Source organism: Spirosoma agri (assembly GCF_010747415.1).
Lineage (GTDB): Bacteria > Bacteroidota > Bacteroidia > Cytophagales > Spirosomataceae > Spirosoma > Spirosoma agri.
In genome coordinates, this window is sequence record NZ_JAAGNZ010000001.1 from 807397 (window position 1) to 865067 (window position 57671).

The following is a 57671-nucleotide window of genomic DNA, read 5'->3' on the forward strand; positions in this document are numbered from 1 at the left end:
CCTGAATCCGGCTTATACGCTGTTGTTCCAGTCGAAATACATCCTGAAAATTCTGTGGGAGCTGTACCCTAATCACCCCCTGTTGCTTGAAACCGATACAAAGCCGCTGGCCGGTAAAGCATCGGTCGAGAAGGTGTTGTTCGGGCGTGAAGGGGCCAATGTTCGTATCCTGAACAGCGATGGAAGCGAACGACAGACCGTTGATGGTGACTACGGCGACTACGCGAAAATCTATCAGGAATACGTCGAGTTCCCAACGGATTCGGCAGGGAACACCTATCAGGCGGGCGTTTTCTATGCGGGCGAATCCTGTGGGCTTGGGTTCCGGCGGGGTGGCCTGATTCTGGACAATAGTGCCGGATTTGTGGGGCACGTAGTTGAATAAGCCCGATCAACTCCGGAAGTTGTGGAAGGTGACCGATAATCCTGTAAAAAAACCTAAAAAAAGTGGCCTGCAACAGGGCAGGCCACGCTTCAGCTACGGTAGGGTACTGGCAAACTAACTAACGAACTTACTTTCCTTCATGCGCTTTATGATGCCGCCGACGCTCCACAAACGTAGCCCGTTGTTCCGGCGTCATCGCCTTTAGCTGGGTCTGCATCCGCTCGTGGTGAGCCTTTCTAAATGTGCTGCGCTCTTCGGGCGACATCTGAGCCAGTTTGGCTTTCATGGCTGCCTGCTTTGCTTTCCGTTCTTCTATGGTCAGTCGGGGTTTCCCTTTAGGAGCCGCCGTCTGATCCTGAGCGTACGCACCAATCGACAGGAAAAGAGCGACCAAAGCCACGATTACTCGTCTGGTGTTCATTCGTTTTGTTGTTTTTGCCGATTTGATTCCTATTCTCAACGAAGGTTTAATTAAGAAGCTGTACTTTGTGATTTGTATAGGGTAGTTTGCTGATAACGGGACGAACCACCACAACGAATCACGATTAATGGCTAACTTAAGTCTTTACCTTCAGGCTTTTATCTACATTGCCGCCGGGTTGAATCATTTCATCAGCCCCAAAACGTACCTGGCTATTATGCCGCCTTACATCCCGGCGCATAACCTGATGGTCATTCTCAGTGGAATTGCTGAAGTGGTGCTGGGCGTTGGGCTGTTGTTCCCCGCCACCCGATCTATATCGGCCTGGGGGATAATTCTGTTGCTGATCGTTGTCTTTCCGGCCAATATACACATGGCAACGGCCAGTCGGTTTCGCAAACTACCCGCCTGGCTCCGGTGGGGGCGGCTACCCCTTCAGGGCGTCTTGATCTGGTGGGCCTACCAACATACCTGACCTCATTGAAGTACCTGTATCCATCCCTTGCACTGAACGCCGTTCGGCGTGGTGAGCAGGTAATAATAGATTCCATTCTCCATTGAAGCCCCCCAGTCGTTCAGGTACGGAGACGCGTCGAACACACGGCGGCCCCAACGGTTGTAAATCACCAGTTGAGCATCCGGCAACCCAATGTTGAACACATCATTTTTACCGTCGTTATTGGGGGTAATGACGTTGGGTATGTTATTCAGATTCTCGACCGTAATTGTCTTTGACTCGGTCAGTGAGCAGCCATTTCGGGATGCGGTGAGCGTTACGGTATACTGGCCCGATTGATTGTACTGGAAGTTTTCGGGTATAGCCGTTCGAACGGTATCTCCATTGCCCAGCTGCCAGACATACTGATCGGCGTTTCTGGTGTTGTTTACAAACGTAATTCGGGCCGCCTGATTGCAGTCTTCACCGACCTGCACCGCAAAGTCAGGCCGAAAAGACGCATCGGTGTTGACCGTCACGCTCCGGCGGGTTGAACAGCCAAATTCGTTGGTCATATCGACGGTATACGTTGTCGTTTGTTTCGGGCTGGCCATCGGGCTGGCAATCGTCGTGCTGCTCAGCCCGTCGGCGGGTGACCAGGTGTAGGTCGTTGCCCCGCTGGCTCGCAGCAAGGCACGGGCATCAGGGCAAATAGTGGTATCGGGGCTGATCTGAAAATTGGCCGGATTGATCGTAATTACTTGCTGTGCAGAATCGATACGCTGGCAGGTGAGTGGGTTGTAGGCCCGGATCTTAACGGTATATTTCCCGGCTTTGGTGAAAACATAACTGGTTCGGGCGGTATCGGTCGAGACAACCTGCCCGTCGATGAGCCATTGGTATTGTTTGCCGCCCGTACTGGTATTCTGAAAGGTGAGCGTGAGGGGCGTACAACCCGTTATAACCCCTTTCTCGGTGCCGCGATACGTATCGAAACCGGCTCGTAACCGATCGACATCGAACTTAAACGCCAGATTATTGCAGTTGGAACTGTTGTTGGTTTTCGACCAGGCTTGTGCTGTTGCCGGGAAATTAGTGCCCCCACAGGCGCAAACCGCGTGGTAGATAACGCCCTGCTTGTTGAACCGGGATGTGCCGCCATCCACATGATCACCCCGGCCAATATCCTGGCTCCCCGCGAAGGTGGCATAAAGCAGTGATTTCGCCCCCCGTTCCAGCAGGGCTACCCAAAAATTGCTGCCGTTTGTCGTTTTTTTGTAAGCCTCGCTGGTTACTGGTAGGCCCGTCGTGTTGCTGTTGACGTTGAACCCAGTTCGTACGTTTACGACGCCACCCCAACCCGAGAGGTAAATATTGCCGCATTCGTTCACTAAAAATGCCGTGGGTGCAATGTCCGGCGTTGCCCGTCCCGATCCAACAACGGTCGAGAACAGAGTTTTGGACAATGTAGCGTCCAGCGCGTGAATAAACTGGCTGCTGCCCGGATTTTGGTACGTGCCGGTCGTGACGGGGTACTTGCCACGTGTCGACCCGAATACGTACGGATTACCGTCGGCGTCTATATCCAGTAAATAGGCAATGTCTTCGGCGGCTGTGCCCAGATACGTCAGCCGGGCCAGTTGCTGGTTGTCGAAGCGGGCAACGAAACCATCAACGTGGGTGGCACTTTCTGGTTTTGACTTGATCGCATCCGCGCTGGCCGGCATATCGAGACTGGTTGTTACCCCACAAACGAATAAGCTGCCGGAAGCCGTTAATTTAAGGCTGTGCGCTTTATCGTATCCACTGCCACCAATACGCGAACTCCAGCGCAGTTGTGATAGGTCCGAACTGAGTCTGAAAACGACGGCATCGGCCTGATTGCTACCGCTTGTTGGTAAGGCCGCAGCTGGGAAGTCAGCCGATTCCGTTACGCTGGCTACATATACATCATCGTTTGGCCCGACAATGACTTCGCCCCGCAGATCGTCGCCATAATTCCGGAACGATATGCCGTCGCCATGTACACCGGTCGTAGTACTGGCTCCGACGCCGTCTTTGCTCGCTCCACCCACGAATGTGCTCGCTTTTAGCTGCTTGCCATCGGGGCTGAGAATAGACACGAACAGGTCGCTGCCGTTATCAAATTCAATGCTAGTCGTGGTGGCGAACGAATAGGAAGCTGGAGTACCGAGTTGCGTTTTGGTCTGGTAAGCCCCCGCCGTCACCGGGAAATCGGTCGATGAGGTTGATCCCATAACCACCAGATCCCCCCGATTATTGACGATAAGACTATGGGGAACTTCGGCGGCCTTGCCGCCCAGAAACGTCGCGTAGAGTAGTTTGCTGCCATCCGGACTGAATTTTAAAATGGCTACGTCGACAACACCGCTGAACTGCGTTTTAAAGGCACCGGTTGTTGCCGGAAAGTTCGGTCCAAAGACAATCCCGCCCGAATAGAGATTTCCTTCGGTATCGTAGGTCGCCGTCATACCCCAGTTGTCGGAGTATGAGCCCGAATAGGTAGAAAAAACCAGTTCCGGATCGATGGTTAGCGTTTGGGTTTTATCGTACCCATTCGGCAGTCGAAATCGGACTTTTCGAGGAGTGTTCGTTGCCGCTTGATCGGCGTCAAGTTGCCAGTACGCAGCTACTTCGGTGGCTCGCCCGTTCTGGCTGACGTATGAGTAGGGACGGCTTTCCGTAATCGATTGAAGACTCGTTTCGACGATCAACTGGTCATTGTCCATCCGCACGCGACTGGCCCCCGAATACGTCATCTGAATGGCCGCCGGGTCAGCACCGGGGTGAACAATAAATTCGTATTTGAGGGTCTGGTAATAGGCGTAAAGCCGCAGATCGATACCCGGATAAAGATCGTGGTAAATTACCTCGCCAAAGGCTGAGACGTTACCAGCCGGTTTTTGACCCGTAAAATAATTGCGAATGGTAGGCGATGGATGACTCGTTTCGATCGAGCTGGTCAGCGTAGCGCCCTCGAACCGCACTTCAACCGCGTGGCCCGGAATGGTGTTCGTATGCTGTCCGGCTGCTGGTGTATGGTGGCTCGACAGGGCGGCCCCGTCGTAAAAAACGTAGTGCAGGGCGTTGGCCTTCAGGTATAGATAACCGCCGGGAATTTCCGCCCGGAATCGGACCTCACTGGACCATTGCCCTTTGTTCTCCACGAAGGCGACGGGCTCGGCAAGGAGACTCGTGGTAAGCAGGCTACTGATAAGCATTAAGAGGTAAAAACGCCACATAGAGTCGGGGTTGAGCTGTATGTGAATAACGGTATTTTGTTCATAAAATGATAGCGACACCGAACGGTGGCCATAAAAAGGCTTCGTGGCTAATAAAGCTATAAACACAGTAGGAAAAGAAGGGTAGTTTGTTTTCTAGCAAACAGAACCCTATGATTCTTAAAACGGTCTGCACCGGCGTACTGCTGGTCAGCATACTTACTGCGTCACTACCTCTTTTGGCGCAACGCTCCCCAATGATCGGGCAGTTCGATGGACAAGCTGACGTGGGCAACGTGAAGCGTCCCGGCTCGGCTACTTACGACCCTGCCAAGCAGGAATACACGATCGAAGGCTCCGGAACGAACATCTGGTTCGATCACGATGAATTTCATTTCGTCTGGAAGCGCATGAAAGGTGATTTTATCCTTCAGACCAATGGGCAACTGTTGGGAAAAGGAGTCGATCCGCACCGTAAACTGGGCTGGATGGTTCGTTCGACGCTCGATTCAAATTCGGCCCATATCAACGCGGTGGTCCACGGCGACGGCTTGACATCACTACAATTCCGGCGGACAAAAGCAGCTACGACGGAAGAATTAAAATCGACACTGACGGCCGCGGATGTGGTCCAGTTGGCGCGCAAGGGTAACACGTATACCATGTCCGTGGCGCGAAACGGGGAGCTATTCACGACCGAGCAGGTGACGGATTTGAATCTGGGTGATGAGGTGTATGTGGGCCTTTTCGTCTGCTCGCATAATCCGGCTGTTTCCGAGAAAGCGCTCTTTCATAACGTCCGGATCATCGTGCCCGCCCGCGATAATTTTGTGCCCTACCGCGAATACATCGGTAGCGATCTGGAGGTAATGGATGTGGCTACGGGTCATCGGAAAACGATCTACCACTCCCCCGTATCGATTCAGGCTCCCAACTGGCTCCCCAACAACAAAGCCCTGATCTACAACAGCAACGGGAAGCTGTATCGGTTCGATCTGGCCAAGAAAAAACCAACGGTCATTAATTCCGATTTTGCCATCAATAATAATAACGACCATGTGCTGTCGTTTGATGGGAAACAACTGGGTATCAGCCATCAGGTGAAAGAGGAGGGCAATAAATCGATGGTGTACACGATGCCGGTTGGTGGCGGAAAGCCCAAGCGTATCACGCCCGTTGGTCATTCGTACCTGCATGGCTGGTCGCCCGATGGGAAGTCGCTGATTTATACCGGCCAGCGGAACGACGAGTTCGACATCTACAAGATTTCATCGGACGGCGGACCGGAAACAAGGCTTACAACGGCAAAGGGACTGGACGATGGATCGGAGTATTCGCCGGATGGCAACTACATTTATTTTAACTCGACCCGGAGCGGCACCATGCAGATCTGGCGGATGAAACCCGATGGCAGCGACCAGGTGCAGCTTACCAACGATGCGTACAACAACTGGTTCCCCCACATTTCGCCGGATGGTAAATGGATGACGATTCTATCCTTCAACAAGGATGTCTCACCCGACGATCACCCGTTTTATAAGCACGTATATTTGCGGTTATTACCTGTTTCGGGTACTGGTCCAGCCAAAGTGATCGCCTATATTTACGGTGGACAGGGCACGATCAATACACCCTCGTGGTCGCCGGATAGTAAGCAGGTGGCGTTCATCAGCAATTCCGATACGACCGATCCAGTACCAGCGGTAACGAAGTAAAGAGTAGGCAACGCATGTCTGTCTCTTATTGATGTAGTCGTAAAATCAATTTACATTCCTATGAACACGCAGAAACTATCGCGTACCGATTTTCTTAAAACCAGTGCGCTGGCGATGGCTGCCGTCCTGATCCCCAACCTTGACGTATTTGCCAGCCCTGCCAATAAAAACCTTGGCTTACAGTTATATACGCTCCGTGACCTGCTCCCGAAAGATCTCGAAGGTACCCTGAAAAAAGTGGCGGAGATTGGCTATAAAGAAGTTGAGATGTTTGGTTATTCCGACGGGAAGTTCTTCGGAAAAACACCCACCGAATTTGCCGCGCTGCTGAAAAGTCTGGGCCTCAAAGCCCCCAGCGGTCACTACACGACCGGCAATACCATGCCCAATATGAAAGGCACGCTGACAAACGACTGGAAACGGGCGGTTGACGATGCGGCTACGCTTGGTCAGAAATACATGGTTTGCGCTTATTTGTTCCCGGACGAGCGCAAGATGGATGATTACAAACGGCACATCGATCTGTTCAACAAATCGGCGGAAACGTGCAAAGCCGCTGGCATTCAGTTTGCGTACCACAACCACGATTTCGAATTTAAAGAGATGGACGGTAAGCTTCCGTACGACATGATTCTGAGCGGAACGGACCCCAAACTGGTGAAAATGGAACTGGACCTGTACTGGGCTTCGTACGCCGGACAGGACCCGGTTGCGCTGTTCAAGAAACATCCGGGCCGTTTCCCGCTTTGGCACGTAAAAGATATGGCCAAAACCGAAAAGCGCGAGTTCTCGGAAGTAGGAGAAGGCTCGATCAATTTTCAGCGCATTTTCGACGCGAAGAAAACGGCGGGACTAACCCATTACTTTGTGGAGCAGGACATTTGCAAACGCCCTCCGCTGGAATCCATTGCGATCAGCTACCGGAATCTGGCCAAGGTCAGTGTGTAAGGAAAATTAAGTTTATGTACATCCAGCTCCTCTTCTCAAAAAAACAGAAGGGGAGCGCTAGTCTGGCTCCGTAGTGTGGGCCGGAAACCTACCTCAATGAAACGAAGAAATTTTGTGGCCTCCTCCTTGCTGGCGGTCCCGGCACTGGCGACTTCTGAACCGAGTAAGCCCGATGCGCAGAAAGCCGTTTACGAATGGCGGACGTATGAACCGAAATACGGTTCCCCGCAGTCGAGCATCGAGAATTACTTGAAAGACGCGCTGATTCCGGCGTTGAACAGGCAGGGCGCGAAAAACGTAGGCGTGTTTCGGGAGATGGGAAAGTCAGACCCGGCCAAGCTGCATGTTCTGATACCCTACCCATCCTGGGATGCGTATACGACGGCTGCCAGTAAGCTGGCCAGCGATCAGGCATTTGGGCAGGCCAGCCAGTCCTACGTGAGCCTGACACCCGAAAAAGCCCCGTTCGCCCGGTACACGACCTCGTTGATGAGTGCCTTCGACGGATTACCGCAACTGGCCGTACCAGCCAAAGAGCCTCGAATTTTTGAGTTGAGAACCTACGAAGGGTACAACGAAGATGCTGTCCGGCGGAAGGTGAAAATGTTTAACGTCGATGAGATCAAGATCTTTAACAACACGGGCTTGCACTCCGTATTTTTTGGCGAAGTCGTAGCGGGCGAGCACATGCCCTGCCTGACCTACATGCTGACGTTCAAGGATATGGCCGAACGCGATGCGAACTGGAAGCAGTTTGGGGCTGATCCTGACTGGAAACGCGTTTCGCAGGCTCCCGAGTACGCCAATACGGTATCGAACATTATCCGGATTTTCCTCGAACCAACTGCCTATTCTCAAGTTTAATCGTTTTTAACCATTTGGGCATCAGCTGTTAGACGCTGGATACTGGACAACGGACGAACTGTCTTTGGTCTGACATCCAGCGTCTACTCGCTTTTACCCGGTAAACAAACATCCATGTTTCGACCTGTACTTTTCGCGCTGTCCTTGTTATTGCTCACCCTGTCAATGGCCTGGAGCGCACCCGATGACAAGCATATTGAAATAGAAACCCGAAATACCGCCCTGGTTATCCGGATTGACAAAGACCAGAACCCGACGATTGTGCATCTGGGTCAGCGACTCATCCGCCCCGATGAATACGGGAAGATTCCGGAAAATGGGAAGCGCGGAGAAGATTATACCGGTCTTTACAACTCCGTATATACCCCCGCCGGAGGACGCAATTTGCTGGAACCCGCTATCCAGGTGACCCACGCCGATGGCAATCCGTCGCTGGATTTACGCTACGTTCGGCACGAACGTAAACCCGATGGTGACGGGGTTGTGCTAACAACGATTTACCTGAAAGATCCGCAGTATCCGTTTGAGGTAACGCTCTATTACAAAGCGTATCAAAACGAAGATGTTATCGAGCAGTGGTCTACCATCCGGCATACGGAGAAGAAAAACGTTGTACTGCACAAATACGCATCGGCCAACTTGTACATACCAGCCGAGAATTACTACCTGACCCATTTTCATGGGGACTGGGCAAACGAAATGAATCCGACGGAGGAGTTGCTTTCGGAAGGGTTGAAGGTGCTGGATACCAAGTTGGGAACACGCGCTGATTTATTTCAACCCCCTTCGTTCATGGTTGCCCTAAATCAGCCCGCCGAGGAAGATAAGGGCGCGGTTTTGGCAGGAACGCTGGCCTGGTCGGGAAACTACCAGCTTGCGTTTGAAGTCGATCCGCTTCATAATCTGCGGCTTATGGCCGGGATTAATCCATACGCTTCGGCATACACGCTGACACCGGGCAAGGAATTCACTACCCCTGCTTTTCTATTTACGTACTCAACTTCGGGGAAAGGAACGGCCAGCCGGAATTTGCATCGCTGGGCGCGTAAGTTCCGGATTCCGCAGGGGCAGGGTAACCGGCTGACGCTGCTCAACAACTGGGAAGCGACTTATTTTGACTTCAACGAGGAAAAACTGACGGCTCTGTTTACCGATGGAAAAAAGCTGGGCGTCGATCTGTTTTTGCTCGACGATGGCTGGTTTGGCAATAAATACCCGCGCAACAGCGACCGCGCTGGTCTGGGCGACTGGCAGGAGAATGTCAAAAAGCTGCCCCATGGGTTAGGTCATCTGGTGAAAGGAGCCGAAAGTGCGGGTATTAAGTTCGGTATCTGGCTGGAACCGGAAATGGTCAATCCCAAAAGTGAACTCTACGAAAAACATTCCGATTGGGTGCTGAAACTGCCCAACCGGCAGGAGTATTATTTTAGAAACCAACTGGTACTCGACCTGACCAACCCGAAAGTTCAGGAATTTGTCTACAGTGTTGTCGATGATGTAATGACGAAGAACCCAACCCTTGGCTACATCAAATGGGACTGTAATGCCGTCATTTATAACGCGTTTTCGGCAACCAACCCCAACCCGTCGCATCTTTACGTGGAATACGTGCAGGGGCTGTACAAGGTAATGGAACGATTGAGGACCAAATACCCGACCTTACCTATGATGCTTTGTTCGGGGGGCGGTGGTCGCGTCGACTACGGTGCCTTGCGGTATTTCACCGAGTTCTGGCCGAGCGACAACACCGACGGGCTGGAGCGGGTGTTCATTCAGTGGAACTATTCGTACTTCTTTCCGTCAATAGCTACGTGCAACCACGTGACGGACTGGGGTAAGCAACCGATCAAGTTCCGCACCGACGTTGCCATGATGGGAAAAGTTGGGTACGATATTGTTGTCAGCAAGCTCGATGCGAACGAATTAGCATTCAGTCAGCAGGCGCTGAAGACGTATGAACAAATCAAAAATGTTGTGTGGCAGGGAGATCTGTTCCGGCTGGCATCGCCGTACGCAACTGATATGGCGTCACTGATGTACGTAAGCGACGCTAAAGACCGGGCTGTCTGGTTTTCGTACCTGACAAAAAATCGGTACAAGGCCGGCAGTACCGCACCTGTTCGTCTGAAAGGGCTCGATCCGGCCAAGAATTACTCCATTCGGGAGCTGAATCTATATCCGGGTACCAAGTCGACGATTAGCAGCGATGCCGCCGTTTATTCGGGCAATTACTTGATGACCATTGGGTTCAATCCCAACGTCGATACACAGCGGACGAGCGTTGTGCTTGAGCTAACGGAACGTAACTAATAGAGTTGGGACAAAAACTGGAGCTGGTCTTTGTCCACAAATACTAGCTGTACCCACAGTACAACTATGCTGAAGAAAGTATGGGTAAAGGCTACTTGGTTTCAACGTAGCGTTTACCTGCCTTCTTGCCCGAGGTGCGAGGCAGGTTCAGGCGTATAGGAATACGGTATCGCTGCCGAACTTGTTGTGTGTACTCTTCCAGCATCCGGTAGAAGTCTTCTTCACTACCTGAATCGTCATCTTGTAGTGGTTGCGAGCGTTCGGCCATGGGATAGTAAGTCCTATACGTCAGTGATTTTGACGCAATATAAGAAAAACTACTTAGTTGCGAACGAATCGACCCGTTAATTGAGCGAAAGAGCCGTACTGTCAATTAGCTTTTTCATATCCGGGCAAAGTACTCGAGACTTAATTTTAAGTGCCTGATTCTCTGACCAATGGTGTTGCAAGTGCTGTATGCTGGAAACCAGTTGTACGTAGCTCTGCTCTTTGCTCACGTAACTCGTAGTTCCTAGTTCATAACAGCGCTCGATGTGCTGCTTATGATGCATAGCCGAGAGAATGGAAACGGGAATACCACGAAAGGCTTCGTTTTCCTTCAGAAAGCGCAGTAGTTCAATGCCGTTGAAGACCGGCATTTCCAGATCCAGAATGATCAAATCTGGCAGACGCCCGTCCAGTTGATGCGTTAAATGAGTGAGTAGATTTGAGCCATTATCGAATAATCGTAGTGTGCATTCTTTGAAGTGTTCAGAAAAAATTCGCTGTAGGAGGTATCTGTCGTCTTCATCGTCATCTACAGCGTAAATTAACGGTCGGGAGAAATCGGGCATTATATTTAATGAATTGGATAAAGTGGTAGAGAAATCCATATGCAATGTAACTATATATTGTAAATTAAAAAATAGGCATTTAATGATACGAAAAATTGATTATTCGGTCCGGAACGGTTACTGAGTTTACTTACTTTCGTATTTTATTGATTATCAGGCTTAATTGGTTAAGGATTAGTCGACTATGAATGGCTACTTTTACTACTATGCTCACAATAAGCCTACTAACATAATAGAATATTAATTTGACGTCAGGAATCTAATCAGGTTGTCAAACTCGTACGTAGAAGAGCAGCAAACAACCGTTTAATGACTTTCTTTTTTGAACAGACAACCGTCGTTCCTGCCGAATTGCTTGCCTGGCTTCCTATCCGCCTAACCGTCCGGAATGAGAGCAGACAATTGGTTTCGGTCGCTGATATAACCGTTCTGGAAGCTGAACTCAATTATTGCCGGGTGTATCTGAAAAATGGTCAGGAGCTTTTGACAACAAAGACGCTGAAGTACCATCATGACCAGTTACCAGCCGATTGGTTCGTGCGTATTCACCGCAATTGTGTGATCAATCGCCGGTTTATCGAAAAAATTGGCATAGTTGATGGTAGTTACCAAATCGATCTGACTATTGGCAAGGCAGTTCCAGTTTCGCGTCGTCGCTGGGGAGAAATTCGGCGCCAATTGCTAGGAGATCACGCAGTAAAAAGTCGCTCTATAAACGCTTCTTTTCGATAATTTATTTGGGTGTATACCGTAAACACAATTGTATATATGTGTCTAAGGCGCTTATACTTTAAATTAAATTTGTATTAATATCCAAAAAGATAGTAGAATAATTAAACATTTGCCTTCGTTCTACTGATAAGTAGCGTATGGGTACTGTAATGAAAGCAACAATAGGAAATGTAATCAGGCTCTGGTTTGGTGCTGATACACCAATTCGACACCACAAAATTAAACTGAATCCTCTCTTGTGGGCTGCTTGTCAGCGAGTTAGTCAGGATTTCAAGGCACCTTCCGGCGCTTTAGTCAAAGAACGCTATCGGAAATCCGACAAAACTTCTTTTGCAAAGGCCGTCCTTGAAGAAATGGACCAGACCGAAGAACCTGAAGAGTCCTTACAAAACGCTTATTAATGCGGTAAGGCGCTTGGCAGATGAAAAGAGTTGGTATCGAGTATATTATCAGCTAGTGATGTTATACCCGACACTGACAGCTATGTCCGTTGAGAGGCTAATCAAGCCAACTAGCAACTTATTTTGGTGTGATGTGGCGTTCAACAGCCTAATTTGTGTTTAGTTTAGAAGAGTCATTTGCTGTAACAATTGTGTCTGTCTTGTGCTGTTGGTTATAGCCATTTCTTTCCGGATCAATCGATGAGTCGTAGCTCATCGTTTTAGTGACCGATCTGTCCTCCACCTTATCAATAAGACGACCTACGCCCCGAAAACCGCTGCTGTCGCTTTTTCTTTCCAGTTAAGAACCCGCCAGCGAGCAGTTGAATGTCGTTTCCAGAAAACCATCAATACCCATCTTTATCGTTTCGTCATTACTCTGCGATTTACCTACGTGGTATTCCATTGAACGACAATCAGTTATGTTGCCAGGTGGGCAGTTTGGAACTTTAATGTGTAAGAAATGCCGTTGGTGGGTGGTTGAAATAACTCTTCAGGGACAAGACCGCAACCGCGAAAACGTATACTTAAGAGAAATCAACTAGCGGACTTCCCATTCGTACGAACCCGCGCTAACGGCGGTGATCTTCCAGAAATTTCCTTCTGCAACAGCCCTGATACGTTTACCGTTCTGCTGAACCTGGCTTTTTGCGGACCTACGGGGTAGGTACACGACACCGGTCATGTTGGCGGGCAGCGTAGCACGCAGACGGAAACTGGTCGGCGTATTGTCGAACGAAACATGGATGGGTCCCCGAAGGGTTGGCAGTTTCAGGGACGCCTGCCGGAGGGTGTCGGGCTGGGGTTTTATCTGAACGGTTTCGAAAGCAGGGGTCAACGCTTCGACACCCATTAGTTTCCGGACAATGATGTTGGCAGGAGCCGCCCCCCAGGCGTGGTTCCAGTCCTGATTGGGTTTGTAGCGGGTATCCCAGGCTTCGGTCGTCATGGTAGAACCGGTTCGGAGCATGTTGTACCAGCTACGTTCGTCGGTTGAGGTAAGCAATGATAGCGCATAAGCACTTTCGTTGGCATTGTAGAGCGCATCCAGCAAAAATTGCGAGCCGTAGACGCTGCATGCCATCCCGCGCGACCGGATATGCGTCAACACGCTTGGCTGGTACTTAGCCGGCACCAGCCCAAACGCCAGCGCCATCATGTTGGCATGAAGCGATGCGTGGTCCGTACCTTCGCCATCGCGGATTAGTCCCATCCTGGTGTCGACAAAGGTGGCTTGGTAAGCCTTTCTGACTTGGATTGCCCGATTGGTAAAAAAAGCAGCCTCATCCGTTTTCCCCAGCTGATTTGCCAGTTGCGCCATGCAGGTCAGCGCCTGGTAGTGGAAGGCATTGACAACGGCGTTGTAATCCCGGAAAACAAAGCCATCGGTTTCGCCCACTTCTTTCTTCCCAAGTCCCAGTATGCCCTGCTGCGGCCAGTCGACAATATCCTGGATGATGGGTCGGCCATCGAACGTGTCGTAGTGAATCGACTGCTTGAACGCAGCCGTTTGAAGCCCCGTGCGCGTACTGATCAGCCCATCCGGACGAGCCAGAGAAAGCAGGAGCTTAGCTTTAAGTTCAGGATACAGGGCTTCTGCCGTGCGCGAATCGCCGGAGTTCAGGTAGTCGTACCAGGCAATCAGCACGTTCTGCAACGACCATTCTGTGGGCCAAGTGGCATGATAAATCAAGTAGTTCAGGGATCGCTTGGCAATGGTATATTCGGCATCGGTAGCGTAGTGCGAAAGCTGATTGATCAGAGCATCAGCCTCGTAGGGAATCCGTTCCCGGTCACCATCGACGTAGAAACCGCTGAACGTGGTTGCTTTGATGGTGTGTTTGCAAAGGTCCCAGATCTGGTTCAGCAGTGTATCTGAACTGGTGAATGCTGATGCCGTTTCCGCAAATGGATAGGCAACCACCTGACGAACAACCTGTTCAACGTGACTGATCGAAGCGGGTAGTTCCAGCTCAACGTAGCGGAAGGGGAGTACTTCGCCAATGTAATCGGGCATTCGAATGGCCTTGGGGCCGGTATTGCGCTTATCAGGTTTAAATTGAATCGCGTACCGGTGCCTACCCTGTTGCAGCAAAACCGGAATCCGACGATACCGAAGTACGCCAGTCGGTTTGGGATTTACGTGCCCATCGGCTGTAATGGCTTCGCCGACATGCAGGATGAGCGTGTCCTGTTCGGTGGAGCAATTCACCGTTACGAACACCTGCGCAAAGGCATCTTTCCCAAAATCATAAATGACCCGTTTCTCGTCGACGGCCCGTTGTGAAACGGGTACTTCCTCCGTTTTAACGACGGGGTAAAAGGGTGTTTCGTAAGTAGCCAACTGGGGGGCTGTGCGGAATGCTTTCGGTTGGGAAAACCCACTTTCAACGTTTTTGTCATTCCAGACGTTAACGCGCCAGAAATAAATTCGATTGGTATCCAGCTGACGACCAGTGGGTAGTAGAACGCCCACGCTTTGGCTGCTCATCACTTTTCCGGAGTCCCATACGTCGCCCTGATCCGCCTGGCTATGTTTCCGGGACGAGGATACAATCAATCGGTAAGCTGTCTGTCGGCTTGTTCCGCCCGTGTTGGAAAGTGCCCAGCTAAAGGAGGGCCTGGTGCTACGGATCAGCGCCAATTGTCCGGAAAAGCCGGATGAGTCAGCTGCTTCGAGGGTGAGGTTCGTCAGAAAACCATTACTCCACACCTTATCGGTATGCAGTAGTAAGTCGGTTCGCAGAGACGCAGGTGGTTTTGGTAACTGAGCTGAAGCCACCAGACTGATCGAGAGCAGCACCCAAAAGAAACAATAGCGCATGAAGCTTCCTTAGTGAAATTTGGTTTGTAGTGATGGCATGACGTTGCGGGAGGTTCGATACGCCGTATCTCAAAGATACGGCGTATCGAACCTCCCGCAACGTCATGAAAGGGCAACGCCTGATAGTGTAAATCTACGCTACGATCAAGTCGTAAATCGTCGCTACGCCAAATTTTTTGTGCGTGTGTAGCAACCGCAAGAAGACCAGTGAATAGTCGTACGACTCCGTCGCTTGGTATCTTACTCCTGCGCCTTCCAGCGCGTTAAATTCCACTCGTCCTGCCATTCGACTACGGGCTGCTGGTTCTCGAATGTTACCGGTAACCACAAGTAGCGACTGTCTTTCAGGTCTTTAGGGTTCCACTTGTCGGCCATAAAAATGAACGCATTCCGTTTGCCCTGTACGGGTTGAATGTACGTTGACTGACCCCCGTATGTCTTGTCCGCCAAAGGTCCTTGCATGGGGTCGCCGACCAGTTTCCAGGGGCCGAAGAGCGACTGGGCAACGTGTAGACTGGCCTGATTGGGAGCCCAGCCCGTGCAGCCGCTGGTGATCAGGTAATACTTGTTATCTTTTCTAAACAGAGCGGGCGCTTCCCGGTGATTACTGAAAAGCAACGTGTCCTGCGTTGTGGCCGACAGGTAATCGTCGGTTAGTTTCACCAGCCGTAGATCGTAATTCTCGCGAGCTGAATAAATGTGGTAGGCCGAGCCATCGTCGTCGACGAAAAGCGTCATGTCACGGGACATATGGCCGTTGGGCCGAAAGCTCTTTACGTATTTGAACGGGCCGGTCACTTTATCGCTGACCGCGACACCGGCGCGGGCGGCTTTGTATCCCTGGCCGGGCAACTCAAGGTGAAACCACATCACGTACTGCTTCGTCTTCGGATTGTAAATGACCTTGGGACGTTCCATGAGGCCATTGGTGGCAATCTCGCTCGTCGGGTCATTCGATTTCGCCAGTGCCAGTCCTTCGTTTTTCCAGGTATAGAGGTCTTTCGACGAATAGACATTGACGCCTTCGGATGCAGACGATCCGCGTTTCTCCCCGAACCAGTAGTATGTGCCTTTATCAAAGAGTAACCCTCCGCCGTGGGCATTGATCACCTCACCTTTGTCGTCGTACCAGATCTGGCCGGGTTTAAATGACTGCTGCTTCGGCTGTGTAGTCTTTTCCTGAGCCTGACTAAAAAACGAACTGGCGCTTAGCGTAAGCACCAGCATCGTAAACGGAATGCATTTCATCGGGAAACCAGTTGAATAAGAAAGGTAAGTAAAAAACTGTAGCGCGGGTGGCAACCCGCGTAGTTAAAGACTAGATTGGTCGTGTATTTTAGTCTTCGACTACGCGGGTTGCCACCCACGCAACTCGCATCAATAGCCTGGATTCTGAGTCAGCACCGCGTCTTTGTTGAGCTGGATTTCGTTCAGCGGAATAGGCATCAGCAGGTGCGTAGTGGTCAGACCGACTACTTTATTGACAGCGCTGTTCGAGTTGAGACGGGTGGCACGGTCTACCAGCGTTTTGGTCCGCATCAGCGTCATCCGACGGTTTTCTTCACCAATCAGCTCACGAACCCGTTCGTCCAGAACGAAGTCGAGCGTTATGTCCGCTGAAGTCACTTTACCGACCGATGGGTAGCCCGAGAACGACCGTTCACGCAGGGCGTTGATGCTGGTAGCCGCAGCCTCCAGCTTTCCTTGTTTGAACTGCGCTTCGGCTAGCAGCAGGTAGGTTTCGCCCAGCCGCATTAGAATGAAATCCTTGACCATAGCGTAACCAAACGTATCGTTCGGGTCGAACTGATACCATTTCGTGGTGTGGGGAGCAATGTTCAGCAGCGTATCCGTACCTGTATAAGGGACCGGTTTACCATAGGTAGTCGGTTTACTTGGATCGTTGTAGACATACCGTCGGCGGATATTATACTGCGAATTACGAATGTCACCCTGCTTATACAGACCGTAGATGACCCAGTTGCTAAGCCGTAACCGGCCCAGGGCCCGACCACCCGTTGAATCGGACAACGCCATGCCCTGTACGTTGTGATAGGCCGCACCCCACACCCGCCGTTGTTGTGGGTTATCGGTAATGCCGCCCACTACAGTATTCGGATTTTCCTGTTCCAGTACCCAAATGGCTTCGGTATTACCCTGCACCCGGCGCTGGTTGCCGTAGATGAACATATCGTGGTAATAATCGCCCGCTTCACCCGCTCGGATACCGTAGCGGCTTTTGATGAGCTTGAAGCGTCCACTGCTGATGATGCTTTGCAGTTGCGCTTCGGCCAGATCGGGTTTATCCATCCGAAGGTAGGCTTCCGCCAGTAACTGCATGGCCATGAATTTATTGGCCCGTCCGTAGAGTTTCCCTTTCGAGTTCGTCTTAACGCTCTCGATATCCGGCAGATTGGCGACGGCAAACGTCAGATCGTCGACGACCAATTTGTTGACCTCATCCAGCGTTGCCCGTACGAAATCCGTTTTCGGACCGGTGAGCGCCTGGGTCAAAATAGGAACACCACCGAAGCAGGTCGCCAGGTTGTTGTACGCATAGGCCCGGAAGAACTTGGCTTCGGCATCGATCTTGTCCTTACCACTTTTGCTGATGGCCGTCAGCGTAGGTGCTTCAATGCCATTGATGATCGTATTGGTAAGGTTGATCATCACGTAATTGCGGTTCCAAGTGCGAGCGGCAGCGCCATCGGTAGGCGTCAAGAGCGCATAGTTATAGTAAGGAATTTCGATTCCCTGCTGGTTGGTCGTCGCATTGGCCACATCGGTTCCTACCTGCCAGACACTGGGCCAGCCCTGCTGATCAGACCAGGAAAAATAGGTACTGGTGTGGTTATATAAGCCAACCAGCGACGCTTCAAACCCCAGGGAGTCGTTCAGGGTAACGGGTGTGTAGGACGAATAGGGCTTCTCATCCAGAAACGTCTGCTTGCAGGACGACGCCAGAACAACAGCCGAAAGAGCCAGTAATTTTATGTATGCTTTCATGTTTAGCTAATTTTAGAACCGACCGACTAGCGGAGGGATATGTTCAGACCGAGAACAAATGAGCGGGTTACTGGATAGTTATTCGTCCAGCTTGTGTTTGGATCGCTGCTATTGCCTTGTGTTCCGCGGGGTTGCTGCACAGCCTCTGGGTCCCAGCCAATCCAGTTAGTAAACGTGTACAGGTTACGACCACTGGCATAGACCGTCAGACTGCCCAGGCGCAGTTTGTCCAGTAATTTCTGGTCGAACACGTAACTCAGCGTTACGTCCTTGATGCGTGTGTAGCTCGCGTCTGACGCATAGCCGTAGCCCCGCGGGTTTTTGTACGCCAGCGATGGGCGCGTATCGCTCTTGTTATCTGCGGTCCAGTAGCCCACCTCAATCGGCGTATTGCGTTTGCCGGTTTCATCGGCGTAGGTCAGGTCGGCATTGTTGCGGGTGATGCCCTGAACCGTCTGGATAAACACGTTCAGGTGCAGGTTTTTGTAGTGGAATGTGTTCGTCAGGCCACCCGTCCATTTCGGTGCGAGCTGACCCAGAATCATCCGATCCCCATCCGGCGTAATTTTTCCGTCACCGTTCAGGTCCGCGAACTTCAGATCACCCGCTACAGCACCGGGGTCCTGAGCTGCGGCACTTTCGCCACTCTGCCACACACCCGCCAGCTTGTAATCGTACACAACGCTGATCGGTTGTCCGATAAACCAACGGTTACCCAGGTCATCTTTTTTATCACCGTAGAGGTCCAGAATACGGTTGCGGTTAGAGGCAAACACAACGGTACTTTCCCATTTGAAGTCGCCTTTCGTTACGTTGCGGGTGTTCAGCGTCAGCTCGATACCGGTGTTGGATGTTTCACCCAGGTTGTCATACACGCTCGAATAGCCCGTCAGAATCGGCAGACTCCGCAGCAGTAGCAAGCCCTTTGTGTTGTTTTTGTATAGGTCCAGGCTACCGTTGATCCGGTTGTTCAAGAAACCGAAATCCAAACCGATGTTTCGGCTGAGTGTCGATTCCCACTGTAGGTTGGCGTTACCCAGATTGCCGGGTTGCGCGCCGATGGTACTAACGCCGTTGAAAGGCGAACGAACCGTATTGTCGGTCGTGATCGTGCGATAGACGCTAATCGCTTCGTTGCCGGACTTACCATACGAAAAGCGCAGTTTCAGGTTGCTGATCAGGTTCGCGTTCTTCATGAAGGCTTCGTTGCTGATATTCCAGCCAATGGCCGCCGAAGGAAACAAACCATACTTAGTGGTATTGGCCCCGAACACCGACGAACCATCGCGCCGGGCGGTTACGGTAAACAGGTAGCGGCTGTCGTAGGAGTAATTGATCCGGCCCATCTGCGAATTTAGCCCGTAGCGATCGGCGTAGGAATTACTGGATTGCGTAGCGCCAGCACCCAGGTTATTGAACGATAACTGGTCGTTGACAAACCCTGTTGCAGAGCCGGTAGCCGTTGCATACTTACGTTGTTGAGCACTGTACAAACCCGTAAAGTCGAAGTGACTTTTCCCAAAATCGTGGGTATACGACAGGATGTTTTCGAGCGTAAAGCTATTGGTCTCCGAGAAGAAGGTATTGGCCGTTCCGAGCAGATCGTTGGCCGCCCGACCTGTATAGCTGGCCGTCCGGGCAGGTATGTAGGAATAGCCGATGTTCATCCGGTATTTCAGCCCGTTCAACGCACCCGGTAGTTTCATCTCAATGTACCCGTTTCCGTTCAGGTTGGTGTTGCGGTCAACCCGATCCGTCGTCAGCCCAATCATGGGGTTTGTATACAACTGTTCCGGGAACATCGGGTATATTTTGTAGGTCCCATCGGCGTTGTATTCCTGCCCATAGGGACTCATGGCCGACGCGTTCAGCATGTTGGCCCGGCCGCCATCGCGGTTGCTGTTGGCAAGAAAGAGTGATGTGCCTACCGTCAGATAATCGGTCAGGGTTACGTCCAGGTTGGACCGGAAACTGGCTCGTTTGTATTGATAGCCTTTGATAACGCCCTTCTGATCCAGAAACTCGCCCGAAATGAAATAACGGACGTTATTTGTTCCCCCCGAAATGCTCAGGTTGTGGTCCTGCAAGACGCCGGTTTGGGTTGCTTCTTTGATCCAGTCGGTGGTGATGCCGGCGTTGTAGTTAGCTAGCTCGTCGTAGTTCGGCACTGGGGTCACTAATTTCTGTCCGGTTTGGGCCATGTAGTCGGCGTACTTCTGAACGTATTCAGCACCGTTACGAGGTTTGAGAATACGAGCGAAGTTTTCAATACCCACGTAATTGTTGTAGCGAATCGTTGGTTTGCCCGTCGTTCCGCGTTTGGTCGTGATCAGGATAACTCCGTTCGCGCCGTTCGTACCGTAGATTGCCACTGCTGAGGCATCCTTAAGTACTTCCATCGATTCAATGTCGTTCGGATTGATGTCGCCTAATGATCCGCCGGTTTTACTGAGCGGAATTCCATCAACGACAACGTATGGACCTGAGTTTGCATTGATGGAGTTCTGACCCCGGATGGTAGTAGAGGGCGTGGCACCCGGCACCGACGACGATTGGCTGATGTTGACACCGGCTACCGAACCTTGAATCGCCTGCAACACGTTCGTGACGGGTAGTTGCGATAGGCGAGATTTTGGAACCGACGCGACAGACCCTGTAATGTCTGATCGTTTCTGCGTACCATACCCAACTACGACCACTTCATTCAGTGACTTGGCATCGCCTTTGAGCTGTACGTTGACGACCGTCTGGTTACCAATCGCTACTTCCTGGGATATATAGCCGATAAACGAAAAAACGAGTATCGGATTGATTGTCCCATCCGGAATGCGTACCGTAAACCCGCCCTGGGCGTCGGTATTGGCACCAACCGTTGCCCCTTTCAGCGAGACCGTCGCGCCCGGTAAGGCGTCTCCTTTTTCGTCGGTAACCTTTCCGGTAACGGTAATGACGGCTGCCTCCAATGGGCGAGGCCCGGAATCAGTTGATTGAAGTGAAGCATATAGCGGACTGCTATTGCTGGTAACCTGCTGGGCCAATACTCCCCCGGCGGGAAGCAAGGCTCCACAAACCAGTAGCCATTTAATCATCATAAGGTGTCTATTAAGTTTATAGGTTATTTGGCGATTTACTTGCCAGTGAGCAGATAATAGGCAAATCAAATATTTGAATAGTACAAAAATAGAAGGCTAACCTCAGATGGATGGGGGGGATTTTCGCCAAAAAGAGGGGGTATATTAGGCTGACAACACTTAGTTGTCAGTGATTTAGCCGTTCCGCACTCCAAACGAATGCCGTCGCTATTCTACAGGCTGTTTCCGTAGGTGCTGGCGACTGTCGGGTATGTAAAAAAGAACGGAACGAAGGCGTTGGCAGCCGCTCGATGGAACGCCTTCTACGTTGGGCAGATTAGATGTACTGGTCTCTCTAAACGCCCATAGCGGTCAAAGAAACTGAGATAGCTTCTCTGACCGCTATGGGTGTTTAACGAAATGATGCGTAGTGTACCCTTATTTTGTTGTCTTCCTGAACAAGACGGATTTATCGTTTTTGAACACGTTTGTCAACGCTGATTACCGCCAATGATACTGTCGATTTTGAAAGAAGCTTACTTCCGGCTGCTCATTGCTGATAAACCCGCACGTAATCGACCTCGAAGCGGCTGGGGAAGGTAGTAGCTGACGGATCGCCCCCATTATTTCCGCCGATAGCCAGATTGAGCAACAGGTAATGCGGCTGGTGAAAGGGATTCTTGCCCGATCCATCCTGATTGACGGTTTCCGACAACTCAACCGCGTTCAGCAATTGCCCATCGACGTACAGGCGGATGGCTGTTTTATCCCAATCCATGCGCCAGACGTGAAATTTGCTCGACCAATTCGGATCGTTGAAGGAGTTCATGGGCTTCTTGGTACTTCGCCATTCAGCCGTGTACCGTTTCGGTGTTGCCCAGGCTACATTGGCCAGCAGCATATCCCGATAATATTCCATAATATCGATTTCGCCGTTGGCAGGCCATTCGCCCGCTACACCTAGGGTCCAGAATGCAGGCCATAAACCGGGGCGGATGTCAATACGGCCCCGCATCTCAAAACGACCGTATTGCCAGCTGTGCAGCCCCTGCGTATTTAGGCTGGCAGCTGTATACTCGATCGTGGGGCGGCTGGTTTTCCAATCCGTACTGTTGGCCTGGTAGGTTGGATTGGGTCGTTGCTCCTTTCGGCCTTCAATGATGAGCATACCCTTTTCGCACCGGGCATTCTGGGGCTGATACCACTGGGTTTCATGGTTACGGACAAACCCCTTTTCGAACGTCCAGTTTTTGGCGCTCGGTGCACCGTCGGTCGTAAATTCATCCGACCAGACCAGTCGCCATACCGTGTCCGATTTGGTTGTTGAAGACGTAGGCGGGTTGGTTGACTGAACAGATTGCCCTGCGCTGGCAATGCTCGTCAACAGCGGTAAAGCGAGGAATAAACAAAATCGATTCATAGACGCATCCCTTATTTTCTGGTCTGCAACTGCCGCAGCACAGCCGCCAGTTGTTTCGGTTTGTGCAGGTAAGGAGACAAGTCGAACAGGGCTACTTTGCGGAATTCAACCGGATGACTTTCGCTTTGCAGCGAGATGTAGCCTGCACCCAGTAGGCGGCCATCTTGCTTCTGAGCCGGATCGTTATGAATGACGTTTCCTCCACCAATCTGCGGCTTTGCATAGGTCAGTACTGTGTCACCTTCAACGATGTGTTTCACCAGCGAGTCGCCCAGCACCAGCGCTTCGGCATGAACCCACTGATCGCCAGCGTAGGTTTTAGAATTGGAGTCGATGCAGTGGTCCGTGAATAGCTTGTTGTTCAGAACGACGTTCGTACCGGGCGTGCACAGATTGGCCGTATGCCGTTCGTGCTGGCCATCACCACCCAGCAATTGCATTTCGAGCGAAATCGGGAAGTCCTGCTTCAGTCCCATCGTTTCGGGTGCCTGCCCGTGTAACATCGCCCCGCTGTTTCGGATTGCCCAGCCGGGTCCACCTTTTACCTGATCGCCCACAAAGCGATACTCAACAACCAGCAGGTAAGCCGAAAACGGTTTCTTGTAAAAAATGTGACCATACTGCTCATCGAAGGCTTTGTACTGATCGTAGCGTACGGTGAGCTTGCCATCCTCGACCCGAAACGTATTGCCGTAATTATCGTTGAGCGGATGACCCGTTATCTTGACCGACCAGTCGTTGAGGTCTTTTCCATTGAATAGTTGGATCCAGTTGTCTGACTTCGTTTTCGACTGACCGAGACTCAGACCAGTGATAAGCAAAAAGCTAATGAACAGGGGTAATTGACGCATACGTGTACCGAAAGGAAATTGAATTGGCTGAACAAAGATTGTCGGAAAGAAAAGAGACGAGACAGTGCCTCGCCCCCTTCTAGCCTTAATTTATCCTAGAATTTTTACTCGTTAACCGACTACTTGCCCGTAGGACTCACCTTGGTCGATTGAGCCGCCGTGGCATTCGTACCAAACAACAGCCAGTCCAGACTAAACAGATCGCGGTTGGGCGTTTCCGGTTTGGTAAATACAAAATACAGATCGTGCTGACCGCCGGGATTTTGGATCGATGTGCTCACTTCCTTATAATTCTTCCAGTCGCCGGTTGCCGTGTAGGCCAGCGTACTGATGACGGGGCCCGTTGGTGAATCTGTATGGACCTCAACAACGGCGGCTTTGTCTTTCGATGAATAAAAATAAGTAAGCTGATCAATCCCTTTCAGGTCAATGTTTTTCAGTACGAAATAGGATTGATTGTGAATGTTGCCCAGGCGTTTTCCTTGTCGGGTCATGTCGTGCAGTTCGTCGGCTTCGCTACCCAGCACTTTCGAGGGGCGCAGAATGAGCAGGTCGGTTTTGGTAAGCGCCAGTTGGGTACGAGGTTTTCCGGGTGCGGGTGTCAAAGCCCCTTTGTCGGTGTAGGAGGCAGTCAGGAGATAACGGCCCAGCTGCTCTTTCCCAACGTGTTGGTTCAGCGTCAGATTACCCTGTTGCGGAAGTCGGTTCTCCGACGGTTCGCTGCCCACCGAAAGAATGTACTTGACCATTTCGGTCGTTTCTTCCCGCGAAAGCTGCGGGTGGGCGCTCATCGCGTGTTCGCCCCAGACGCCCCCGCCCCCGATAATAATTTTGTTCGCCAGTTTGGCCGTTGCCGTTTTATCGTCCCGGTAGCGTTTCGCCACGTCGGTAAAGGAAGGCCCCACCGACTTAGCGGCCAACTGGTGACAGGCTTTGCAATCGGAACCGGCAATCAGCGTCTTGCCCAGACTGAAGGTGGAGGTCAGTTGCTGGTGTCCCATCTGCGGTTCGGGATTCACCTTAGGAATGTAGTTCAGCACCACTTTCACATTCTTCTTGTCGATGAGCTTATCTTCCTTATCCTTGATCAGCACGTTGTACGCGAAGGGCATCGACTTGGGCGAAAAGAACGTGCGGTTCTGGGCAGTTTGGATGGCTACCTGTGGGGTGGTGTTGCCCACTTTAATCGTCAGGGTATCCGTGCTGGATTTACCCAACTGGTCGCTCACGGTCAAGGTCGCCCTGTAAACCCCGTTTTTACGGAACGTATACGTTGGGTTAGCGTCGGTCGATGCTACCGTATTGCCCTCAAAACGCCAAGCGTAGCGTAATTGATCGCCTTTGTCGAAATCACGGCTTTTGTCGCCCGTGAAGGCCACGGTCAGCGGGGCCAGTCCAATGGTATCGGTAGCTACCACCTGGGCTACGGGGGCACGATTGCCGCCGTTGAAGTCTACTTTGACCAGCCGCGCATCGTCATTATCGATACCATAGACCGATCCGTATTCCAGCATGTATACGCTGCCATCGGGGCCAATTTCCATATCGACCGGACGCCGGAAATCGCCGGTCGTGGGCATGAAGGCTTCCATCGACTGGTAGTTCTGCTGCTCGTCCAGCCGAACGGCATACACCCAGTTTCGCATCCAGTCGTACACAAACAGCGCTTTGTCGTAGTAAGCCGGTAGTTTGGTGGTTGATTTCAGCGCGGCATCGTAGTGATAGACGGGGCCACCCATAGCGCAACGGCCACCGACGCCCAACTGCGGAAATTCGTCCGACTTATTGTAAGGATACCAGACCATGCCCTTCTGCGCGGGCGGAAGGTTCTTGATGCCCGTGTTGTTCGGTGAATTGTTGATTGGTGCCTGCACATCGAAGAGCGACCCAACGGCTTTTGTGGCGAAATCATACTGGTAGTATGGCTTGCTATCGCCCACAAAATAGGGCCAGCCGTAATTTCCGGCTTTCTTCGCCTGGTTAAATTCGTCGTAGCCACGCGGTCCCTGCTGGCTGTCGGTTCCGGCATCAGGGCCAATTTCGCCCCAGTACAGAATTGAGGTAGCCGGGTCTACCGAAATACGATACGGGTTTCGGCAACCCATGACGTATATTTCAGGCCGTGTGCCGGTCGTCCCTTTGGGGAAAAGATTACCATCGGGAATCGTGTAGGTGCCATCCGGTTCGACGTGAATGCGCAGGATTTTACCCCGCAAATCGTTTGGATTTCCCGCCGACCGTTGTGCATCGAACGTTAACCGGCCAGCACGTTCGTCAATGGGCGCGTGTCCATTCGACTCAAAAGGAACGGTGTTGTCGCCGGTCGAAATAAACAGGTTGCCGTGCGTATCCCAGGCCATCGACCCGCCCGTATGGGCACTGACCTCCAGATCGATCGGGAATTCGATGATTGGTTTTTCACTGGCCACGTCCAGCGTATTGTCGTCGTTCATGACAAAACGGGCAATCCGCTGTTTAGTCTGTTCTTTGTCCTGAACGGTGTAGAAAAAATAGAGATAATGATTTTGGCGGAAATTTGGGTCAATGGTCATGCCCAACAAGCCATTGAGGTATTTATCGACCGCTTTTACCGGAAAGTCGTACAACAGCCGGGTTTTCCGGTCGGTTGGGTTATACAGGTAAAATTTGCCCGCCCGCTCAACAAAAAAGACCCGGCCATCCGGTGCCACGGCCAACTCCATCGGTTCGTTCAGGTCGTTGGAAAGGACACGTTTGGTAAATCGGTTCTCGTCGGGACGGTTCAGCGTGTCGGCCCAAACCTGGGTCTGGCCGTTGCTTACCAGCGATTTGGTAGCCCAGTTATCGGATAGGGTGGTTAAACCGAGCAGGAACCCAGCGGATAAACTGTATTTGAGGAATGGTAAAAACATGGAACAAGATAGGGGTCTATTGTTGAGAAAAGGCGTTATCAGTTTTGTGGCGTACGGTAGCGCGGGTGGAAACCCGCGACTGGTAGCTAGAAATCGCGGGTTTCCACCCGCGCTACTATAGGCGGTAAAAAGTCTTTTGGTCAAAAGATGATTCGAATAGTGCAAAAATAGAACATTGAAAATCAATAAAGGGGTTGGTTTTCGTCAAAAGAAGGGGGTAAATTGGTCCCTAATCATGAAGTGGGTTTTTCTACATAGTTACTGCTTTTTAATTGCCTTTCTGATGTCATCGGCTGGGTTTGCTCAGCGTGAGCCTGACCAGTTTCGGTTTGAGCACATTACCGTCAACGAAGGCCTTTCGCATAGCGATGCCATGTGCGTCACGCAGGATAAAGCCGGGTTTATCTGGGTCGGTACAAATAAAGGAATTAACCGCTATGACGGCTACAGTTTAAAAAAATATGATTTGCCCATCAATGATCAGGATGGGATTGCCAGCAACCGGATTCGAACCTTGCAACTGGACGGGCATGGGCGGCTGTGGGTAGGGGTGGAGCGGTCAGGTTTGTTCTGGTACGATGCCACGAAAGACCGATTCGTCAGCGTACGCGAACTGGCCGGTGCGGCTGCGTTTGCGCCCTTCATTCAGCAAATAACCCATACGAATGTGCAGGCGCTGTGCGCCGATGGACCAGATCGCATCTGGGTCGCTACCCAGCACTACGGCATCTTTGTTGTACAGACCGACGAACAGGGTTCGATCTACGGCATGAAACAGGTGTCTCTGACGAATCGCCCGAATGCCGAGCCGCTTGTCAATAAATTAGCGGTAGACCCTCTGGGGAAAGTCTGGATCGGTACGTTAGGTTACGGACTGTGGGTATTCGATGGAAAAGGGGATCTGTCGAAACGAAAGGCATTACAGGCTACGCAACAGACATCGCCAGCAGGCCCTAACATTCGATCCCTGCACCTCGACTGGCGGGGCGATTTATGGATTGGCACCGATAACCAGATTTTCTGGCTCAATAAGAACGCGCTGGCACAGGCGTCTAATCCGCCAGCCCAACCACTGCACCGGACGTTTGCCGATCTGGAAAGCCTTTTTCTGGATTCATCGAACCGACTCTGGATCAGCACAAATTACGGGCTGCTGCTCATGAACGCCGGTGCCGCAACCTCGTCAACGCCACCCGTTAACGAACAGGATGTCCGTACGTTTCTTCCGCTGGATACCGATCCCGCCAGCATTAACTCGGTTCGGGTGCATGATATGCTGGAAGATCGGTTTCACAATTTATGGCTGGCAACGTCGGCCGGTGGATTAAATCAGTTGCAGCTACGCCCCAAACCATTCGGCCATATTCGGCGGCAGATGGTCGGGCAGACGACACCCGCAAATAACTATATCAACGCTATTCTGAAGGAGTCAACCGGCAATCGTCTGTGGATGGGTACCCGCAATGGCTTTGCCAGTTATGACCTAAGCCGGAAGACGTACACGAATTACCTCAACCGCGCTTTATCCGGCGACGTAAATGGCATCGATGTCTCCACCATTTTTCAGGCCAGCGATGGTATACTTTGGATCGGCACCCGCTATCATGGGCTTTACCAAATGAGCGACCGTGACGGTTCGACGCCTATCCGGCTCCCTTCTATGCCGGACATACCCGACTGGGGCAGTGTAAGCATCGAAAGCATCCTGGAAGATAAGTACGGCTCGATTTGGGTAGCAACCTTCAACGCGGGTATACATCAGTTTGACCGGCAGGGAAAGCACCTCAACACGTACAACTTAGCCAATAAGCGACTGCCCACCCGTCAGTTTACGGCGCTGCTCTACGACCGGAGCCGGAACCTGCTATGGGCCAGTACGCGGGATGCCGGGTTGCTGAAAATGCAGCTTACGCCAGACGGGCTTCGTCTGCTCAACCAGTTCAAACACGAACCCAATAACCCGAACAGCCTGCTGATCAACTATACCTGGCCTTTGCTCAACGACCGCCGGGGCAATTTATGGATTGGGACCATTGGCGGTGGCCTGCATCGGCTGACGACGAATGCTCGTGGACAGGACGTGATTGAACGATATAGCCGGTGGGTTCCCGAAACGGACGTAGAAAGTCTGCTGACGGATGAAGCGGGAAATCTCTGGATTGGCGGGGCTGGCCTGTATAAGTTCAATCCGTCCACCAAGCGGCTGTTTCACTTCGATGTCACGGATGGGTTGCAGAGCAACTCCTTTAAAGTGGGGGCTGCCTGTCGGGCTACGGATGGAACACTTTATTTTGGCGGTACGAATGGGGTCACTTATTTTCAGCCGCGAACCCTGCTGCCGAACCCCTATCCGCCCCTGGTCCAGATTACGGAACTGCGTATCCTCAACCGGCCGGTGGGCATTGGTGATACGCTGAACGGTCGGGTTTTATTGAAACGGCCCTTTTCTGACGCACAGCCAATTCGGCTGAAGGCCGCGGAGAATGATTTTTCTATTGAGTTCGTGGGTCTGAATTATGCCAATCCCCAGAAACAGCAGTACGCATATCAACTGGATGGTTACAACAAAAATTGGATGCCGACAGCGCACGGTCAGCGTACCGCTAATTTTGCCAACCTCCCGGCGGGTACGTATACGTTTCGGGTGAAAGCCAGCAACGATGATGGCGTTTGGTCGCTCAGGCCAGCCACCTTGCAATTCGTTATTCTGCCGCCCTGGTGGCGAAGCTGGTGGGCATACGCACTATACGCGCTCCTTATCGGCGGGGCATTCGTCCTGTATCGACGCATCGAGCGGGCGAAGCAGGCGTTGAAAAATGAATTGGTGCTGGAACAGTTCAGAGTCGAGAAAGAGAAAGAAGTAACTGATGCCAAGCTGCGCTTTTTCACGAACGTATCCCATGAATTGCGCACCCCGCTGACGCTGATTCTGGGGCCAATCGAAGAACTGGCTTCGTCGGGGAGTGGTACGCTCGACAGCGTTAAAGACAAAATCATGCTGATGCACCAGCAGACCCGCAAATTGCTGAATCTGGTCAATCAGCTGATGGATTTCCGGAAGGTGGAATCAGGTCATGTAACGCTGCGGGCAAGCCGGGGCAATGTGGTGGCTTTCCTGACGGAGATCTATCTGATCTTTACGCTTAAAGCCGAAGAGTCGCAGCTGGATTATGCAATGGAAGCTCCTTCCGAGACCATACCCATGTACTTTGATCGGGATAAGCTGGAAATCATTTTGATCAACCTGCTCTCAAACGCATTCAAATACACGCCCGAAGGCGGAAAAGTCCGGATACTGGTTTCGGCAGTCGGTTCGTCGGCGGAACCAGCCCGTTTCAGAGGAACGACGCTTGTGGATAATTACCTGCAACTGACCGTGCGCGACTGGGGTGTTGGTATGAACGCGGATGACATCGACAAGATCTTCGATCCATATTATCAGGCATCGCACACGGAAACCATGCGCATGATGGGTACGGGGATCGGTTTGTCGTTGGTCAAGCAGTTTGTGGAAGCGCATTCCGGTGAAGTGATGGTGCAGAGCGAACCGGGTATAGGAACGAGTTTCACTCTTCGCCTGCCGTTCGGTAGGGCACACCTTGAGCCGGAGTCTATTCGGGAAGAGCCCGCTAACGTTGACGGTGTGCCGACGACCGCGCCGGAACGGATGAAGGCTGAAACCGATATGTTAGACGAAAGAGACGCATTGAGTACAGCCGTCCGTTCTGCCCGTATTTTGCTGGTCGAGGACAACGATGAACTCCGGCACTATCTACAGCAACTGTTCGCGCCCAGTTTTGAGGTCGTTACGGCCACGGATGGCGTCGAAGGTTGGGAAAAAACGCTGGCTCTGTTGCCCGACATCGTTGTCAGTGATGTGATGATGCCCCGCAGTACGGGTCTGGAACTCTGTAAGAACGTGAAGCAGCATCCAAAAACGCTGCACATTCCGGTTGTGTTGCTAACGGCGCGGGCGGCTGCCATGCACGAACTGGAAGGGCTGGAAACGGGAGCCGACGAGTACATGGCAAAACCCTTTAACCCCAAACTTTTATACACCAAAATAGCGGTGATGCTACAGGCGCGTTACCGGCTGAAAGAATATTACCACCGTCAGATTTTACTGGAACCCACCGATATCGCCATTCCCGATGAACAAAAGCAGCTACTGGAAAAGGCGATGGCTATCGTGGAAGCCAATCTGGCCGATCCTGCTTTCACGGTTCCCGTTCTGGTGCGGGAAATGGGCATGAGTCAGTCAGCGTTTTACCGGCAGATCAAAGCCATAACGGGTCAGTCTGTAGTCGAGTTTATTCGTGATGTCCGCATCAAGCGAGCCGCCCAACTGCTGACAACCACCTCACTCCGGGTAACGGAAATCGCGAATCAGGTTGGTTTTGAGGATATCAAACACTTTCGGAAAACGTTCCAGACTGTGTATATGCTGTCTCCGTCGGATTATGCCCGACAGCAGCGGGAAAAAGCGGGCGTTTGAGAACGAGTTGATTTCTCAAAGGTTGCTTGCCGAGCGGGGTTTCCCTGTTTCATACGCCGTATCTCGGAGATACGGCGTATGAAACAGGGAAACCCCGATTGTTTTCGTTATGCGTCAGATTCGCTGAATAAGTTCTTTCACCTGGTGCACTTCCCGACCCACGATGTGATCGATAATGGCCTGAGCGTGTTCACGACCGTTTTCGATGAAAACTTTTTCGGTGTAGATACCCGCCATCACCGTACCGCAGACATACAGTCCCGGCACCGTCGTCTCGAACGTTTCCTTGTTATAGACCGGAACCTGCGTAGCCGGATCAAGCTCAATGCCACACCGACGAAGTAGTTCCGCGTCGGGAATATAACCCGTCAGGACCAGCACGAAATCGGCGGGAAGGTGGCTTTCCTCGCCCGTTTTCAGGTTATTGATCGTTACGTTCGTATCGTCGATCTGCGTAACAACGGAGTCAAACACCGTTTTTATGCGGCCTTCTTTAACGCGGTTTTTTACATCAGGAACCAGCCAGTACTTCACCGTACTCCGGAAATCCTCTCCGCGATGGACAACGGTAATGTTCACGTCGTGCCGATACAATTCCAGGGCCGCTTCGACCGCCGAGTTTGAGGCACCAATGATCACAACGTTCGTGAACGAATATTTGAATGGTTCGTCGTAGTAATGCGACACGTGGGGGAGGTCTTCGCCGGGAATATTCAGCCAGCGTGGACGCGTGAAGTAGCCCGTAGCCATGATGACCTTACGAGCCTGATACTGATCGCCGGTTGTCGTCGTTACCGTAAACAGATCCTCATTTTTCTGAACATCCCATACCTCCTGAAACAACTTAAAGTTCAGGTGAAAATAGGCAGCGGCTTTGCGGTAATATTGTAGGGCTTCGTCACGACCGGCTTTTACGCCCGAAATGGGAAACGGCAATCCGCCAATTTCAATATTTTCGGCGGTTGAAAAAAAACGCATCCGCCGGGGGTACTGCCGAATGGATTCGGTCAGGCTACCCATGTCCAGAATCAAGTGGCTCAGGCCCGCTTTGGTTGCTTCGATCCCGGCTGCTAGTCCACAGGGGCCACCACCGACAATAATAACATCAAAAAATTGCATACAGGTAACGCGGGCTGAAACCCGCAAGTTAAGGCGGGTTTCAGCCCGCGTTACAGTAATCTAACACACAAAAAGCGGGCAAAGGTTGCGTCTGGACGCGCTTTTGGTGAATTATTATCCGCCGACTGTTTCGGACCGCAGCCATTGTTTTTTCGTTCGGAACCGGATGGCTATCGTCGTCGGTTGAGACGTGTATAGTCTCAACGAACCGGCCTTCATTCGCCCCGTGCCTTGCCCGTAGCTGGTCATTTTCTGCCTATATTTACTGGACGTACCGATTTTATTTGTGGAAAATCAACCTTATTCACTCTTTTCGTCAGCAGAAACCGAAGAACTCACGTTCTTCGCCGATTTGATTTTGCCCATTCCCGTCCCCCGGCTATTTACGTATCGGGTGCCGCGCGGTATGACCGATATACTGAAAATTGGTGCCCGCGTTATCGTGCCGTTCGGCAAGCGTAATGGCCGTGTCTTGACCGCCGTCGTGGCCCGACTGCACAACTCGCCACCAACCCAGTACCAGGCCCGATACATCAGCGAAGTGCTGGATGAATACCCACTGGTGACGGGCTACCAGCTCGAACTATTTCGCTGGATGTCCGAGTATTACATGTGTCCCATCGGCGACGTGATGAATATCGCCCTGCCGTCCGGTCTGAAAATTTCAAGCCAGTCGAAGGTGCAGTTTAATCCTGATTTCGACTACCCGGAACTGCTCACCGAATTTGAAACCGTTTTACTGACTGAACTCAAAAAGCACCCTGCCCTTTCGTATGATGAGCTGGAGCGACTGGCGGGTGAGGGTGGTAATGTGCCGGCGCTGATCAAATCACTGATCAGCAAAAAGGCGGTCATCGTGTTCGAGGAGGTAAAGGAAAAATACATTCCCAAGATGATCCGGAAGGTCAGGCTGAACCGGAACTACGAAGAACGCGAACAGCTGCTGGTACTGCTCCAGCGACTCGAAAAATTGCCCAAGCAGCAGGAAGTGGTGATGCGCTACCTGAGCCACATACCGATGCAACGCGACCCGACCCTTAACCAGAAGGGACTGGATAAAACGATTCTGAATCAGGATGAGGAGCTTTCGCAGTCGTCGCTGACGACCCTCCTGAAAAATGGCGTTTTCGAAGCCTTTGAGATCATTCAGCCGCGTTTTTCGGACGACTCTCCGGCGTCTTCCGTCGAGATTAAGCTCACCGAGGCCCAGCGAGCGGCTTCGCAGCAGATTATGGCGCAGTTCGAACACCAGAACATCGTGCTGCTGCATGGTATTACGGGGAGCGGGAAGACGGAAGTGTACATCGACATGATTCAGCAGGCTATTGGCAGCGGATCGCAGGTGCTCTATCTCCTGCCCGAAATTGCGCTGACAACCCAGATTGTGGTTCGGCTACAGCGCGTTTTTGGCGATAAAATGGGGATTTATCACTCCAAATTTTCGGACAACGAGCGCGTCGAAGTCTGGAAAGGTGTCGTCTCGGGCCAGTTTCAGTTTGTGGTGGGTGTCCGGTCGGCGGTGTTTTTACCGTTCGACAACCTTGGCCTGATCATCGTGGACGAAGAACACGAAACATCGTACAAACAACACGATCCGGCTCCGCGCTACCACGCCCGCGATGTGGCGATGATGCTGGCTCACTGGCAGCAGGCCAAGGTATTGCTTGGCTCCGCAACGCCCTCCCTCGAAACGTACTATCAGGCCAAACAGGGTCGGTACGGACTGGTCGAGCTGTTCACGCGCTTCGGGGAAGCGACCCTGCCGAACATTATTCTGGTCGATATCAAGCAGGAGAAAAAGCAGAAAACGATGAAAAATGAGTTTTCGTCCGCCCTGCTCAATGCGCTGGAAATGAACATGGAGCGCAAAGAACAAAGCATTCTATTTCAGAACCGACGGGGGTACTCGCCTTACATGCAGTGCGAAGATTGCGAGTGGACCGCCGAGTGCTCCAACTGCGCCGTCAGTCTGACCTATCACCAGCGTGCGGCTGAACTCCGTTGCCACTATTGCGGGCATAAGGAAGACGTGCCGCGTATATGCCCGACCTGCGGGTCCACGAAAGTGCGGACCATTGGCTTCGGCACCGAAAAGCTCGAAGATCAGCTCCAGATTTATTTTCCGAATTCGCGGATATTGCGGATGGACCTGGATACGACTCGTGCCAAGAACGCCTATCAGCAGATCATTCAGGAATTTGAAAGCGGGCAGATCGATATGCTCGTCGGTACGCAGATGATCACGAAGGGGCTGGATTTCGATAACGTTAGTCTGGTCGGTATTTTCGATGCGGACCGCCTGATCCGTTTTCCTGATTTTCGGGCCACCGAGCGCGCTTTTCAGATGCTTACCCAGGTTAGTGGCCGGGCCGGACGACGGGCCGGGCGGCAGGGTACCGTACTGATTCAGACCAACAGTCCGCAGCAATCGATCCTGCAAAAAATCATCGAGAACGATTATAAGGGGTTGTACGAAGAGGAAATTCAGGAGCGTCAGGATTTTAATTACCCGCCTTTCTCGAGGCTCATCAAGTTAACGGTTCGCCATACCGACAAAGCGATCAGTCACCAGGCCGCCGAACGACTCACTAACGAACTCACGGATATGCTGGGGAGCAGTCGGGTGTTGGGTCCCGAAGAGCCGCTTGTCGAACGCATCCGGAACCAGTTTCTCTACGATATTCTTATTAAGATTGAGCGCGACAAGGTGAATGTCAAGGCAGTGAAAGCCTACATTCAGGAGCGCATCAACGATATTTTGACAGATAAGGGGTTGCGCCAGGTGAGCATCGTGGCCGATGTCGATTGCCTGTAACCGCTCTCTAACCACCAACCTGTAAGCCTATGGCACGAGTTCTGATTCAATTTGCGCATCCGGCGCTGAGCAAATCCAACGTGCACCGCGTACTGATGGACTACTGCCGTAACCTGAAGAACGTAACGTTCAATGATCTCTACGAGTCCTATCCGGATATGTTCATCGACGTCGATCGGGAGCAGCGATTGTTACTTCAGCACGACATCATTGTGTTCCAGTACCCGTTGTACTGGTATAGTAGTCCGGCGATTGTTAAACAGTGGCTCGATCTGGTGTTGGAACATAACTGGGCGTATGGGGCGCGGGGGAAGGCGCTCGTCGGCAAAAAACTATTGTGCGTGATTTCCTGCGGGGGTGGCTCCGACGCGTATACCGATATGGGCCGGAATCATTATCCGGTTCACCAGTTTCTCCATCCGTTCGAGCAAACGGCCCGTACGTGTAACATGGAGTATCTGCCGCCTTTCGTTATGTATGGCACGTACCGCACGACGAAAGACGATATTGTTCAGTTTGGTGAAGACTACCAGACGATCTTGTCCACCCTGACGCACGACAAGCTAAATATGCTTAACTATCAGGATGCTACGTATTTTAACGAGTTGCTACCTGCTTTGCACACTGCCGGTGCGCGTTGATCGTATCTGGTTCTGATGCCAATGCTGAAGGCGAATCATCTCTGTTCGCCTTCCCGCTGGTTGCGGTAGGCAGCCTCTTATATCCATTTCCTCTAAACACTCGCTACAATGAAGGATACATTCTTCTTTCAGGCAATGGTCTATCTGGCCTCCGCCGTGATCATGGTCCCGATTGCTAAAAAGCTGGGCCTGGGATCGGTACTGGGTTATTTGCTGGCCGGAATCATCATTGGCCCATCCTGTCTGGAATTTATTGGTCATGAAGGAACCGACATCATGCACTTTGCCGAGTTTGGCGTCGTCATCATGTTATTTGTCATCGGTCTTGAACTGGAACCGTCCCGGTTGTGGCGTCTGCGCAAGTCGATTCTGGGTATGGGTGGCGTTCAGGTCGGTGCTACGTCAGTCGTGATTGCCGGTCTGGCTATGCTATTTGGAATCGACTGGAAACAGTCGCTGGCGCTGGGCATGATCGCGGCCATGTCATCGACTGCCATCGTGTTGCAGTCGCTGAACGAAAAAGGACTGATGAAAACAGCCGCCGGGCAAGGGTCCTTTGCGGTGCTGTTGTTTCAGGATATCGCCGTGATTCCGATGCTGGCCCTGTTTCCGCTACTGGCCAGCGATACCCTCACACCCGTTACGGAAGGAGGCCACAGCAGTACCACGCTGGTCGATTCGCTGCCCCCCTGGCTTCAGCCAATTGCCGTACTGGGTTCCGTCGCGATTGTGATTGTAACGGGTCGGTATCTGACTCCGCCCCTGTTCCGCGTCATTGCCCGAACCGGAATGCGCGAAATGTTTACGGCTACGGCGCTGCTGCTGGTGGTAGGAATTGCGGTACTGATGTCGACGGTGGGTCTTAGCCCCGCGTTGGGTACGTTCTTGGCGGGTGTCGTGCTGGCTAACAGTGAGTATCGCCATGAGCTCGAAAGTGACATTGATCCCTTCAAAGGATTACTGCTGGGACTATTCTTTATTGCCGTAGGTGCGTCGATTGATTTCCAATTGGTCATCGCCGATCCCTGGCTGATTCTGGGGCTGGTACTGGGCATTATGGTCTGTAAACTACTCGTTCTTTCGCTGATTGGTAAATCGTTTGCGCTCTCCAACGAACAAAATTCGATCTTCAGTTTTGGGTTGTGCCAGGTCGGTGAGTTTGCGTTTGTCCTGTTGAGCTTTTCAGTACAGGAGGGTATTTTGTCTAAAGAAATAACCGATACCATGACGGCAGTCGTGGCGATCAGCATGGCCTTTACGCCCCTGGTCATGATGCTTAACGAGAAGCTGATTCTTCCCCTGCTGGGTATGAAACAGGCGGTTGAGGAGCGGGAAAGCGATCTGGTCGAGCAGGACAACCCGGTGATTATTGCGGGCTACGGTCATTTTGGGAGTACCATTGGCCGCTTTCTACAATCCAATAATATAGGAACGACCGTACTGGATAGTAACAGCGACAATGTGGACTGGCTGCGTCGGATGGGCTACAATGTGTTTTACGGCGATGCCAGCCGGCACGATCTGCTGGAGATAGCGGGTGCGGCCAAAGCGAAGGTGATCGTTATTGCGATCAGTGACGAAGAAAAACGACTGGAACTGATCGAAATCGTTAAGAAGCACTTCCCGGAACTGCACATTCTGGTACGTGCCACAAACCGGTACGACGCTTACGATCTGATGAACGCCGGCATGTTGCACATCTACCGCGAAACCCTCGATACAAGCCTTCGGGTGGGCGTCGATGCGTTAACACTACTGGGCCATCGGGCACACGAGGCCAACCGGTCGGCAAAGATGTTTTTCCGGCACGATGAGCGGATGCTTAAAAAACTGTCGGCCATACGCAACGACGACGAATATGTCCACGCGGTGCAGGAAACGCAGGCCGAACTGAATCGAATCATTCAGGCCGACCGCAGTGCCGCAAGCCTGCGCGCCGATGAGGGTTGGGATGAAGAAAGCCTGATCGAAGAGAACAGAGCCCTAACTAAATAAGCACCCCCTCACGAAACGTGTCTGCATCTCCCGAATGGTTCAGCCCGTTCGGGAGACGTTGTGTTTATACCGGATATTGCCACTCACCCCGATAAGCCCGGCTGAGGAGTTTATTCGCTTCGGGGTCATTCTGAATTTGGGTGCCGTCCCACTCGACACTCCGGCCCAGTTTCATGGACAGCATACCCAGTAAAGCCATATTGGTCGAGCGGTGACCGATTTCGATATCGGAAACGGGTAATTTGTTAGTTTTGATACTATCCAGAAAATTAGCCCAGAGCTGTGCAATATTCTGATCATCAGGCTTATTGAGTTGCGCGTCCTGATGAATGATGGGTTTCTTGGAATCAGCCGGATAGAAGGTCCAGCCATCGAGCCAGCCCATGTGAAACGTGCCTTCCGTACCGTAGAAATACACCCCGACTGCCTGTTGCGGGTGCGTCTTTTCGGCGTTATTGGCCGCAAAATTCCGCTGCTCCCAGATAGCCGTAAAATTCTCGAACTCGTAGGTCGCCACCTGATGATCGGGGGCATCGGTGCTGTCTTTCCGGATGGGCCGCCCACCGGTCGAATAGATTTTACGCGGATGCTTTTCTTCGGTCCACCACAAAATCTGGTCCAGCCAGTGAATACCCCAGTCACCCAGCGTCCCGTTGGCATAATCCAGAAAATTGCGCCAGCCTCGCGGGTGCATTGCTGGATTGTAGGCCCGTAGCGGAGCTGGTCCGCACCACATATTCCAGTCCATTTCCTTAGGCGCTTCACCGTCGGGAGTTGGCTGTCCTGCGCCACCCCCATAGTACACAAACGCCCGTGCCATCCCGATTTGACCGGCTTTCCCCGACTTCAGAAACTCCATACCCGACACGTTGTGGGGTGACACGCGCCGGTGGGTACCCACCTGACAGATGCGCCCCGTTTGCCGGGCGGTTTTTACCATTGCCTTTCCTTCGTTGATGGTATGGCTGATGGGTTTCTCCACGTACACGTGCGCGCCAACCTGCATCGCGGCAATCGCGATGAGCGGGTGCCAATGGTCGGGCGTGGCCACGATAACGATTTCCGGCTTTTCGGTCGCCAGCATCTCGCGGTAGTCCCGGTATAACTTGGGTTGGTCGGATGTCAGCTTGCTCAGTTCATCGCTTGTCTTTTTGAGTTGCCGGGTATCCACGTCGCAGAGCGCCACAACTTTCGATTCGCCCGCCTGAACAGCGCAGCGCAGAATATTGCCACCCCACCAGCCCGCTCCGATCAGGGCCGTGCGGTATTTTTGAGCGGGTTTTCGGGTAATAAACGCCCGAACTTGCAGCGGGTCAGTAATGATCGTGGCTCCGGCCAGCGCCGAGGTTTTCAGAAACTCAGTACGATTCATGCGTAAGGAAGAGGTTATTACCCCTAAAAGGGCAAAACCCGTTTTCTTTACCGATTTGTCGTCAATAATAGCTGAGCAACGGTTTGGCCAGCAGCGCCTGGGTGAGCAGGGCCGTGAGCACCAGAAAGTACACAACGCTTACGGCAATAACCTGGCTGGATCGTTTGGCCAGGTAATAGCCGAACAAGGGTAAAATCTGTAATGCGTGCATTCCGAAAAAGTGAGCTACGCGCAAATCGCCATGTCGCGTACTCCAGTTGGTTACCGGAAGACCTGGCCCGCCATCGGGTGCTCCAACGGTATGGGCATGATTGGCGACAATTACCATGCCTTCGAACGCAAAAATCACGAACAACAGCATACCCATCCGTATGCCCCACAGATAAGGTGCCGGTATGGTTGTCGATCTGGTTACCAAGAAGAGATAGGCGATGTATCCCGTCCAGGCCGTGAATGTTACGATGGCGATGCCCATAACTGAAAACAGCAACGCACCCGTAACTGATGTGACGTTGAAATGCGATAGTTTCCCCTGAGCCGCTTGTCCAGTAATGATGACCAGTTCAAGCGTCATGGTGATGACGGTCATCCAGGAATAAATCCGCACCGTTCGTGGTCGATTCAGCACATCCAGATACCAGGCCATCGACCAGCAGAAAATCCAGATAGACAGAAAAAACTTCGTTGGTTTGATAAACGCATTGATACCCAGTACCTGTTGCGTTGTCGCCAAGGACAAGCCGATGCCGCCAAGGCCACCGATCAGGCAAAATAACCCGAACCCGTACAAAACGGCGTTCCGACTTCGCAGCGTGCGCAGTAGCGTATTCATTCGATCAATAAGTTATATCTAGTTCACCTTTGCCTGACCCAACACCCGCAGCAAATTACCGCCCCAGATTTTGGCAATGTCGGCTTCCGAATACTTCCGACGCAGTAGTTCGACGGTCAGGTTTTCGATCTGGCTAACGTCTTCGAGCCCATTGACGCCACCGCCCCCGTCGAAATCAGAACCGATGCCAACGTGATCGATCCCCGCAATTTGCACAATATGGTCGATGTGATCGGCAATATCCGACAAGCTGGCCCGCTCGGACGCATACACCTTTGAGACCGAATCACTCAATGCCGCAATCCGGGCTTCCATCTCGGGCGTAGCTACTTTGCCAACCCGCGACATCCGGATTTTCGTTTTGGCGGCCCGGTGCGCATCCGATGGTTTTTTGAGGTAGTCGCTCACGAAATTTACCTGTACTACGCCCCCTTTGGCGGCAATTGCCTTGATCATCTCGTCGGTCATGTTCCGGGGGAAATCGCAGAGGGCGCGGCAGTTGGAGTGCGAAGCAATGACGGGTGCTTTCGATAGAGCCAGCGCGTCGTAGAATGTACTGTCGGCCACGTGCGACACGTCGATCAGAATACCCAGCCGATTCATTTCAACGACTACTTTCTTACCAAACTCGCTTAGTCCACCGTACATTGGTCCATCAGGATCGGTCGATGAATCGCCGATGAGGTTATTGGCGAAGTGTGTCAGGGTAATGTACCGGGCACCCAGATCGTAGTAGGTTTTGAGCATCGACAGATCGTTACCAACCGGATAGCCATTTTCCATGCCGATAAAAACGGCCCGCTTTCCGGCCTTTTGAATGCGGTATGCATCGTCGGGCGTGGTCGCTAGTTCGGCCAGATTCGGGTATTTTTTTAAGGCCTGATGGATCAGATCGAATTGGTTAAGGGCATTGCGTTTGGCTTCGGCGTGGCCTTCATCCGTGCGCGGCCCCTGCGAGGTATAGACCGCAAAAAACATGGCATCCATGTCGCCCTGCTTCATGCGCGGGAAATCGATCTGCGACTGGTCACGCTTGGTATCGTGCGTCTTGCCGACGTCAAAACCAGGGTTCTGCATCATGATCGGTGCATCGGCGTGGGTATCGAGCGTCAGAACGCGCTGATGAATTTTATGGGCCTTCTTGGTTATTGGATCGTCGTCGGGTGGTGACAGAAAGAGAAAGGGGAGTAGGGCAAGAAACGCGTGATTCATTGGCTGGGTTGTATCGTTTCACGAAAAATACGCAGAATTGGCCTAAGTCTCAACTAGCGATTGTCCGGAGCGGTTGGTCGGCTGGTAATCGTCTCCTACGATTTGTCAACCGGTTATACGATGAACGCTTGTCCCGCCATTCGGGACGAACAGAGCCGACTACGTCATTGCAATTGATTGATCCGTAAATTGCAACGAAACTTTCCGATCAAACACCCGGTTTCTCAGACAGTACAAGGCCCGCTTTGTTACCGCTCCTGTACACCTACATACACATACATGGCCGTCGTTCCTTACAAAGATAAAGATACATCCAAGCGCGAACAGGTCGCGGAGATGTTCGATAGTATTTCGCCTAAATACGACTTGCTCAACCACGTTTTAAGCGGTGGCATTGACATTCTGTGGCGTAAACGGGCTATCCGCGAACTGAAAGCGAGTAAAACCCCGGCCTACGCGCCGAAAACGATCCTCGATATCGCCACCGGAACCGGCGATTTTGCCCTGGAAGCACTGGCGCTCAAGCCGGAAAAAATTATCGGTGTCGATATTTCGGAAGGTATGTTGGCCATCGGTCGGGAGAAGATGAAGCAGCGGGGCGTCGATAAGCTGATCGAGATGCGCTCGGGCGATTCCGAACGTTTACCGTTTGGAGACAATGAATTCGATGCTGTCATCGTTTCGTTTGGTGTACGTAACTTTGAGAACCTGCTCAAGGGTCTGACCGACATGCACCGTGTAACCCGCCCCGGTGGCGTATGCGTGGTGCTGGAGTTCTCGAACCCGCGCCAGTTTCCCTTTAAACAACTATACGGTTTTTACTCCCGCACTATCCTGCCACTCATTGGGCGCTTAGTGAGCAAAGACGCGTCGGCTTATACGTACCTGCCCGAATCGGTGCAGGCTTTTCCCGACGGCTCTGACTTTCTGCGTATTTATGAAGCGGCTGGATTCACCAATACCAAATGGATACCCCTTACATTCGGCGTCGCTTCAATTTATGTAGGTCACAAACGTGCTGGTCAGGTCTGACCCGGTCTGGACTGACCCGGTCTGGATTGATCCGACTGTTTCTTTTCCTTTTTCTGTGTGTCGGAATCGGTTTACAGGCCCAGGCGCAGGGTTATAAATACGTTCGTAAGCATCTGGAACGCTACGACGATAAGACCATTCATTACGGTTTTTTCTTTGCGGCTCCCGTCACCCGGTTCAGCGTAAGCCATAGCCCGGCTTTTCTAACGGCCGACTCAGCCTACCGTATCTACTCGCCGAACAAGCCAAGCTTTCGGGTTGGTTTCGTTGTTAACGCTTTCCTCGACGACCGATTTGATCTGCGGCTAACCCCATCGGTGTCACTCTTTAGCCGGGAAGTGCATTACGACTATCCCGGAGGAACCTCAAAAACGGAGGTCCGTGAATCGACCTGGCTGGATTTTCCGCTGCTGCTCAAGTACAAATCCGAACGGCGGAACAACAGCCGAATGTATCTATTGGCGGGTGGCGCTTTCAGTGTCGAAACGAACGTGCGCCGGAAAGAGCTTCAGGGCGCTAGCCGACTCAGTACGGGCACGATGGATTTGGCGGTTGAATACGGTGTTGGTTTCGAACAATTTTTCGAATTTTTTAAATTTGCGCCCGAACTTCGGTTCTCCCACGGTCTTATCAATCTGTACCGTCCCACCAGTAATGCCGCCGGAGTAGGGATCAATCGGTTGACTACGCACACAGTGACCCTCTACCTGAACTTCGAGTAATTAGTTGCGTTCTGTTTATCAGCTAATTATAAAAAACTTTAAAATTTTTCAGCAAAACACTTGCAAAACGCTTCGGAATCCAGCTATATTTGCACTCCCAAACGACGACAATCGGGCGGAAAAAGAAAGGGAGTTTAGCTCAGTTGGTTCAGAGCATCTGCCTTACAAGCAGAGGGTCGGGGGTTCGAATCCCTCAACTCCCACACTAGAAATCAAGCACTTAGCAGCAATGTTAAGTGCTTTTTTCGTTTCAGGTACAACGTTAGGTACAACAATCAGATTAGAAATTAGATTATATTGGAGAAAAATGGAAGAAGACACTTCACTCATTCTAAGAGAAGAAAGGATATCATAGATATAAGTGGCAATTCAGATTACAGAGCGATAAAGCCCTATATTACCAAATATAAAAGCCCACCTAAAGAAATTGCATACATTATGAAAAGATTAAAATATTTTAGTCATATTAGCTATATCAAGAAGATTAACTTGGTCTCAATTTAGCAAAAGATTAAGCGCACAAGTTATTTTAGGCTCTTAATTCAATTGTTTTAGATAGAAGCCTTTCTTATTGTCTTTTATAAGAAACAATTAGCCGCTTTTTAAGTGTATTGTTTATTTCTTGTTTACGAGTCACATTTAATGAAACAATCATGAGTAATTATAATGAGGCAATTCTAAAAATTAAAGTTGCATTAATTAATAGAAATAATTTTTTAGATCTTTCGTCATTAAATCTAACTAATTTACCCGATGAATTAGGGGAGTTGACATTTTTAACTAATTTGGATTTAAGCTTCAATAATTTCAATAGGTTACCTCCTATTATAAATAGTTTATTTAATTTACAGCGATTAAATCTAAGTTTCAATTCTTTCTCGTACACAAACGGTATCGGTTTTGATTTTCCAAATTATTTACAAATAAGAGAATTAGATCTTTCTAATAATTTAATAGATAAAATTCCACAAGATCTATTTAATCTTGAACAGTTAGAGGACGTAATTCTAACAAATAATCCAGTACTAGATAATATTCCTAGCTATATTATTGAAAAGGGAATAGAATACATAGATAGTTATTACGAAGGAATTCATTTTTCAGAAACTACCGATGTTATTTTTGAGGCCAAACTTATATTCGTCGGGCAAGGAGAAGTGGGAAAAACATCATTGATGAAGAAGTTAATGAATCCAGAAATAGAAATTATTAAGGGTGAAGAAAATACTACGCACGGGATTAATATAGAGAAGTGGTTTACTAGAATACCATTTAGCAATGAGGAAATCCACCACATCATATACAATAAATTTGATTACTTGGAAGACGATGACGAGGAAATCTATTTACAGGAATTAGTAGAAAGTAACTTTGTATACGATGAAGATGAGGAAATATATTATAAAGAAGCAAAATTAAATATATGGGATTTTGGCGGACAAGATATATACTATTCAACGCATGAGTTTTTTTTAACAAAAAGGTCAATTTACATTTTTGTGTGGGATGCCCGCAAAGAAGAAGAATTAAGAGGATTTGAATATTGGTTTAACACAATAAATGTGTTAAGCGAAAAAAGTCCCGTATTAATTGTAATGAACAAATCTGATGAAAGATCTAGACCTATCGATGAAATAAGTTTAAAAAAGCAATTTCAAAATATAATAGGATATCACAAGGTAAGTTGCATAAATGGCAGTGGAATTTTTGAACTTTATTCGTCAATCATAAATACTTTCAAGCAATTACCACAAATTCGTGATAGGTTACCAAAAGCATGGGTTATTATTAGAAATAAATTAAGAAATTTAGATCGAAACTACATTAGCTTCAACGAATACACTAATATATGTACGTCTTCTAATATACCCAGAAGCAATGTAAATATTTTAAGCGAATATTTACATGATTTAGGTGATATATTACATTTTAAAAAAGATCCCATTCTAAGAAATATGGTGATATTAAATCCAGAATGGGTAACAAATGCTTGTTACAATTTAATTGACAACATTTCCATACAGGACAATTATGGACGTTTTTCATTTAATGAGTTAAGTAAATTTTGGAAACTAAATGAGTACCCAAGAGATAAGCATTATGAAATTATTAGTTTATTGCAAAATTTTGAAATATGCTTTAATTTAATTGGTACACATGACTATATTATTCCAGCACTTTTAAAAGTTAGTTCAAACTACAACAGTGACTTTATAATCAAAAATTCAAAAATAAAATTTGAATATGATTTCAAATTCATGCCAGAAGGGTTAATGGCTAGATTCATTTGTAGGAATCATTTTTCTATTGAAAAAGATTATTTTTGGAAATATGGAGTCATATTAAAATTCGATGATTCAGTTTCATTAATAATTTCTGAACCCATTAGTAGGAAGATTAAAATATTTGTAACTGGGGAAGACTGCGACGCACTATTCGGTATCATTAGAAAAGAATTTGAAATTATTTTTGAAACACTAAAACTTGTTAGAGAAAATGATTATAATGAAATGATACCTTGCAATTGCGACTTATGTAAAAATAATATTTCTCCGTATTTTCACAGATTTAGTGTATTAAAGTTATTTAGACAAAAAAATAAATTAACTATTGATTGCCAAAAGAGTGCGGAAGCTGTTGAAGTTTTATCCTTAATAAAAGGGTATACGAAAATCCGCCCTATTGAAAGAACATTAGAAAATTTACTTGTTGTATGTGCACAATTGCAAAATCAACGAAAGTTATATGACAACAAAGAAGATAGTAGAAATGGTATTATTGCAAACGCTTTGAATAATAGAGGCATTAATGCAAAAGACCAGACAAGGCTAGGTAGTTCACCCTCAAAAAAGTCTCAGGGTGAAATTGATATTAAACTCGAAAGTAGTACTGGGTTACCGTTGAGTATATTTGAAGGTTTAAATTTAGATAAATTAGATACTAAAAAAATTCATTCACATGTTGAAAAAATGTTTTATTACGACTTTAATGGACTCGAAAATAACTTTCTAGTAATTTATTGCGATTCAAATAAATTTTCAGAGTTATGGGATAAATATAAATTCGCAGTTGTAACCGCCAATACAAAATATAAGCTTGAGGGAGAATTCCATGATGTATCTGATTTATATGCATACGGAAGCTATATTAAAGTTGGAAAAACAATGTATAAAATAAATGAAAACCTAAATTCGCTGTATCATCTATTCATTGATATGGCTGATGATTAATAATATAACTTGTCTATGAAAAGAATAAAGTGAATAGATTATACTTCTTGTTTGCCTTCTGGTATACCGATCTTAAAAACTGTAGCATCCAAGTCAATTTCTGGCTCTGAAACGGTTTTTTGCAGGAAACACCAATTTGCCTACATTTGAGATATAGCCAGTAAGAATAATTTTTTAACGTCTTTCTTTTGCTCCCCTTTCATTTATTGTTATCTGTTGGAGAGCAGAAATGAATATTGAGTGATTTTAATTTTTAATGCTAAATAAAAACTTATAGAATTACTCTTATTAGGTTTATATTTATATCTGATTTAATTTAGAATAACATTATTAATATGGAGACTGAATCTCTTTTTGTCAAATTTAAGGAACTATACAAAGAAAGAAGTCTACATGATTGCCAAAACAAATTTATCCGGGATGGCATCATTGATCCAATCTTTTTCAGTAGTCAGCAAACAAAAATCTTATTTATTGCCAAAGAACACAATCATTTAGGTAATCCAATAGAGAATCCTGACGAAGATGATTACCGTAAATGGTGGAATTATCATGTACACTTACAGTTTTCCCACAGAATCAGTGAGTGGGCTTATGGCATTCTGAATGGTTTTCCCGAAGGTATCGAGCAATTAAGGTATGATCAGAAGCATTTAGCTCTCCGATCAATTGCCTTTATAAATGTCAAAAAAGCTAGTGGCAATTCAAAAGCCGACTCAAATGTCATTTGCCATTACATCTCAGAAAGTAGGAATTTGCTACATCAACAGATTGAAATGATTTCACCTACTTTAATTATATGCTGTCTTCGGCAAGATTACTACATAGAATCTCTTTTTCAGCTCAAAATGAATACGGTTGAAACAGGCATATTCAGTTATGGAAATTGGGAAGGTGTACCTGTCATTAACTTTTATCACCCTTCTTCACGTAAAAAGAAACTGTTTTTATATCAGCAGTTACAAGAAGCAGTAAATCATATCAAATGCATGGATGGCCAGTAATTGAAAAATAAAGAGTTATATATTAGTCATCTTTTCGTATTGGCCCTTTCAAAATGTAACCCTGACCTACCACACCGTTACTATTTTTGTAGTCTACCTTATAGAAATAATTCGTTTCGCTCACTACTGTAATGGCAGTACCCTGAACTAACTCATCAATTTGTTTGGATAGTTTATTTGGCTTCTTGTACACTGCCGCGGTTTTCTCAATGACATAATTTTTTACTTTGTCATTGGCCACTTCCGAATTGGCTATTGGTTTCAGAAATCCCCATACCAGAAGTAAAACCAAGGCACAGCTCAGGACTTTCTTTATGGTTACATATTGTGGTTTATTATAGGAGTTGACGCTGGCTAGTGTTTGGTAGGCTAAATCAGCATGCTTCTTTTTTTCCAGATACAGATTCCAAAGTTTATACACTTGTTCATGATCACCAGTCGAATGTTGAGCTATATCAGCAGGGTTACCAGCATTTTGGGTATAGTTGCCACTATTCATTGCCACCATAGCTTCGTTCAGTTGTTTGTCATACTTCTTTCGTCTTGACGGATTTGATAACACCTCATTGGCTTCATTTATTGATTTAAACATATCCATTAAAAACGAATCTCCATTGTTTTTGTCGGGATGAAATTTGACAGATAGTTTTCGATAGGCTTGTTTTATTTCCTCAGCAGTAGCGTCTTGCTCGATACCTAATAGATGATAATAATTCTTTGTCGTCATAGGGTTGGCTTATTTCAGTAAAAAGTAGATGGCAAGTAGGATAGCCGCTATCAGCCACCTAACTGTTTTTATGTTTTTTCGCGATTCTGCTCTGTGATCAAGTTCATCAACACATTGGCCACACACATTCTTTTTGGAGTAGTGTTTACTGTTGCCATAAGAAACACGTCGTCCATAATTTACCCGCTCAGTAGTGCCACTGTAGAGTTCACGTCGATAAAGTCGTTGATTTGCTGGCAAAATAATACCACATCGTTGACAGGTTGGCATAAGTGTCTATTTTAGATTCTTCCAACCAACGACTCTGTAATTTTCCAGCGAGATTTCCAGATCATAGCTAGGATTACCTAGACGGTTCGTGGATTCGCCATAGTACCACTTAGAGGTCATTACACCCTTATAATTTCCATCAAGTATTTTATCGGGCTGGCCCATTGAGGTCAACAGAAGGATCATGGGCATATCTTCAAAAAAGATACCGCGTTCTAGTTGTTGAGCTAGATCGTTCCCATACTGATTACTATAGACTTGTGTAATGGTGGCAAGATGATCACGCCGAATCAGATTCATTTCCTGTCTGGCCGTTTCAAATTCAGCTTGAGCTGACTGCTGCCAGTTGTTGATTTTTCGGGATTCATATAGCTGTTTACCTACCATTGTAGCTATGTAGCCTATGATTGAGATGTTGCCCAAATAGAATAAAGCTTCCTTCATAGAATTAATGTAGATCTTGGAGCGATTAAGTTAAATTCTTCGTCAAATATAGTCTTTGTCAGCCAATCTACTGACAGTCGATTAATAAACATCTCCCAATTTGCTCATACTTGAATTGGGCAATGGAAAAAGCCACCTTCTTAAAATTGTTGGGTCAAAATATCGCTAGTCTTCGACTAGCAAAAGGCTGGTCGCAGACTGACCTAGCCAATGCCTGTGATAAAGATCGACAGACACTACATAAAGTGGAAAATGGACAGGTGAATGTATCAGTATACTTTCTAAAACAGATTGCTGAAGCGTTGGAAATTCCCGTTTATCAGATTCTTGTTTTTAAGTAATTCCTTTCTAGCTCGTTGTGTAGACGCTAGCACACATTTTTTAAGCTTGTACAATAAACTAAGCTATATCAGAAGTATATAGCCATGTCTAATACGATTCTAAATACAACCATTCATATCCTTTATTCGTGTTTAGTTAGGCTACTTAAATTCCATAAAAGCTTCCTACCTATAAACAGAGCTAGCCTAATTAGTGTATAATTTAATTATTCTTTTCTAACTCCTCAATGGTTTTTTTTATTTCGGTAGTGTCGAATAATGCAGATCCAATTTCAATTGCACGTCTGTAAAACGGCAAAATGAATTTTGGAAAACTTTTCCTTTTAAAATAATTTTCTTCTTTAAGCATTTTCTGATGGCGTAAACCACCAAATTTTAATAACAAATTAGTAGCTTTTGCAATTTCATCAGGATAGTTTCTTTCAGAAATTTTTTCAATCAAGTTATGAAATTCTGCATCACTTTGATGAATATCATCTTTATCCTCATACCTCTTAATTTGGTCATTAATTTCTATAGATTCAATATTGGGCATATCAAATCTAATATTATGACCAACGTACATATCGTATTTTTCATCGTACCATATCCCGGCATCGTACCATTCGTCAAAGAATTGAACATGTTTTTCAATTTTGAAACCTTTCAATCCTTGATTTGACCCTAAAATAGTTATATTACTTGGATTTGGGAAAAAGCCAAAGACCACTTTGTTCTCCTTATAGCTTGCAAATGCATTTAGATAAAGGTCTCTAAACGATTCAAAGAAAGATATCACATTGTTTATTTTCGGATAAAAAAAGCCGTTTATTTCAAACGAAGATTGGCCTATGCCACCAATATAAATTGGTTCAGTTTCGTGTAGTATATAATTATCATTACCTAAAGAATAAGCTGAATGAAAGAATGTGTTTCGTATTTCTTTGAAGTAGTTTTCCTTAAAAAATTTTACAATATTGTGTTTATTCGCATCAAATAAAAGTTCTAATAAAAATTCTTGTTTTTCCCCAATACCTAAAACCCTTTCATATTTTTTTGTTTTCCAAAAAAGATATGATGAGCCTCTGTAACCCATTTTTACTTTACAAAGACTACCAATAATATTGTAGAAATCGCTATTCTCAAAAAAAGTAGAATAAAGTAAAGCCCCCATTCTTGTTTTCTCTTTGTCAGTATGCGAAATATAAAGTCTTTTATAAAAGTCTAAAGCTTCAAACCATTCGTGAAGATTCGTGGTCAGTTTATGTGTACCCATCCCTCTATAATTGATTAACGTTAAAACCAATTCAAATTCACTTCTTTGCTTGGCTTCATCAAATAAGAGTTTGAGTTCATCTATTACTTCTTCCATTTATTTTTATCTTTTTTAAAGGCAATTATATATTTGACGACCCCCAATATTGATAAGGTTACGGAAAAGCCCTTGTATAAATAGGGGCTTTCATTGTTTATCCTCGTCGTTCCAGTCCTGTTTGTGCATATCTTCTTCGCCCTGATCGTCAGGCGGTGGGGTATTTGGTAGAATCTCAAGTGCTTCATCAAACCTCATGTCTAACTATAGCGGTTCGTCGCCATTAGGCTTATTATTCTGTTTCTTCATTTTCTTCTTCGTATAAATCAACTTCTAATTCCCGCTGTGCTTCAAGTTCTATCTTTTTGGCAAGGTAGTCTGATCTGCTTTGCGTTAACTTAAGCGTAACTATTACGGCAGTGATGGTAGCAATAAGACTGTACGTAAAAACAAACAGAAAAGTAAGAAAAATAGGTCTATTGTGTTCTGTATTGCTTCCATTTAATGATGCATGAATATAGATTACTATATTGAAGATAAGGGAAATAAATAGGATGAATAATGTTGCTTTGAAGTAAGCTAGCATCCGAGAAAACAACTTATTCCCTTTTTCGATGAAAACAATAAACTCGTTGTCTGGAAAGGCTAAAATCACTGCAAGACTAGCAAAGAAAATCGAAAAAATGATGGATAAAACAGCTATTGCAGTTCCATAAATTGCAACACATACTGAGTTTTCGATTTTATCTGGCACAAATAGAACACCTAATATTAAGGCAATAAGCCCCAAAATAGTATCGTAACTTAATATGTATGATTCAATTCTTCTCATCAATCAACTTATTAATTTGGTCAATTATTTCAAAAGGCCTCATGCTGTTAAATTCATCTATATTCGCTTTTTTTTGCCTTTCTGATTTTGTAGAGCTTATAGTTATTTGCTTACCACTTTTTGTTTCGCCCATCGCTTTGCCTATGCCATATCCAACGTCTGTATAAATGCTATTATTCTTAATTTCCTCATCATTAATATTAAGACCACCCTTCTTTGCTTTGTACTTCGTTTTCTTCTGACTTACATTTTGGGTGTTTAGCTTTTTGTCAATATCTTGAATAAGGTCAATCGGATAAGGGTTTGTCGGGTGGATAGTCAACTCCAAATAAAATACGGTCTTTAACTTCTGTAAACTTTCGTAAAAACTGTAATTGTCATGTATGGGTATTGCTTCACATTCATAGGCTAAATTATAATTAATAAGCCCCTTGGTAATCAATTGATTGAATCTATCAATAAATGAAGCCTTCGCAATGTTTTTATTTTCATTATAAAGTAGAATATTTTCCTTAAACTCAATAATGAAATTTGATTGCGCAAATACTTTATCTAAAACGGTCTGGCTTTTGGTCTTTTGATTTGGAACGTCCATTGTTGTATCTTCTTCATCTCGATACTTAACTAATTTTCCAATAATCATTTGAACGCCTTTGTGTTCAATTATTTCAACGTCAGCAAATGTAAACGGACTTGACCTAAAGTGAATAGTTCCACTATTATTTAAGGCTTTAACAACAACGTCAATTAGATCTGCTTCTTTTCCGGTGTAAAATAATGTCTTGTTATAGTTTAATTTAGCAAAATAGAAGTCCATATGGTCAGTGGATAAGGTCTTTATACATTAAACGTCCAATGACGTTAGAAAGCATATAGTCAACCCGTTCTCCTTCTTTCATCTCACGAAAATTATACCGGAATCCGTATTCTCAGACGTAGTTCTGTAAGTCCTTTACTGAAACGTGGTGGTATATACCGAAAATTCCTCATTCGAAGTGACTCCAAAAGTTTTCTATGCCGTTGGTCTGAGAGTTTCAACTAACATACTCACCTTCAAGGTGTTTCACCACTTGATGGTTATACAACAAATTTGCGTCAATATAAGTCCTAAATTCATCCGTCATCAGGTTTGACACGATTTTGACATGTTTACGAATGATGGGCTGAAGAGTGCGGGAGTCGGTAGAAGTGACGACCATAGCAACAACGCGACCGTTACGCTCTTTCATGTCGAAAATAGGGGCTTTTGTTTTCGTGCTACGCCCTTTCGTTCCTTTCTGACCCTGTCAGCGTGTTTATTCTTTTCCTTATCACCTACATACGTTTCATCGGCTTCTATCGTACCCGACAACTTAACCGCTTCTACTTCGTCAACAGGCTTGTTGAATGATTTCTGCTGAACAGCGTAGCGGATACGGTGAAGCATGAACCAAGCCGTTTTTTGCGTCACGCCTAAGTCTTTAGCTAGTTGGCAGGATGAAACACCTTTTTTGTGTGAAGTCGGCAGATACACGGCAATGAACCACTTATGTAAAGCGATAGGGCTATCTTCAAAAATGGTGCCTAGTCGAACGCTGAATTTTTTACAGCAGCCAGCACATTTATAGTCTCCCGACTTGAATTGATACGACTTCTGGCAACCACACCGGGGACAAACGGGCGTCCCTTTCCAGCGAAGTTGAGTAAGGTGTTGCTTATAGGTGTATTCGTCAGAAAAGTAGTCGTTCAGTTGGACTAGTGACTTGAATTTAGGTGTAGAAGCAGGTGCCATATTGTCGTTCAATTATGACAATATAATAGCGATTAAGTATCTGATTATCAAAATAGTTGTTCACTTATTTCAATCACTTATCATATTATTTTCCCGTCTATTTGTGTATTGGGGTCGTCAAGTATATAATTACCTTAGTAAAACAGAACATAAAATTCTTTATTACATTACTAGTTTACTTTTTAAATGCTATTTTATAACTACACTTCCTCTTCAAAGTTATCCTGATTTTAATAACTAAAAGCTGTACATTACCACACTATTGGCAATATTTATGTAACGATACATTAAAAATCGTCAATAATTGTATTACGAAGATGTTTCGCGATACCATCAACATCTGGAAAAATACTACTTGCGTTTATTCCATATGTATTCAATTTTCGTCTAAAATCTTTTTTCAGTTGATTAGGAAAAATAACTTTTCTTATTCTGTTTGGATTGAGCAGTTCATTCAATTCAATTTTAGGGTCTTCTTGAATTGTAAAATATCCAAATTGGTTTTTTATACGACTTGTGACATGTGGAATAGAAAGTAGCTTTACTTCATTAGTGTCAAATGGACTGTGGTCGGGAATATCATAAATGATTCCTTCTTTTTTTATTAGAATATAAACTGAAAAATTATCTGTTTGAATATCGTCTAAATCACTTTCTGTAGCAAAGTAGAGCGCTATAAGAGGATTGGATGTCCAATCCAACAGTCTAGTTGGCAAGCCATGGTGCTGGGCTATGGCTAACCATTCCCAATCATTTACCGGCCTATGTGAAAGAAATGGTAAAGCTTGATTTTTAAAAATTTTAAAAATTGTTTTCTCATTGAAATAGCTACCAAGGCTTATATCTATTCTACCAATTGTAGGAATTAATTTGTATGATTCCTTTTTTACACCTCTAAAGAAATATCGCGTATCGGGTTCAAATTGATTGAACTTTTCATTAAAATCGTCGAATGAATTGAGATGAATTTCCTCCATATACATTGCCTGTTGATTAAATTTAATTACAGCTGATTATAGTATTTCAATAGAAAATACGCATCTACATTGTAGTATTCCTAATCTTAGTTGTCATGTGTTTAGTCTGCAACTAGATACCATACTACAAATTCAATTCTAAATAATTAGACGTTTCTCGTGTCAGCGGAGACTCGCCTAATTAGTCAAAAAGCTAGCCTGTTTGACCGTATCACTTGTCGACAAGAATCTAACTCATGTATAGCAAAGAACTGGATTTACACCATCAACCAAAAACCTGTCGAAGGTTGCTCTGCTTTTACTGATTGCATTATTTATTTCAACATCTTCATGCTCAAGGTTAGAAATGCCTGTCTCGCTGACAACTTTGCTTGGTTTAGTAGTGCATGGTGAGTTATGTGCAAATGAAAGAATGAAAAAAATTTTGCATAAAAATGTGTTGTGAACAGTTTTTAAAATTTTAGGCGTTCACCCTGTCAACCGGAACTTTAATAATTAGCTAAAATATTTGCCTGTTGAGATGGATAAACTGTCGCCAGAACCTGCCTTGAACTTCCCCTTTGGCCAGTTCACCCAATACTTACAGGAACTGATGGATGAGAAAGCAACTCAAAACTATACAAATAGCGTTTAGCTTTATATCCTTTGCTGGTTAGGCTGTAGACTCTATTTCGGGAGGAGAATCTTGTCAGTGGAGAAATACAAAGTACAAAGCGTTACTACCACCCATAGAAAGTTCTTATAGCTTCAACTAACAGTCCACCCGCTGCACCGATGCCAATTTGCCATGTGCCATCAAGACTCTTTGCAATCATTTTAGTTATCCACCCATTCGTTTCAGCGCCAAAAGTTCCTTTTTCTTTGTTTAGGCCATCAGACTTTAAAATGGTTTTCAACTCATCTATATCCTGTTGGGAGACTTGATTTTCTCTGAGTTTCTTGGCCAAACTTTCAAAATCTTCTTTCTTAACCTCAATACGCACTTCGTTGCCTGTGTTAATCAAGGCTCCTTCTTGCGCCTGAATCACACCTGAGTTATGACTACCAATTATAGTATTACCGCCACTAACGTGAATGTTATTGTGACGATGCGATTCTTTCTCCTCTTTGTGTTTCTTCCAATTTTCAAAACCTCCAAATTCAATTGCTTTTTCACCCTCAAGTGTCAACTCATATGAATCTTTGCTGATGGGCTTAACAAGACCGTGTCGAACTAATTTGTCAAATGCTTTTTCATACTCATTCGATGAACCTCTGGTAGGATGCGCGACATATCCCTCTTCGGCATCGTGTAGTATTTGATCTATGTGTTCAGATATAGTCATAGTTTGGTACAAAGCTGTATTTGTGATCGATGAGGCACGGAAATCACGTCCTTGAGTAATTCCCAAATTGTTATTGCCTATAATTGCATTTCCACTTACGTAAATAGGAGGCTGATTTTCCCGTTCACGTCTTACCATGTCCTGAGCTTCGTAATCAGCGAGGTACTTCTGCCAGCCACCATTATCGAAAACATCAATACCTTTTGCCATTATATTAATGGCTGTTTCTGGCTGGCCAACTCCTTGGCACCTCTTGGCTACACCATGTTCATACATTTTGCTACGAACCTTTAACTCCATATGGGTATCATAGTCGTAATTGCTCGTATGGCAAAAATCTGGCACTTGCAAACAGCTACCTTTAAAATCGGTGTTGAGTCGCATCAAAATGTGTTCGATAATATCGTCAACAGTGGTATCACTAGTATACTCAAATCTCATTTTTATAAACTATATAGACGTGCCCTGTGTCGCAGGGAACATGGAAATAAAAGTCTGATCTAGCTAATAAGGCCGTTCATCATGTTACAAAGATCCCGCCCAACAGCAAATGTTTTACTTACTCATTTCTAAACTATTGCAGGTAGTTTATCTTCTAATTACGAAATAGTTAGTTTGACAAACCTACTGAAAAGACTGAGGCAAACAAATTAATGGTTTAAACAGAGACGCTTTATAGCTTTATATTTTTCTTGTTAAGTAGCAAATCATCCTTGTGCGTCCCGTAACCTCTCATCTAAAGGTCATTCTACGTAAAGTGATCTATATTTCCTTATATGCATAATGAATGATTATTTCATCATTTTCAACCCGTCTATAATTGAGCGTGTTTACTAAATAATTTTCAATCACATTTACAATGGGAGTAGTATTCGCATCTTCGAAAGTATAATCTGGAAAAACTTGCTGATTTGCTCTTGCCCAATCTTTAGGCGTGGTGGCACTAATAACTCCGCAGTTGTTGAAAATTATAAAATGCTTCTTATTTGTTCGGGGCATGTGGCTTCTTTTTTTAATTACGTGATTATTTTAGGTGTTCTCTCGATCACCTAGAAACGAGAGTATAGACCGTCAATCTAACTGTGGAGAAGTTTAGGCTGTCAAACGACGTACAAAATAGCAAGTAACATATGCTTGTCGGCTAAGTGTATCTTATCATACAGATGTTGAGGATGCAATAAACGAGCATATTAGCACCCAACATATCTTGAGTATAAAACCATTATATTACAAAAGTCTCATTGTCAGTACGATAGAATTTAGCGTCTAGTATTTAATGTAGTTGTAATGTAACTTATCACAAATGAATAAGCTAGTATACATATTTTCAACTTTCATTCCTTAAAATAATTAAACGGTAGTTGTTTGACGTCTATCTTGAACTAACCTGACAACCAATAGTCATCTATGTATTTAGCTACTTTTAAGGGTGATAACATGATACTACTGTCAGAATTATGATTCATTTACAGTATGACAAATGATGAAGTCAACCTGTCATTTAGCGATACTAACATTAAACTAGCCAATGCCATAAATTTGACTAACAAAATGGGTAAGCTGAGAATCGGAAAAGCGAATGAGTTGATCACCACGTCTAGTTACTCTGATACCGATATTGGCCTTATTCGGCAAACTGCCCTGATTAGTGTTAGTTTTTCGAAACGATTTCGTATGGATCGATTACCGGAAACATTGACCAACCTAGACATGGCTGTATCATATTTATCTATCCTGTTGCCAGTTGACCGTAACTCTAACTATAATTTTAATGTCAGTATGATAAATGGCGGGTTCACCTATCCAACCAACGGTTCTGTTGTATTGATGAACCAATCAGCAACTGATTTATACAGTCGTCTCATCAAAAAGTACTCTGGAACAGTCGGAAAAGGCACTGGCTCAAAAGTTCAGTTAGTAGGTACTTATATTACGGTTGGATTCAAGTGAACAGGAGAATAACCTTACTTAGTTAGATCATTATGAAAGGTGGCAAAGTGTAGCTATTTGACCACTGCCACCTCTTTTACCACAATACTGATAGTGGCAATAATGAATACCGGTTTTTGAATTTGCCACTATACAGGTTTGCCACCACTGGCAATACAAATCATGAAGATGATAATAATTAATATGTACCATAATTCATTGCCATCTTTTTGATTTCATTATGAGTAGTGGCAACATGTGTAAAGGTAATTACCCTGTATTGCCACTAGCTATCCTATTATCAAACTACTGAATACTGATTCATTATTGCTGCAACTAGTTTTTGTACACCGACTATGTAAAACCAAGTTTACTACGAAAGCGTGTAGATAACAATAGGCAAAAGATTTAATTCGTCTGCTGCTTATATTTCAGTCAAATTTAGAGAAACTAAACACCGAATTGGTTGTTTAGTTCATAAAATTATTTATCCATTGCGAAATAAACAAATAAAGATCGATTTAAGGCCCATCACAGCCTCAAGGTTGAGTTAAATTACAAAAGATATACAACTAGATCATTTAAATAAAGTAACTGCTTACATGTCATTTGTGAGCGTCATTCTCCAGAACATCTATATTTTTTCCAATTGATAAATTCTAGTGATCAGATTTTCTCTTCCAACATTGGTGGTAACCCTAATAGTTTGGTTAATTCTTAATTTACTGTTTGATCTGTAAACAAAAAAAACACATAAAGCGACGTCTAAATAATTTAACAGGTGATGAAAATAACTGCATCAACCAATTACGAGTTTTGTTGTTACATGTAATTTTTAGATTACTATAAAGTTTAAGTTTTTACATTAGTGATTGGCTAAAAATTAACCATATAACAACATAATAA

The 57671-nt window shown here is 47.3% G+C and carries 43 protein-coding genes and 1 tRNA gene (1 of these 44 running past the window's edge); 19 read left to right on the forward strand and 25 right to left on the reverse strand.

Translation table 11 applies throughout. The features are described 5' to 3' along the window. Positions 1-385: the end of a glutathionylspermidine synthase family protein gene (locus tag GK091_RS03415; protein ID WP_164035211.1), read on the forward strand. The gene continues 788 nt to the left of window position 1, outside the view; 385 of the gene's 1173 nt are visible here — the last part of the coding sequence; its start codon lies off the left edge, out of view; its stop codon occupies positions 383-385. A 127-nt stretch (positions 386-512) separates the two neighbouring features. Here the strand turns inward: GK091_RS03415 and GK091_RS03420 are convergent, their stop codons facing one another. Next, complete coding sequence (locus GK091_RS03420) at positions 513-806, reverse strand: hypothetical protein (RefSeq protein ID WP_164035212.1); 294 nt, start codon at positions 804-806, stop codon at positions 513-515. A gap of 127 nt (positions 807-933) precedes the next feature. On the opposite strand from GK091_RS03420, the gene GK091_RS03425 reads away from it, so the two are divergent. Further along, positions 934-1281 carry a DoxX family protein gene (locus GK091_RS03425; protein ID WP_164035213.1) on the forward strand — a complete coding sequence of 116 codons (348 nt, stop codon included), beginning with the start codon at positions 934-936 and terminating at the stop codon, positions 1279-1281. Between the two features lie 2 nt (positions 1282-1283). Here the strand turns inward: GK091_RS03425 and GK091_RS03430 are convergent, their stop codons facing one another. Continuing rightward, a complete protein-coding gene (locus tag GK091_RS03430; RefSeq protein WP_164035214.1) occupies positions 1284-4505 on the reverse strand; it encodes a gliding motility-associated C-terminal domain-containing protein in 3222 nt (1073 codons plus the stop codon). 152 nt (positions 4506-4657) lie between these two features. Between GK091_RS03430 and GK091_RS03435 the strand changes: the two genes are divergently transcribed. The 4 genes from GK091_RS03435 to GK091_RS03450 all read left to right on the forward strand — a co-directional run bounded on the left by GK091_RS03435 (position 4658) and on the right by GK091_RS03450 (position 10321). Beyond that, on the forward strand, positions 4658-6199 hold the full coding sequence (locus GK091_RS03435) for a TolB family protein (RefSeq protein WP_164035215.1): 1542 nt from the start codon (positions 4658-4660) through the stop codon (positions 6197-6199). Positions 6200-6259: 60 nt separating this feature from the next. Next, positions 6260-7147 (forward strand): sugar phosphate isomerase/epimerase family protein, encoded by an 888-nt coding sequence (locus tag GK091_RS03440; RefSeq protein ID WP_164035216.1) that lies wholly within the window; start codon positions 6260-6262, stop codon positions 7145-7147. A gap of 96 nt (positions 7148-7243) precedes the next feature. After that, positions 7244-8011 carry an NIPSNAP family protein gene (locus GK091_RS03445; RefSeq protein WP_164035217.1) on the forward strand — a complete coding sequence of 256 codons (768 nt, stop codon included), beginning with the start codon at positions 7244-7246 and terminating at the stop codon, positions 8009-8011. 114 nt (positions 8012-8125) lie between these two features. After that, on the forward strand, positions 8126-10321 hold the full coding sequence (locus GK091_RS03450) for an alpha-galactosidase (RefSeq protein WP_164035218.1): 2196 nt from the start codon (positions 8126-8128) through the stop codon (positions 10319-10321). A gap of 91 nt (positions 10322-10412) precedes the next feature. On the opposite strand, the gene GK091_RS03455 is transcribed toward GK091_RS03450, so the two are convergent. Both GK091_RS03455 and GK091_RS03460 read right to left on the reverse strand, forming a co-directional pair. Continuing rightward, positions 10413-10589, reverse strand: coding sequence for a hypothetical protein (locus GK091_RS03455; RefSeq protein WP_164035219.1), 177 nt, complete (start codon positions 10587-10589; stop codon positions 10413-10415). 76 nt (positions 10590-10665) lie between these two features. Then, entirely contained in the window at positions 10666-11154 is a 489-nt protein-coding gene (locus tag GK091_RS03460) for a response regulator (protein ID WP_164035220.1), read from the reverse strand. A gap of 309 nt (positions 11155-11463) precedes the next feature. Between GK091_RS03460 and GK091_RS03465 the strand changes: the two genes are divergently transcribed. Together GK091_RS03465 and GK091_RS03470 are read left to right on the forward strand one after the other, a co-directional pair. Continuing rightward, positions 11464-11886 (forward strand): LytR/AlgR family response regulator transcription factor, encoded by a 423-nt coding sequence (locus GK091_RS03465; RefSeq protein ID WP_164035221.1) that lies wholly within the window; start codon positions 11464-11466, stop codon positions 11884-11886. Between the two features lie 149 nt (positions 11887-12035). Further along, positions 12036-12287, forward strand: a complete 252-nt coding sequence (locus tag GK091_RS03470) for a hypothetical protein (RefSeq protein WP_246202134.1) — start codon at positions 12036-12038, stop codon at positions 12285-12287. A 580-nt stretch (positions 12288-12867) separates the two neighbouring features. On the opposite strand, the gene GK091_RS03475 is transcribed toward GK091_RS03470, so the two are convergent. From GK091_RS03475 to GK091_RS03505, 7 genes are all read right to left on the reverse strand, one after another. Continuing rightward, the gene (locus tag GK091_RS03475) at positions 12868-15150 is read right to left on the reverse strand and encodes an alpha-L-rhamnosidase-related protein (protein ID WP_164035223.1); all 2283 of its coding nucleotides are present in this window, start codon (positions 15148-15150) and stop codon (positions 12868-12870) included. A 240-nt stretch (positions 15151-15390) separates the two neighbouring features. Beyond that, positions 15391-16398 carry a glycoside hydrolase family 43 protein gene (locus GK091_RS03480; protein ID WP_164035224.1) on the reverse strand — a complete coding sequence of 336 codons (1008 nt, stop codon included), beginning with the start codon at positions 16396-16398 and terminating at the stop codon, positions 15391-15393. A 129-nt stretch (positions 16399-16527) separates the two neighbouring features. Beyond that, positions 16528-18156: a RagB/SusD family nutrient uptake outer membrane protein gene (locus GK091_RS03485; RefSeq protein ID WP_164035225.1), complete on the reverse strand. Its 1629-nt coding sequence runs from the start codon at positions 18154-18156 to the stop codon at positions 16528-16530. Between the two features lie 26 nt (positions 18157-18182). Continuing rightward, positions 18183-21248: a SusC/RagA family TonB-linked outer membrane protein gene (locus tag GK091_RS03490; RefSeq protein ID WP_164035226.1), complete on the reverse strand. Its 3066-nt coding sequence runs from the start codon at positions 21246-21248 to the stop codon at positions 18183-18185. 529 nt (positions 21249-21777) lie between these two features. After that, positions 21778-22647, reverse strand: coding sequence for a glycoside hydrolase family 16 protein (locus GK091_RS03495; protein WP_164035227.1), 870 nt, complete (start codon positions 22645-22647; stop codon positions 21778-21780). An 11-nt stretch (positions 22648-22658) separates the two neighbouring features. Beyond that, complete coding sequence (locus GK091_RS03500) at positions 22659-23498, reverse strand: 3-keto-disaccharide hydrolase (protein ID WP_164035228.1); 840 nt, start codon at positions 23496-23498, stop codon at positions 22659-22661. A 119-nt stretch (positions 23499-23617) separates the two neighbouring features. Further along, a complete protein-coding gene (locus tag GK091_RS03505; RefSeq protein ID WP_164035229.1) occupies positions 23618-26389 on the reverse strand; it encodes a PQQ-dependent sugar dehydrogenase in 2772 nt (923 codons plus the stop codon). Positions 26390-26624: 235 nt separating this feature from the next. Here GK091_RS03505 and GK091_RS03510 point away from each other — a divergent pair, with 235 nt between their 5' ends. After that, positions 26625-30884, forward strand: coding sequence for a two-component regulator propeller domain-containing protein (locus tag GK091_RS03510; protein ID WP_170312623.1), 4260 nt, complete (start codon positions 26625-26627; stop codon positions 30882-30884). Positions 30885-30998: 114 nt separating this feature from the next. On the opposite strand, the gene GK091_RS03515 is transcribed toward GK091_RS03510, so the two are convergent. Next, a complete protein-coding gene (locus GK091_RS03515) occupies positions 30999-32003 on the reverse strand; it encodes a YpdA family putative bacillithiol disulfide reductase (RefSeq protein WP_164035230.1) in 1005 nt (334 codons plus the stop codon). A 286-nt stretch (positions 32004-32289) separates the two neighbouring features. Here GK091_RS03515 and priA point away from each other — a divergent pair, with 286 nt between their 5' ends. The 3 genes from priA (at position 32290) to GK091_RS03530 (ending at position 37454) form a co-directional block, all read left to right on the forward strand. Then, entirely contained in the window at positions 32290-34818 is a 2529-nt protein-coding gene (priA, locus tag GK091_RS03520; RefSeq protein ID WP_164035231.1) for a replication restart helicase PriA, read from the forward strand. A gap of 29 nt (positions 34819-34847) precedes the next feature. Further along, complete coding sequence (locus tag GK091_RS03525) at positions 34848-35459, forward strand: NAD(P)H-dependent oxidoreductase (protein ID WP_164035232.1); 612 nt, start codon at positions 34848-34850, stop codon at positions 35457-35459. Positions 35460-35567: 108 nt separating this feature from the next. Continuing rightward, positions 35568-37454, forward strand: a complete 1887-nt coding sequence (locus tag GK091_RS03530) for a monovalent cation:proton antiporter-2 (CPA2) family protein (RefSeq protein ID WP_164035233.1) — start codon at positions 35568-35570, stop codon at positions 37452-37454. Between the two features lie 64 nt (positions 37455-37518). Here the strand turns inward: GK091_RS03530 and GK091_RS03535 are convergent, their stop codons facing one another. The 3 genes from GK091_RS03535 to GK091_RS03545 all read right to left on the reverse strand — a co-directional run bounded on the left by GK091_RS03535 (position 37519) and on the right by GK091_RS03545 (position 40870). Beyond that, positions 37519-38826, reverse strand: coding sequence for a Gfo/Idh/MocA family protein (locus GK091_RS03535; protein ID WP_164035234.1), 1308 nt, complete (start codon positions 38824-38826; stop codon positions 37519-37521). A 61-nt stretch (positions 38827-38887) separates the two neighbouring features. Beyond that, positions 38888-39658: a hypothetical protein gene (locus GK091_RS03540; protein ID WP_164035235.1), complete on the reverse strand. Its 771-nt coding sequence runs from the start codon at positions 39656-39658 to the stop codon at positions 38888-38890. Positions 39659-39676: 18 nt separating this feature from the next. Beyond that, entirely contained in the window at positions 39677-40870 is a 1194-nt protein-coding gene (locus tag GK091_RS03545) for a dipeptidase (protein WP_164035236.1), read from the reverse strand. Positions 40871-41149: 279 nt separating this feature from the next. Here GK091_RS03545 and ubiE point away from each other — a divergent pair, with 279 nt between their 5' ends. From ubiE to GK091_RS03570, 5 genes are all read left to right on the forward strand, one after another. Next, complete coding sequence (ubiE, locus tag GK091_RS03550) at positions 41150-41902, forward strand: bifunctional demethylmenaquinone methyltransferase/2-methoxy-6-polyprenyl-1,4-benzoquinol methylase UbiE (protein ID WP_164035237.1); 753 nt, start codon at positions 41150-41152, stop codon at positions 41900-41902. Between the two features lie 26 nt (positions 41903-41928). Next, positions 41929-42624 carry a type IX secretion/gliding motility protein PorT/SprT gene (porT, locus tag GK091_RS03555; protein WP_246202135.1) on the forward strand — a complete coding sequence of 232 codons (696 nt, stop codon included), beginning with the start codon at positions 41929-41931 and terminating at the stop codon, positions 42622-42624. 128 nt (positions 42625-42752) lie between these two features. Continuing rightward, a tRNA-Val gene (locus GK091_RS03560) sits at positions 42753-42827 on the forward strand. Positions 42828-43277: 450 nt separating this feature from the next. Continuing rightward, positions 43278-45854 (forward strand): COR domain-containing protein, encoded by a 2577-nt coding sequence (locus tag GK091_RS03565; RefSeq protein ID WP_164035239.1) that lies wholly within the window; start codon positions 43278-43280, stop codon positions 45852-45854. 335 nt (positions 45855-46189) lie between these two features. Continuing rightward, entirely contained in the window at positions 46190-46858 is a 669-nt protein-coding gene (locus GK091_RS03570) for a hypothetical protein (protein ID WP_164035240.1), read from the forward strand. Positions 46859-46880: 22 nt separating this feature from the next. Here GK091_RS03570 and GK091_RS03575 read toward each other — a convergent pair whose 3' ends face one another. Further along, complete coding sequence (locus GK091_RS03575) at positions 46881-47585, reverse strand: J domain-containing protein (RefSeq protein WP_164035241.1); 705 nt, start codon at positions 47583-47585, stop codon at positions 46881-46883. Between the two features lie 276 nt (positions 47586-47861). Beyond that, positions 47862-48299, reverse strand: coding sequence for a hypothetical protein (locus tag GK091_RS03580; RefSeq protein WP_164035242.1), 438 nt, complete (start codon positions 48297-48299; stop codon positions 47862-47864). A gap of 122 nt (positions 48300-48421) precedes the next feature. On the opposite strand from GK091_RS03580, the gene GK091_RS03585 reads away from it, so the two are divergent. Beyond that, positions 48422-48640 (forward strand): helix-turn-helix domain-containing protein, encoded by a 219-nt coding sequence (locus GK091_RS03585; protein WP_164035243.1) that lies wholly within the window; start codon positions 48422-48424, stop codon positions 48638-48640. 202 nt (positions 48641-48842) lie between these two features. Here GK091_RS03585 and GK091_RS03590 read toward each other — a convergent pair whose 3' ends face one another. The 8 genes from GK091_RS03590 to GK091_RS03625 all read right to left on the reverse strand — a co-directional run bounded on the left by GK091_RS03590 (position 48843) and on the right by GK091_RS03625 (position 55835). Then, a complete protein-coding gene (locus GK091_RS03590) occupies positions 48843-49991 on the reverse strand; it encodes a hypothetical protein (RefSeq protein ID WP_164035244.1) in 1149 nt (382 codons plus the stop codon). A 232-nt stretch (positions 49992-50223) separates the two neighbouring features. Continuing rightward, positions 50224-50763: a hypothetical protein gene (locus tag GK091_RS03595; RefSeq protein WP_164035245.1), complete on the reverse strand. Its 540-nt coding sequence runs from the start codon at positions 50761-50763 to the stop codon at positions 50224-50226. Continuing rightward, a complete protein-coding gene (locus GK091_RS03600) occupies positions 50750-51580 on the reverse strand; it encodes a hypothetical protein (protein ID WP_164035246.1) in 831 nt (276 codons plus the stop codon). Before GK091_RS03600 ends, GK091_RS03595 begins: the two co-directional genes overlap by 14 nt. A 217-nt stretch (positions 51581-51797) precedes the next feature. Continuing rightward, positions 51798-51992 carry a transposase gene (locus tag GK091_RS30010; protein ID WP_394351857.1) on the reverse strand — a complete coding sequence of 65 codons (195 nt, stop codon included), beginning with the start codon at positions 51990-51992 and terminating at the stop codon, positions 51798-51800. Beyond that, positions 51989-52534, reverse strand: coding sequence for an IS1595 family transposase (locus tag GK091_RS03610; RefSeq protein ID WP_164035247.1), 546 nt, complete (start codon positions 52532-52534; stop codon positions 51989-51991). Before GK091_RS03610 ends, GK091_RS30010 begins: the two co-directional genes overlap by 4 nt. Before the next feature lie 287 nt (positions 52535-52821). After that, a complete protein-coding gene (locus GK091_RS03615) occupies positions 52822-53511 on the reverse strand; it encodes an FRG domain-containing protein (RefSeq protein WP_164035248.1) in 690 nt (229 codons plus the stop codon). A gap of 719 nt (positions 53512-54230) precedes the next feature. After that, a complete protein-coding gene (locus tag GK091_RS03620; protein WP_164035249.1) occupies positions 54231-55277 on the reverse strand; it encodes a hypothetical protein in 1047 nt (348 codons plus the stop codon). Between the two features lie 321 nt (positions 55278-55598). Then, positions 55599-55835 (reverse strand): hypothetical protein, encoded by a 237-nt coding sequence (locus GK091_RS03625; RefSeq protein WP_164035250.1) that lies wholly within the window; start codon positions 55833-55835, stop codon positions 55599-55601. Positions 55836-56309: 474 nt separating this feature from the next. Between GK091_RS03625 and GK091_RS03630 the strand changes: the two genes are divergently transcribed. Continuing rightward, positions 56310-56786: a hypothetical protein gene (locus GK091_RS03630; protein ID WP_164035251.1), complete on the forward strand. Its 477-nt coding sequence runs from the start codon at positions 56310-56312 to the stop codon at positions 56784-56786. Positions 56787-57671 lie beyond the last annotated feature (885 nt).

Coding starts and splice junctions, on each gene's coding strand:
- GK091_RS03615 (WP_164035248.1), bottom strand. CDS start 53,511: ATGGAGGAAATTCATCTCAATTCATTCGACGATTTTAATGAAAAGTTC.
- GK091_RS03565 (WP_164035239.1), top strand. CDS start 43,278: ATGAGTAATTATAATGAGGCAATTCTAAAAATTAAAGTTGCATTAATT.
- GK091_RS03630 (WP_164035251.1), top strand. CDS start 56,310: ATGACAAATGATGAAGTCAACCTGTCATTTAGCGATACTAACATTAAA.
- GK091_RS03625 (WP_164035250.1), bottom strand. CDS start 55,835: ATGCCCCGAACAAATAAGAAGCATTTTATAATTTTCAACAACTGCGGA.
- GK091_RS03445 (WP_164035217.1), top strand. CDS start 7,244: ATGAAACGAAGAAATTTTGTGGCCTCCTCCTTGCTGGCGGTCCCGGCA.
- GK091_RS03620 (WP_164035249.1), bottom strand. CDS start 55,277: ATGAGATTTGAGTATACTAGTGATACCACTGTTGACGATATTATCGAA.
- GK091_RS03475 (WP_164035223.1), bottom strand. CDS start 15,150: ATGCGCTATTGTTTCTTTTGGGTGCTGCTCTCGATCAGTCTGGTGGCT.
- GK091_RS03450 (WP_164035218.1), top strand. CDS start 8,126: ATGTTTCGACCTGTACTTTTCGCGCTGTCCTTGTTATTGCTCACCCTG.
- GK091_RS03490 (WP_164035226.1), bottom strand. CDS start 21,248: ATGATGATTAAATGGCTACTGGTTTGTGGAGCCTTGCTTCCCGCCGGG.
- GK091_RS03545 (WP_164035236.1), bottom strand. CDS start 40,870: ATGAATCACGCGTTTCTTGCCCTACTCCCCTTTCTCTTTCTGTCACCA.
- GK091_RS03600 (WP_164035246.1), bottom strand. CDS start 51,580: ATGGACTTCTATTTTGCTAAATTAAACTATAACAAGACATTATTTTAC.
- GK091_RS03425 (WP_164035213.1), top strand. CDS start 934: ATGGCTAACTTAAGTCTTTACCTTCAGGCTTTTATCTACATTGCCGCC.
- GK091_RS03535 (WP_164035234.1), bottom strand. CDS start 38,826: ATGAATCGTACTGAGTTTCTGAAAACCTCGGCGCTGGCCGGAGCCACG.
- GK091_RS03530 (WP_164035233.1), top strand. CDS start 35,568: ATGAAGGATACATTCTTCTTTCAGGCAATGGTCTATCTGGCCTCCGCC.
- GK091_RS03465 (WP_164035221.1), top strand. CDS start 11,464: ATGACTTTCTTTTTTGAACAGACAACCGTCGTTCCTGCCGAATTGCTT.
- GK091_RS03575 (WP_164035241.1), bottom strand. CDS start 47,585: ATGACGACAAAGAATTATTATCATCTATTAGGTATCGAGCAAGACGCT.
- GK091_RS03470 (WP_246202134.1), top strand. CDS start 12,036: ATGAAAGCAACAATAGGAAATGTAATCAGGCTCTGGTTTGGTGCTGAT.
- GK091_RS03525 (WP_164035232.1), top strand. CDS start 34,848: ATGGCACGAGTTCTGATTCAATTTGCGCATCCGGCGCTGAGCAAATCC.
- GK091_RS03420 (WP_164035212.1), bottom strand. CDS start 806: ATGAACACCAGACGAGTAATCGTGGCTTTGGTCGCTCTTTTCCTGTCG.
- GK091_RS03435 (WP_164035215.1), top strand. CDS start 4,658: ATGATTCTTAAAACGGTCTGCACCGGCGTACTGCTGGTCAGCATACTT.
- GK091_RS03585 (WP_164035243.1), top strand. CDS start 48,422: ATGGAAAAAGCCACCTTCTTAAAATTGTTGGGTCAAAATATCGCTAGT.
- GK091_RS03590 (WP_164035244.1), bottom strand. CDS start 49,991: ATGGAAGAAGTAATAGATGAACTCAAACTCTTATTTGATGAAGCCAAG.
- GK091_RS03485 (WP_164035225.1), bottom strand. CDS start 18,156: ATGAAAGCATACATAAAATTACTGGCTCTTTCGGCTGTTGTTCTGGCG.
- GK091_RS03540 (WP_164035235.1), bottom strand. CDS start 39,658: ATGAATACGCTACTGCGCACGCTGCGAAGTCGGAACGCCGTTTTGTAC.
- GK091_RS03510 (WP_170312623.1), top strand. CDS start 26,625: ATGAAGTGGGTTTTTCTACATAGTTACTGCTTTTTAATTGCCTTTCTG.
- GK091_RS03570 (WP_164035240.1), top strand. CDS start 46,190: ATGGAGACTGAATCTCTTTTTGTCAAATTTAAGGAACTATACAAAGAA.
- GK091_RS03500 (WP_164035228.1), bottom strand. CDS start 23,498: ATGCGTCAATTACCCCTGTTCATTAGCTTTTTGCTTATCACTGGTCTG.
- ubiE (WP_164035237.1), top strand. CDS start 41,150: ATGGCCGTCGTTCCTTACAAAGATAAAGATACATCCAAGCGCGAACAG.
- GK091_RS03455 (WP_164035219.1), bottom strand. CDS start 10,589: ATGGCCGAACGCTCGCAACCACTACAAGATGACGATTCAGGTAGTGAA.
- GK091_RS30010 (WP_394351857.1), bottom strand. CDS start 51,992: ATGAAAGAGCGTAACGGTCGCGTTGTTGCTATGGTCGTCACTTCTACC.
- GK091_RS03430 (WP_164035214.1), bottom strand. CDS start 4,505: ATGTGGCGTTTTTACCTCTTAATGCTTATCAGTAGCCTGCTTACCACG.
- GK091_RS03515 (WP_164035230.1), bottom strand. CDS start 32,003: ATGCAATTTTTTGATGTTATTATTGTCGGTGGTGGCCCCTGTGGACTA.
- GK091_RS03580 (WP_164035242.1), bottom strand. CDS start 48,299: ATGAAGGAAGCTTTATTCTATTTGGGCAACATCTCAATCATAGGCTAC.
- GK091_RS03610 (WP_164035247.1), bottom strand. CDS start 52,534: ATGGCACCTGCTTCTACACCTAAATTCAAGTCACTAGTCCAACTGAAC.
- GK091_RS03505 (WP_164035229.1), bottom strand. CDS start 26,389: ATGTTTTTACCATTCCTCAAATACAGTTTATCCGCTGGGTTCCTGCTC.
- GK091_RS03595 (WP_164035245.1), bottom strand. CDS start 50,763: ATGAGAAGAATTGAATCATACATATTAAGTTACGATACTATTTTGGGG.
- GK091_RS03480 (WP_164035224.1), bottom strand. CDS start 16,398: ATGAAATGCATTCCGTTTACGATGCTGGTGCTTACGCTAAGCGCCAGT.
- GK091_RS03495 (WP_164035227.1), bottom strand. CDS start 22,647: ATGAATCGATTTTGTTTATTCCTCGCTTTACCGCTGTTGACGAGCATT.
- GK091_RS03460 (WP_164035220.1), bottom strand. CDS start 11,154: ATGCCCGATTTCTCCCGACCGTTAATTTACGCTGTAGATGACGATGAA.
- GK091_RS03440 (WP_164035216.1), top strand. CDS start 6,260: ATGAACACGCAGAAACTATCGCGTACCGATTTTCTTAAAACCAGTGCG.